53 protein-coding genes and 1 tRNA gene (2 of these 54 running past the window's edge) are annotated in these 57,281 nt (G+C 58.8%); 24 read left to right on the top strand and 30 right to left on the bottom strand.

The annotated features are described in order from the left end of the window. Window positions 1-377: the 3' portion of an efflux RND transporter periplasmic adaptor subunit gene (locus J3R80_RS04900; RefSeq protein ID WP_275392639.1), read on the top strand. The gene continues 769 nt to the left of window position 1, outside the view; 377 of the gene's 1,146 nt are visible here — the last part of the coding sequence; its start codon lies off the left edge, out of view; its stop codon occupies window positions 375-377. Beyond that, on the top strand, window positions 374-3,493 hold the full coding sequence (locus tag J3R80_RS04895) for an efflux RND transporter permease subunit (RefSeq protein WP_275392638.1): 3,120 nt from the start codon (window positions 374-376) through the stop codon (window positions 3,491-3,493). The genes J3R80_RS04900 and J3R80_RS04895 overlap by 4 nt, the downstream gene beginning before the upstream one ends. 9 nt (window positions 3,494-3,502) lie before the next feature. On the opposite strand, the gene J3R80_RS04890 is transcribed toward J3R80_RS04895, so the two are convergent. The 3 genes from J3R80_RS04890 to J3R80_RS04880 are packed head-to-tail and all read right to left on the bottom strand — an operon-like array spanning window position 3,503 to window position 6,060. After that, window positions 3,503-4,276 (bottom strand): 5-oxoprolinase subunit PxpA, encoded by a 774-nt coding sequence (locus J3R80_RS04890; RefSeq protein ID WP_275392637.1) that lies wholly within the window; start codon window positions 4,274-4,276, stop codon window positions 3,503-3,505. A gap of 9 nt (window positions 4,277-4,285) precedes the next feature. After that, window positions 4,286-5,308, bottom strand: a complete 1,023-nt coding sequence (locus J3R80_RS04885; protein ID WP_275392636.1) for an urea amidolyase — start codon at window positions 5,306-5,308, stop codon at window positions 4,286-4,288. Next, on the bottom strand, window positions 5,305-6,060 hold the full coding sequence (locus J3R80_RS04880; protein WP_275392635.1) for an allophanate hydrolase subunit 1: 756 nt from the start codon (window positions 6,058-6,060) through the stop codon (window positions 5,305-5,307). Before J3R80_RS04880 ends, J3R80_RS04885 begins: the two co-directional genes overlap by 4 nt. Window positions 6,061-6,305: 245 nt before the next feature. On the opposite strand from J3R80_RS04880, the gene J3R80_RS04875 reads away from it, so the two are divergent. The 3 genes from J3R80_RS04875 to J3R80_RS04865 are packed head-to-tail and all read left to right on the top strand — an operon-like array spanning window position 6,306 to window position 13,033. Continuing rightward, a complete protein-coding gene (locus tag J3R80_RS04875; protein ID WP_275392634.1) occupies window positions 6,306-8,522 on the top strand; it encodes a C1 family peptidase in 2,217 nt (738 codons plus the stop codon). A 21-nt stretch (window positions 8,523-8,543) separates the two neighbouring features. Then, the gene (locus J3R80_RS04870) at window positions 8,544-11,936 is read left to right on the top strand and encodes a D-Ala-D-Ala carboxypeptidase family metallohydrolase (protein WP_275392633.1); all 3,393 of its coding nucleotides are present in this window, start codon (window positions 8,544-8,546) and stop codon (window positions 11,934-11,936) included. Then, window positions 11,933-13,033 carry a hypothetical protein gene (locus J3R80_RS04865; protein WP_275392632.1) on the top strand — a complete coding sequence of 367 codons (1,101 nt, stop codon included), beginning with the start codon at window positions 11,933-11,935 and terminating at the stop codon, window positions 13,031-13,033. Before J3R80_RS04870 ends, J3R80_RS04865 begins: the two co-directional genes overlap by 4 nt. An 86-nt stretch (window positions 13,034-13,119) precedes the next feature. On the opposite strand, the gene J3R80_RS04860 is transcribed toward J3R80_RS04865, so the two are convergent. From J3R80_RS04860 to J3R80_RS04840, 5 genes are all read right to left on the bottom strand, one after another. Beyond that, a complete protein-coding gene (locus tag J3R80_RS04860; RefSeq protein ID WP_275392631.1) occupies window positions 13,120-13,707 on the bottom strand; it encodes a YdeI/OmpD-associated family protein in 588 nt (195 codons plus the stop codon). A gap of 18 nt (window positions 13,708-13,725) precedes the next feature. After that, window positions 13,726-14,091: a DoxX family protein gene (locus tag J3R80_RS04855; protein WP_275392630.1), complete on the bottom strand. Its 366-nt coding sequence runs from the start codon at window positions 14,089-14,091 to the stop codon at window positions 13,726-13,728. Next, window positions 14,088-14,510 carry an SRPBCC domain-containing protein gene (locus tag J3R80_RS04850; protein ID WP_275392629.1) on the bottom strand — a complete coding sequence of 141 codons (423 nt, stop codon included), beginning with the start codon at window positions 14,508-14,510 and terminating at the stop codon, window positions 14,088-14,090. Before J3R80_RS04850 ends, J3R80_RS04855 begins: the two co-directional genes overlap by 4 nt. Next, complete coding sequence (locus J3R80_RS04845; protein WP_275392628.1) at window positions 14,510-14,833, bottom strand: metalloregulator ArsR/SmtB family transcription factor; 324 nt, start codon at window positions 14,831-14,833, stop codon at window positions 14,510-14,512. The genes J3R80_RS04850 and J3R80_RS04845 overlap by 1 nt, the downstream gene beginning before the upstream one ends. Window positions 14,834-15,113: 280 nt before the next feature. Next, window positions 15,114-15,512: an ACT domain-containing protein gene (locus tag J3R80_RS04840; protein ID WP_275392627.1), complete on the bottom strand. Its 399-nt coding sequence runs from the start codon at window positions 15,510-15,512 to the stop codon at window positions 15,114-15,116. 940 nt (window positions 15,513-16,452) lie between these two features. Here J3R80_RS04840 and J3R80_RS04835 point away from each other — a divergent pair. Together J3R80_RS04835 and J3R80_RS04830 are read left to right on the top strand one after the other, a co-directional pair. Continuing rightward, window positions 16,453-16,902: a DUF393 domain-containing protein gene (locus tag J3R80_RS04835; protein WP_275392626.1), complete on the top strand. Its 450-nt coding sequence runs from the start codon at window positions 16,453-16,455 to the stop codon at window positions 16,900-16,902. Next, a complete protein-coding gene (locus tag J3R80_RS04830) occupies window positions 16,899-18,482 on the top strand; it encodes a DUF4166 domain-containing protein (protein WP_275392625.1) in 1,584 nt (527 codons plus the stop codon). Before J3R80_RS04835 ends, J3R80_RS04830 begins: the two co-directional genes overlap by 4 nt. A 357-nt stretch (window positions 18,483-18,839) precedes the next feature. On the opposite strand, the gene J3R80_RS04825 is transcribed toward J3R80_RS04830, so the two are convergent. Both J3R80_RS04825 and J3R80_RS04820 read right to left on the bottom strand, forming a co-directional pair. Then, window positions 18,840-19,565, bottom strand: coding sequence for an N-acyl homoserine lactonase family protein (locus J3R80_RS04825; protein WP_275392624.1), 726 nt, complete (start codon window positions 19,563-19,565; stop codon window positions 18,840-18,842). A 180-nt stretch (window positions 19,566-19,745) separates the two neighbouring features. Continuing rightward, window positions 19,746-20,441, bottom strand: coding sequence for a TetR/AcrR family transcriptional regulator (locus J3R80_RS04820; protein WP_275392623.1), 696 nt, complete (start codon window positions 20,439-20,441; stop codon window positions 19,746-19,748). A gap of 429 nt (window positions 20,442-20,870) precedes the next feature. On the opposite strand from J3R80_RS04820, the gene J3R80_RS04815 reads away from it, so the two are divergent. Then, window positions 20,871-21,203 carry a hypothetical protein gene (locus tag J3R80_RS04815; protein WP_275392622.1) on the top strand — a complete coding sequence of 111 codons (333 nt, stop codon included), beginning with the start codon at window positions 20,871-20,873 and terminating at the stop codon, window positions 21,201-21,203. A 730-nt stretch (window positions 21,204-21,933) separates the two neighbouring features. Here the strand turns inward: J3R80_RS04815 and J3R80_RS04810 are convergent. Both J3R80_RS04810 and J3R80_RS04805 read right to left on the bottom strand, forming a co-directional pair. After that, window positions 21,934-22,009: transfer RNA gene (locus J3R80_RS04810), tRNA-Ala, on the bottom strand. Between the two features lie 97 nt (window positions 22,010-22,106). Beyond that, window positions 22,107-22,427: a TIGR02300 family protein gene (locus J3R80_RS04805; protein ID WP_275392621.1), complete on the bottom strand. Its 321-nt coding sequence runs from the start codon at window positions 22,425-22,427 to the stop codon at window positions 22,107-22,109. 129 nt (window positions 22,428-22,556) lie between these two features. Here J3R80_RS04805 and J3R80_RS04800 point away from each other — a divergent pair, with 129 nt between their 5' ends. Together J3R80_RS04800 and J3R80_RS04795 are read left to right on the top strand one after the other, a co-directional pair. Beyond that, entirely contained in the window at window positions 22,557-23,288 is a 732-nt protein-coding gene (locus J3R80_RS04800) for a SprT family zinc-dependent metalloprotease (protein ID WP_275392620.1), read from the top strand. Between the two features lie 48 nt (window positions 23,289-23,336). Beyond that, window positions 23,337-23,990: a GntR family transcriptional regulator gene (locus J3R80_RS04795; RefSeq protein ID WP_275392619.1), complete on the top strand. Its 654-nt coding sequence runs from the start codon at window positions 23,337-23,339 to the stop codon at window positions 23,988-23,990. 12 nt (window positions 23,991-24,002) lie between these two features. Here the strand turns inward: J3R80_RS04795 and J3R80_RS04790 are convergent, their stop codons facing one another. Continuing rightward, complete coding sequence (locus J3R80_RS04790; RefSeq protein WP_275392618.1) at window positions 24,003-24,509, bottom strand: Lrp/AsnC family transcriptional regulator; 507 nt, start codon at window positions 24,507-24,509, stop codon at window positions 24,003-24,005. 95 nt (window positions 24,510-24,604) lie between these two features. Here J3R80_RS04790 and J3R80_RS04785 point away from each other — a divergent pair, with 95 nt between their 5' ends. After that, window positions 24,605-25,039: a universal stress protein gene (locus J3R80_RS04785; protein WP_275392617.1), complete on the top strand. Its 435-nt coding sequence runs from the start codon at window positions 24,605-24,607 to the stop codon at window positions 25,037-25,039. Between the two features lie 23 nt (window positions 25,040-25,062). Further along, window positions 25,063-26,607, top strand: a complete 1,545-nt coding sequence (locus J3R80_RS04780; protein ID WP_275392616.1) for an alanine/glycine:cation symporter family protein — start codon at window positions 25,063-25,065, stop codon at window positions 26,605-26,607. 81 nt (window positions 26,608-26,688) lie between these two features. On the opposite strand, the gene lpdA is transcribed toward J3R80_RS04780, so the two are convergent. From lpdA to mdh, 7 genes are all read right to left on the bottom strand, one after another. Continuing rightward, entirely contained in the window at window positions 26,689-28,074 is a 1,386-nt protein-coding gene (lpdA, locus tag J3R80_RS04775) for a dihydrolipoyl dehydrogenase (protein WP_275392615.1), read from the bottom strand. Between the two features lie 88 nt (window positions 28,075-28,162). Continuing rightward, window positions 28,163-28,552, bottom strand: coding sequence for an MAPEG family protein (locus tag J3R80_RS04770; protein ID WP_275392614.1), 390 nt, complete (start codon window positions 28,550-28,552; stop codon window positions 28,163-28,165). A 436-nt stretch (window positions 28,553-28,988) separates the two neighbouring features. Next, window positions 28,989-30,488: a 2-oxoglutarate dehydrogenase complex dihydrolipoyllysine-residue succinyltransferase gene (gene odhB / locus J3R80_RS04765; protein ID WP_275392613.1), complete on the bottom strand. Its 1,500-nt coding sequence runs from the start codon at window positions 30,486-30,488 to the stop codon at window positions 28,989-28,991. 3 nt (window positions 30,489-30,491) lie between these two features. Continuing rightward, on the bottom strand, window positions 30,492-33,470 hold the full coding sequence (locus J3R80_RS04760) for a 2-oxoglutarate dehydrogenase E1 component (protein ID WP_275392612.1): 2,979 nt from the start codon (window positions 33,468-33,470) through the stop codon (window positions 30,492-30,494). 59 nt (window positions 33,471-33,529) lie between these two features. After that, window positions 33,530-34,414 carry a succinate--CoA ligase subunit alpha gene (sucD, locus tag J3R80_RS04755; RefSeq protein WP_275392611.1) on the bottom strand — a complete coding sequence of 295 codons (885 nt, stop codon included), beginning with the start codon at window positions 34,412-34,414 and terminating at the stop codon, window positions 33,530-33,532. A gap of 4 nt (window positions 34,415-34,418) precedes the next feature. Beyond that, window positions 34,419-35,612 carry an ADP-forming succinate--CoA ligase subunit beta gene (gene sucC, locus J3R80_RS04750; protein WP_275392610.1) on the bottom strand — a complete coding sequence of 398 codons (1,194 nt, stop codon included), beginning with the start codon at window positions 35,610-35,612 and terminating at the stop codon, window positions 34,419-34,421. Window positions 35,613-35,869: 257 nt separating this feature from the next. Further along, on the bottom strand, window positions 35,870-36,832 hold the full coding sequence (gene mdh / locus J3R80_RS04745) for a malate dehydrogenase (RefSeq protein ID WP_275392609.1): 963 nt from the start codon (window positions 36,830-36,832) through the stop codon (window positions 35,870-35,872). 158 nt (window positions 36,833-36,990) lie between these two features. Between mdh and J3R80_RS04740 the strand changes: the two genes are divergently transcribed. The 10 genes from J3R80_RS04740 to J3R80_RS04695 all read left to right on the top strand — a co-directional run bounded on the left by J3R80_RS04740 (window position 36,991) and on the right by J3R80_RS04695 (window position 44,857). Then, entirely contained in the window at window positions 36,991-37,749 is a 759-nt protein-coding gene (locus J3R80_RS04740; protein ID WP_275392608.1) for a sulfite exporter TauE/SafE family protein, read from the top strand. Window positions 37,750-37,859: 110 nt separating this feature from the next. Then, window positions 37,860-38,708: a CoA ester lyase gene (locus J3R80_RS04735; protein WP_275392607.1), complete on the top strand. Its 849-nt coding sequence runs from the start codon at window positions 37,860-37,862 to the stop codon at window positions 38,706-38,708. Between the two features lie 14 nt (window positions 38,709-38,722). After that, a complete protein-coding gene (locus J3R80_RS04730) occupies window positions 38,723-39,271 on the top strand; it encodes an NnrU family protein (protein WP_275392606.1) in 549 nt (182 codons plus the stop codon). Window positions 39,272-39,274: 3 nt separating this feature from the next. Further along, the gene (locus J3R80_RS04725; RefSeq protein WP_275392605.1) at window positions 39,275-39,478 is read left to right on the top strand and encodes a DUF1737 domain-containing protein; all 204 of its coding nucleotides are present in this window, start codon (window positions 39,275-39,277) and stop codon (window positions 39,476-39,478) included. Continuing rightward, complete coding sequence (locus J3R80_RS04720) at window positions 39,478-40,512, top strand: MaoC family dehydratase (RefSeq protein ID WP_275392604.1); 1,035 nt, start codon at window positions 39,478-39,480, stop codon at window positions 40,510-40,512. The genes J3R80_RS04725 and J3R80_RS04720 overlap by 1 nt, the downstream gene beginning before the upstream one ends. A 254-nt stretch (window positions 40,513-40,766) precedes the next feature. After that, a complete protein-coding gene (sdhC, locus tag J3R80_RS04715) occupies window positions 40,767-41,150 on the top strand; it encodes a succinate dehydrogenase, cytochrome b556 subunit (protein ID WP_275392603.1) in 384 nt (127 codons plus the stop codon). 11 nt (window positions 41,151-41,161) lie between these two features. Further along, the gene (gene sdhD, locus J3R80_RS04710; RefSeq protein WP_275392602.1) at window positions 41,162-41,533 is read left to right on the top strand and encodes a succinate dehydrogenase, hydrophobic membrane anchor protein; all 372 of its coding nucleotides are present in this window, start codon (window positions 41,162-41,164) and stop codon (window positions 41,531-41,533) included. Between the two features lie 18 nt (window positions 41,534-41,551). After that, the gene (gene sdhA / locus J3R80_RS04705) at window positions 41,552-43,357 is read left to right on the top strand and encodes a succinate dehydrogenase flavoprotein subunit (RefSeq protein ID WP_275392601.1); all 1,806 of its coding nucleotides are present in this window, start codon (window positions 41,552-41,554) and stop codon (window positions 43,355-43,357) included. A gap of 12 nt (window positions 43,358-43,369) precedes the next feature. Continuing rightward, window positions 43,370-44,149 carry a succinate dehydrogenase iron-sulfur subunit gene (locus J3R80_RS04700; RefSeq protein WP_275392600.1) on the top strand — a complete coding sequence of 260 codons (780 nt, stop codon included), beginning with the start codon at window positions 43,370-43,372 and terminating at the stop codon, window positions 44,147-44,149. A gap of 282 nt (window positions 44,150-44,431) precedes the next feature. Further along, the gene (locus J3R80_RS04695; RefSeq protein WP_275392599.1) at window positions 44,432-44,857 is read left to right on the top strand and encodes a DUF3052 family protein; all 426 of its coding nucleotides are present in this window, start codon (window positions 44,432-44,434) and stop codon (window positions 44,855-44,857) included. Between the two features lie 4 nt (window positions 44,858-44,861). Here J3R80_RS04695 and J3R80_RS04690 read toward each other — a convergent pair whose 3' ends face one another. Next, window positions 44,862-47,387 carry an FtsX-like permease family protein gene (locus tag J3R80_RS04690; RefSeq protein ID WP_275392598.1) on the bottom strand — a complete coding sequence of 842 codons (2,526 nt, stop codon included), beginning with the start codon at window positions 47,385-47,387 and terminating at the stop codon, window positions 44,862-44,864. Continuing rightward, on the bottom strand, window positions 47,384-48,052 hold the full coding sequence (locus J3R80_RS04685) for an ATP-binding cassette domain-containing protein (RefSeq protein WP_275392597.1): 669 nt from the start codon (window positions 48,050-48,052) through the stop codon (window positions 47,384-47,386). Before J3R80_RS04685 ends, J3R80_RS04690 begins: the two co-directional genes overlap by 4 nt. A 27-nt stretch (window positions 48,053-48,079) precedes the next feature. Here J3R80_RS04685 and J3R80_RS04680 point away from each other — a divergent pair, with 27 nt between their 5' ends. Further along, a complete protein-coding gene (locus J3R80_RS04680) occupies window positions 48,080-48,733 on the top strand; it encodes an arylesterase (protein WP_275392596.1) in 654 nt (217 codons plus the stop codon). Between the two features lie 225 nt (window positions 48,734-48,958). Continuing rightward, window positions 48,959-49,546, top strand: a complete 588-nt coding sequence (locus J3R80_RS04675; protein ID WP_275392595.1) for a response regulator transcription factor — start codon at window positions 48,959-48,961, stop codon at window positions 49,544-49,546. Between the two features lie 7 nt (window positions 49,547-49,553). Here J3R80_RS04675 and ccoS read toward each other — a convergent pair whose 3' ends face one another. From ccoS to ccoN, 8 genes are all read right to left on the bottom strand, one after another. Then, complete coding sequence (gene ccoS / locus J3R80_RS04670; protein ID WP_275392594.1) at window positions 49,554-49,715, bottom strand: cbb3-type cytochrome oxidase assembly protein CcoS; 162 nt, start codon at window positions 49,713-49,715, stop codon at window positions 49,554-49,556. A gap of 3 nt (window positions 49,716-49,718) precedes the next feature. Then, on the bottom strand, window positions 49,719-51,914 hold the full coding sequence (locus tag J3R80_RS04665) for a heavy metal translocating P-type ATPase (RefSeq protein WP_275392593.1): 2,196 nt from the start codon (window positions 51,912-51,914) through the stop codon (window positions 49,719-49,721). Window positions 51,915-51,944: 30 nt separating this feature from the next. Continuing rightward, window positions 51,945-52,430, bottom strand: coding sequence for a FixH family protein (locus J3R80_RS04660; RefSeq protein WP_275392592.1), 486 nt, complete (start codon window positions 52,428-52,430; stop codon window positions 51,945-51,947). A 3-nt stretch (window positions 52,431-52,433) separates the two neighbouring features. Then, window positions 52,434-53,846 (bottom strand): cytochrome c oxidase accessory protein CcoG, encoded by a 1,413-nt coding sequence (gene ccoG, locus J3R80_RS04655; protein WP_275392591.1) that lies wholly within the window; start codon window positions 53,844-53,846, stop codon window positions 52,434-52,436. Window positions 53,847-54,218: 372 nt separating this feature from the next. Beyond that, window positions 54,219-55,091: a cytochrome-c oxidase, cbb3-type subunit III gene (gene ccoP / locus J3R80_RS04650; RefSeq protein WP_275392590.1), complete on the bottom strand. Its 873-nt coding sequence runs from the start codon at window positions 55,089-55,091 to the stop codon at window positions 54,219-54,221. Window positions 55,092-55,127: 36 nt separating this feature from the next. After that, window positions 55,128-55,304: a cbb3-type cytochrome c oxidase subunit 3 gene (locus J3R80_RS04645; protein ID WP_108857374.1), complete on the bottom strand. Its 177-nt coding sequence runs from the start codon at window positions 55,302-55,304 to the stop codon at window positions 55,128-55,130. A gap of 12 nt (window positions 55,305-55,316) precedes the next feature. After that, window positions 55,317-56,042, bottom strand: a complete 726-nt coding sequence (ccoO, locus tag J3R80_RS04640; protein WP_275392589.1) for a cytochrome-c oxidase, cbb3-type subunit II — start codon at window positions 56,040-56,042, stop codon at window positions 55,317-55,319. Window positions 56,043-56,056: 14 nt separating this feature from the next. Next, window positions 56,057-57,281: the 3' portion of a cytochrome-c oxidase, cbb3-type subunit I gene (gene ccoN / locus J3R80_RS04635; protein ID WP_275392588.1), read on the bottom strand. Its footprint extends 377 nt past the window's final position; 1,225 of the gene's 1,602 nt are visible here — the last part of the coding sequence; its start codon lies beyond the right edge, outside the window — the gene reads right to left on this strand; the stop codon is at window positions 56,057-56,059.

Genomic DNA, 57,281 nt, shown 5'->3' with positions numbered 1-57,281 from the left:
TCATAGGTGCCAATGCCGACAGCCAGACCCGGACGTTCCGGGTTGAGGTCACTGTTGACAATCCTGACAGCGAAATGCCCGCTGGGCTCAGCGCGCGTATTGCCATCCCCACCGGAAAGGCCCGTGGCCACTTCATCTCTCCCGCGATCCTGTCTCTGGGAACGGATGGCGAGTTAGGGATCAAAACGGTTACTGACGGGAACATTGTCGAATTCGCCCCGGTGTCTATCGTGCGCGCGCAAACCGACGGAATATGGGTCACTGGCTTGCCAGAAAGCGCCGATATCATCACCGTGGGTCAAGGCTTCGTCAACGCGGGCGATACGGTCGACCCACGCCCCGCCGATGCCCCTGCCGCGACCGAGGTCGCCCAATGAAATCCCTGATCACAGCTGCGTTCAAACGCAGCAAGGTTGTGCAACTGTTGCTGGTGTTTCTTCTGATCATCGGCGCGTTCGCCTATTATGCGATCCCCAAGGAAAGCAATCCCGAGATCCCGATCCCGATCGTCTATGTCTCAACCGGGTTGGACGGGATTTCGCCCGAGGATGCCGAGGACGTTTTGATCGGCCCGATGGAAACAGAGTTCGCGTCGCTCACCGGTCTGAAATCCATGACGGCGAACGCCAGCGAAGGCCATGCCAGTGTGCAGTTGGAGTTCGAACCGGGCTTCGACGCGGATGAGGCGCTGCAGAAGGTGCGCGAAGCGGCGGACAAGGCCGAAAACGACCTGCCACAAGACGCGCGCCTGACGGTGACGGAAATCAACACGGCCCTGTTTCCGATCCTGACGGTGATCTTGTCCGGCCCGGTGCCCGAACGCACGCTGAACGATCTGGCAGATGATCTGAAGGATGATATCGAGGCTTTGGGCGGCGTGTTGGAAGTCGATATCGGTGGCAAGCGCGAGCAATTGCTTGAAGTCCTGATCGACCCCACGGTGTTCGAAACCTACAACATCACATTTGAAGAGCTGATCGGATCGATCAACCGCAACAACCAGTTGATCGCCGCAGGTGCCATCGAAAGCGAAGCCGGGCGGCTTGTTTTGAAAGTGCCGGGCCTGATCGAAAACATGTCCGATGTGATGGAGCTTCCGGTGCTGGTGCGCGGTCAGACCGTCGTGACTTTCGCCGATGTGGCAACCATTCGCCGGACGTTTAAAGATCCAAGCGGTTTTGCCCGGATCGACGGCCAGCCCGCCCTGGCGCTTGAGATCAAGAAACGCGTCGGCGCCAACATTATCGAAACCGTGGCCGAGGTGCGCGATGTCATCAGCACAGCCCAGGCCGGTTGGCCCGACAGCGTCCATATCAGCTATACGCTTGATGAAAGCGAGCAGGTGAAATCCATGCTCTCGGATTTGGAAGCGAACGTTATCGCTGCCATCATCCTGGTGATGATCGTGGTGGTCTATGCGCTCGGCCTGCGCTCGTCCCTTCTGGTCGGGCTGGCCATTCCGGGGGCATTTCTGACCGGCGTCGCGGGGCTTTATTTCATGGGCTACACGATGAATATCGTGGTCCTGTTTTCGCTGATCCTTGTGGTTGGTATGCTGGTCGACGGGGCAATCGTGACGGTAGAGCTCGCCGACCGGTACCTGCACGAAGGAAAATCCTCGAAAGAAGCATATGCCGAGGCCGCCAAACGGATGGCTTGGCCAATCATCGCGTCGACCGCAACGACGTTGTGCGTATTCTTCCCACTGCTGTTCTGGTCTGGAACGGTGGGCGAGTTCATGAAGTTCCTGCCAATCACCGTGATCATCACACTTGCCGCGTCGCTGTTCATGGCGCTGGTGTTCATCCCGGTTGTCGGCGGGCTGATCGGAAAACAACAACGGCAATCGGCGAAATCGAAGGCCCAACATTACGCTGCCGAACGTGGCGATCCGCGGATGATGACCGGGTTCATGGGCGCATATGTCAACATTCTGAAATGGTCGATCAAGCGGCCCGGCGTAACACTGAGCTTTGCGGTGATCGCATTGGTCGCCTCGTTCGCGGCCTACGGGTCGTTGGGCAACGGCCTGACCTTCTTCCCCGAGGTCGAACCGGACTATGCACAGGTCGAAGTGCGCGCGAAGGACAATTTCTCGGTCTATGAACAGGACGCGTTGGTGCGGCAGGTCGAAGCCAAGCTGTCCGGTTACGACGAGATAGCCAGCATCTATGCGCGCTCGGGCGGCGGACGCGATGGCAGCGATGCCATCGGATCGTTGCAGCTGGAACTGGCGGAATGGGACACGCGCCGACCCGTGACCGATATCGCCGAGGACATCCGCAAAGACGTCGCCACCATTCCCGGGATTGACGTTCAGGTGCAAACCGCCGTGGCTGGCCCCGGCGGCGGCAAGCCGGTCAACCTTGAGGTGGCATCCAACGACCCGGAAGACCAGAAAGCGGCTGTATTGCTGTTGATCGAGACAATGGAGCGTCTGGGTGGCTTCACCGACATTGTGGAAACCAGCGCGTCGCCCGGTGTGGAATGGCAGATCGCGATCGACCGGTCCGAAGCGGCGCGCGCGGGTGCAGATGTCGCCATATTGGGACAAGCGGTTCAACTGCTGACCCAAGGCATAACGGTGGCCAATTACCGCCCCGGCGACACTGACGGCGAGGTGGACATTGTCGTCCGTTTCCCCGCCATCGACCGCACCCTGGCCGAGTTGCAGAACCTGCGTGTGCCGACCAGCGCCGGGTTGGTGCCGATCTCGAATTTCGTGTCGTTTGACCCGGCTCCGCGCAGCGGTGTCATCACGCGGATTGATCAAGAGCGTGTCATCTCGATCTCGGCGGATGTGGCGCCGGGTGTGTTGGTCAACGACCAGATCCTTGCGCTGCAAGGTGAGCTGGACAAGATCGACCTGCCCGATAGCGTGGAGGTCAAATTCGGCGGCGAAGCAGAGGAACAGGCCGAGGCCATGACGTTCCTGATTGGTGCGTTCTTCTCGGCGATCGGGTTAATGTTCCTGATCTTGCTGACCCAATTCAACAGCTTCTGGCAGGCCTTCGTCGTGATGTCTGCAATCGTCTTTTCGATCGCGGGCGTGCTCTTGGGGCTGATGATCACGGGGCGACCCTTTGGCGTCGTCATGGGCGGGATCGGGGTGATTGCCTTGGCCGGGATCGTCGTGAACAACAACATCGTGCTGATCGACACCTATAACGAGCTGAAAGCAGCCGGCGCGTCACCTTATGAGGCGGCATTGCGGACCGGCGCGCAGCGTCTGCGCCCGGTCGTGTTGACCTCGATCACGACGGCACTGGGTCTGATGCCGATGGTAATCGGGTTGAATATCAACTTCTTCACACGCGAGATTGTCTATGGCGCACCTTCGACCCAGTGGTGGACCGAATTGTCCAGCGCCATCGCCGGTGGCTTGGTGTTTGCCACCGTGTTGACCCTGATTGTCACGCCGTCGATGCTTGTTCTGGGTGAGAAACGCGCAACACGAGCGGTCGCCAAGGGGGCAGCGCAACCCGCAGAGTGACCTGCTCCGCTAAACGGGTGCACCTGTAAAAGGCGCAAGCCCGATCCCGCTGTCCTGAAGAGCCTGCCGCACCTTGGTGGCAATTGCCACGGCTGCGGGGGTGTCGCCATGCAGGCAGATCGTGTCGATCCGTGTCGGAATGCGCTTGCCGCTTTCGGTGATGATCGCGCCTTCGCGGACCATCTCGACCATCCGCGCACCCGCCTGATCGGGGTCGTGGATCACGGCGCCCGGCAGGCTGCGATCAACCAGAGTCGCATCGTCGTTATAGGCTCGGTCAGCGAATATCTCACAGGCCGTCGCACACCCAAGGTCATGGGCGGCGTCTTGTTGTGCCGTACCTGCCAGCACCATGATGATCAGATCGGGTGCGATGGACAGCGCGGCCTCATAGCAAGCGCACGCCATGTCGGCATCTTCTGCGGCCATGTTCGCCATCGCCCCATGCAATTTCAGATGCCGCACCTGTCCGCCCGCCGCTGCCGCCATCGCCTGAGCCGCACCCAGTTGATAGCGCACAAGGTTTTGCAGCGTTGGGCGCGGCAGGTTCATACGCCGTCGTCCAAAGCCGTGCAGGTCTGCAAACCCCGGATGCGCGCCGATACCCACCCCCTTGGCAACCGCGTTTTTCATCGTCATTGCCATGACATCCCAGTCACCCGCATGCAATCCGCATGCAATATTGGCCGAGGTCACGATATCCAAAAGCGCGGTATCGTCCCCCATCGCCCAAGGGCCGAACCCCTCGCCCATATCTGCGTTCAGATCAATCACCTGTGCCATACGCAGCCCCTATTCCTCGTCCGATTTATCAGCGCCTGACGTCACCCCGCTGATCAACTGATAGGATAGCAGATCAGGGATGGAATGGGGATCACGGATCAGGGGTTTGATGGTCTTTACAAGCGATTGACGGGTTGTCGCGGCCTTGCGCTCCGCCTGGATCGCGTCTTCCAAACCAACGTAGTGAAACCGCAAGGGCGCTTTTGCCGGGGCTTGCGCGACAATCGGCAAATCGCAGGGCAGCACGGTACCGATACGAGGGTATCCGCCGGTGGTCTGACATTCACAAAGCAGCACGAACGGCGTCCCATCGCCCGTAATCTGGATATCCCCAGGTACGATCACTTCGGACAGGATAGTTCGTGCGCCCTTGGTCCCAAACCCATCCCCCGGCAGCACCAGCCGCGCGCCCATTCGATTCCCCCGTGCATCCCTGTGAAAAGTCGAGGCGATGAACCTGTCGCGTTCGGCCTTCGAAAACTGATGCGTCTGGAGGCTTTCGACAATCCGCACGGTGCCGCCGGTGAAACGGTCCTCGACGTCAAGCGTCATTCCGATGGGTCCGCCGCGGTCAGACAGCGTTGCCAGATGATCGCCCGCCTGCACAGCAGCACCGATTCCCGCCGCCAGATGGACCGAGCGCGCGCCCAAACGCAAGCGACCCGTAAAACCGCCACCCACATGCAGATAGCCATAGCTGCCCACTTCGGGACCGCCGATCGACAGTCGCGCACCTGCAGGCAAGATGTGGCTGGCGTTCCATGCCAGTTTCACCCCTTCCAACGTTGCCCGCATAGGCGCCCCAGTCAGCGCGATGCGCATATCAGCATCCGCCTCGAACTCTCCGCCCATTCCCGCCATCTCTAGCGCAGGTAAATCATCGGATTGGTTAAGAAGTGCTGCCCCTTCGGACAAGGCCAACAGATCAGCAGCGCCCCCCCGCGACAAGCCGGCATCCAGCCATCCGAGGCGGCCCCTGTCTTGCAAGGTCACACCCGGACCCACCTTCAGAACCTTCAGCCCGCCACTCATCCGATCACCGTAATCTGTGCGCCGCCCTTCGGGTCGCGGTGCAATGCATCCAGTCGTTCTGGCGTCGTGGTCACAAACTGCACCTCGTCCCCGGCGCGCAGCAGGAAGGGTTCCCGTGCGTCGGGTTGAAACAACCGCATCGCGGTCTGCCCCACATGTTGCCAGCCGGTGGGTGTAGAAACCGAAAACAGAACCAACTGGCGGATCGCGACCGCAATGGCCCCTTCCGGCACCTTTGCGGTTAGCTGGCTTTGGCGCGGGATGTCCCACGCGTCGGGCAATGTGCCAAGATACGGCTGTCCGGGGGCAAATCCGATGGTCTGAACACGCAAACGTGTCGACGTAAGGGATGCTATCGCCTCATCCACCGACAACCCCGCTTGCGCGGCCGCCTCGGAAAGCTGTGGGGCCAGATCGGTGCCGAAAACAGCTGGGATACGCCAAAGACGGCGCCCCTCGGGCAGCTCTGCCGCATACCAGTCGCGGCTGCCCAGAAGCGTCGTGACCTGATGGAGTAATGTCAGGTGATCCAGATGGATCGGGTCGAAACGTAGATACACTGACACCAGAGACGATGATGTCTCCTCGACCCCGTCCCATCCGGCCAGGTCGATCGCCGCCCGGAATGCAAGGGCCGCGCGATTGGCCGCCTCGCTGAGCGTGTCGGCGAAACGGATCAACATCCCGTCCACCCCGGCGGTGCTTATAACCGGGGCGTCGGGTGCTGCAACAAGTCGATCAGGTGGGGTCACGTCTGCCCTGACAAATGGTTTCAATCACCGCAAAACCTATAGTGATCCGCGCCGTGATGACATCCAAAAAAAGGAAGCACCACCCCTGACCACCCAGTCGCAACCAAACCCCAAGTCGTGCGGAGTTTAGCGCGGAAACAGAGTGTTTTTGTATTCAGAACAATTTTCTGATAGAGTAAAGCCCTAATATTTCTTAGTTTAGTTGATTTTGAATACTTATTGTTTTGCAAGGGACGGTTATTTCGATGGCCAGTTTTGCACGATCCTTGATCAAGGATACCGGCGTACGCGCCGATTGGGTGGACCTGCGCGATCAGGATTACGTTCCCAATCTGACGGTGCTGCGTGACACGGTTTTCCTGAATCCTAACTTGCTGACCCCTGATCCCGATACCGGATTGCAGATGCCGATTTTTGGCGCACGCGATCAGGGCAGCAGCGGCCGGTGCGTCGGGTTTGCATTGGCAAACCTGATCGACATTCAACGTCAACTGCAACATCTGCGCCGCTCGCCCAGCGCGAACGGACATGGGCCACCTGACCTGTCGAAAGTGCAGGAAGACATCGTCAGCGCGGACATGCTGTATCGCATGGCATCGTTCCATGACCGCTATCCCGAGTTGGAAAATGGCGAGGTGACGACCGAAGAAGGCATCCTGACCCTTCGGTCAGCCATCAAAGGGTTCTATCACCACGGGGTGTGCCGCGACTGGCCTTTTGGGGAAGCGGCCTTCGATGAAGGGCGCTGGCAAAGCGAATGCTATCTGACCGACGGGCCGGACACGGGGCGCAAGTTCACCACGGTTGGGCAGGCCAAGAAAGCCCGCGAAATCGGGCTGGGGGCGTATTTTCGTCTGGCCTCGATCCTGAACCACTTTCACGCGGCGCTGAACGATGCCGAAGCGATCCTGACCACGGCGAATGTGCATGACGGGTGGCTTGCCGCAACGCCGGACAATGGCGGCCTGATCACCTGGCCGCCTGCGCTTGGAAAAACCGGCACCCATGCCTTCGTCGTGACCGGCTACGACGAGAACGGGTTCCACGTTCTGAACTCGTGGGGGCCGAAATGGGGCGGTTATCAGGATCAGGTCGGGATTGCGCTGTGGTCCTATGCAGACTGGGCACAGAATGTTGTGGACAGTTGGGTCTTGCGGCTGGGCGTGTTCGCACCGTCAGCCTTCGGTGCCTCGGTTGGGGAAAAAGGAACCAAGGGGGACACCGGGCCGATCCAGTCCGGCTCGACCCCGTGTTTCGAGCTTGTGGGCCACTACATGCATCTGGATGACGGCTATCACGTGGCCACCGGGTCTTATCCATCCTTCAAGAACGGCTGGTGCCGCACCCGAAAATACCTGTCTGAAAGGTTGGACCCGTCGGCCGACCCTGCCAACAAAGGCAACCAGTATCGCGGTGTGCTGGTCTGGATTCCCGGCAGTCTTGAAGGGATCAAACCCGCCTTTGCCGACGCGGTGGGGCGTAAGACACTGATCAAGGATTTGGGTCTGTATCCTTACACGATCTTTTGGTGCAACAGCTTCGTTGAGAAGTCGCTTGAGGTGCTGCAAAGCCTGTTCGACAGCTGCGAGGAACAGGCAGGCGAAAACGCCGCCCATCTGGACGAGCTGATCGAAAACCGCGTGCGTGGCGTGGGCCGTGCCTTCTGGCGCGACATTGAACTGGGTGCCCGACGCGCGCTGCGCGGGACCGAAGAGCTGCCCTATGAAGATTTCGAGAATGAGGATCTGGACAAGATCAAGACCGGCTTTGTGGGTGATCTGTTGTTCGACCTCTTGGAGTTGAAGAAAGCCACCGGTTGCGAACTTCATATCGTCGCAGAAGGAGCCGGCGCGCTGGTGGTGCACGAGATGCTCTCGCTGCTGGAACACAAAACGCGATGGTTTGACCCCGCATCCCTGACGCCGGGGGGGACGGATCGGTTCGACACGCTGCATTTGATCCATCCAGCGATTGGAATGCCGCGTGCCAAAAAACGCCTGATCCCTTTGATCAACGTGATGAACGGAACAGACGAGGGCAAGAGGAAGCGCAAATCCTCGTCGCGCAAGCCCGTGGTGCAGGAATATCTGGAACACGAAACCCCGCCCCGCGCACGCATCTATGTGCCGACGCCCGAGCTGGAGGAACGGGTGAATTTCGGCGCCTATGGCAAATCCATCCTGCACCTCGTTTCACGCGCATTCGAGGACAGGTATCCCCTGCCGCAGGATGCCGATGACATCTCGGCCCCATATCTGCTGCGCCCTCGCCCGTTTCTGGGCATGTCTGGCGTTGCGGATGGTCGCACGTCACCCGTGCGAAATGCGGTGTTTCGGTTGAACCGGATTGCTGCCCAAAAACACGATCTAGACCGAATTCCCCAATCGGTTCTGAACGACGACCCCACCATCACCAACAGCATTTTCGAATGCATAAGAGGATTTCAGGAAAAGGGACACTGAACGCCATCAAGGAGAAGACCATTGACCAAGATCACTGTTGAACAACTGATGTCGAAAATGGCGGATCTGGACGCCGATGAAACCGAGTTCTCAGAGTATTTCATACTCGACGAGGAACAATCCGGTCCGTTCTCTCCGAAGTTCAAACTGAACCCGGCGACGGTTCAGATCCCGCGAGGGGCCAATGCCGCCCAACGCACCGCGGCCTTGATGAACTCGGCCAACTGGTTTGCGCGCATGAGCCGAAGAAACGTGTTTCAGCAAAAGCTGGCGCGGGGATATGACGGCCCGATCATCGTGTCCGAAGGCGACAGTTGGTTTCAGTACCCGATCCGCCTGCGCGACACGATCGACCATCTGATGCACAGCTATGCGATCTATTCGCTGGGCGCGGCAGGCGATCTGCTGAAGCGGATGGCCGACAAGCAGGAATATATCGGAGCGTTGGAAGAAACCGGGGCCGAGATCCTGCTTCTGTCCGGTGGCGGCAACGATCTTGTGGCCGGTGGCGCGCTTGCCTCGCATCTCGAAGCCTTCGATCCTGACCTTGCCCCCGCCGATTATTTGCTACCGTCTTTCCAAGCGTTGCTTGACGACGCGCTGGGGCATTACGGTCGGATGTTCCGGCAAGTGCAGCAACGATTCCCGCATGTTTGCATCCTGTGCCATGGTTACGATTATCCGGTGCCCAACAAGGACAAATGGCTGGGCAAGCCGATGGAAAGCCGCGGTATTCGCGACCGGGCACTGCAAATGGCCATCGCCGCCGAGATGATGGACCAGTTCAACCGCCGTCTGCGCCGCCTTGCCCGATCCATGCCGAATGTGACCTATATCGACTGCCGCGGCGTTGTGGGCAATGACCGCTGGTTCGATGGCCTGCATCCGACCGGTGATGGTTATGGTGATGTCGCCCAGAAGTTCCGGCGTGAGATCAATCGTATCGCAAATGCACGCAGCGGCCCGCCGGTGGTGATCAGCGGTCCGTTCGGCTCGGCAACTGAGTTGTCGCGCGCGATGCAGGCGCCCCCGGTTATCGCAGGAGGACCGGCACAGGGCATGTCACTGCATGTCGGCGTGAATACCGTGGACCCGGCCCATTACGACGGCTGGGATGGTCAACTGGCCGCATGCGAAGCTGATGCGCTGGCGATGCAAAACATCGCTGAATCCGAAGGTTTCAAACCGCAACTTCTGTTAACCCGCGACGCAACACGGGAAAACGTGGTGTCCGAGGTCAAGCGCGCCGCCAAAGATCTAAAGCCCGGTGATATGTTCCTGTTCACCGTGTCCGGTCATGGCGGGCGTGTGCCTGATTTCAATCAGGACGAAGACCACGACGACGAAAGCCAGCGGATGGATGAAACCCTGTGCCTTTACGATTTCCAGATCGCGGATGACGAGCTTTACATGCTCTGGACCTTGTTCCGTGATGGTGTGCGGGTTCTGATTATGCCCGACACCTGTCATTCGGGCTCGATGGCACGGTTCGGACCCACCGCCCCGACCGAGCTGTTTGGCCGCGCCCTGCCACAGGATCCGCGCATCCGCGCCATGCCGCTATATGTCGAAGACCGCGTCTGGCGGGCAAACGAAGCCGCCTATCGCGAAGCATCGAAGTCCTACAGCGCGATGAAGGAAAGCGTGATGACCGCGCCGCTGAGCAGCCCGATACAGGCGTCGGTTCTGAACCTTGGGGCCTGTAAGGACACGCAGTTTGCCATGGACGGGCCGGAAAACGGCGCCTTCACCGGTGCGCTATTGAAGGTCTGGGATAACGGGCGCTTCAATGGCGACTACCGGGCCTTCCGCGCCGCCATCGACGACGAGATCGGCAGCGACAGCCAGACCCCGCAACTGTTTGAACCGCTATTGAAACAACCAAACTTCGTGTTGGACCGCCCATTCACGTTGCAACCGGTCGGGATGGCGGGCAGCACGGCCTGCGGTTCAGCGAAATCACGTGCCGCACCGCCGCCACCCACGCTTGAAGACGCAGATGAAGGCGAAGAAAACGATCTTCTGCCGGACGCCGAGGTAGATGCAATCCTGTCGGCCAAAACGCGCGGGGCTGGGTTTCGTAGCGCCACAGCGGCGCTTGAATGGTCTGACTATTCGGATTTCGACGGGTTCATCCGTTCACTCGGCCTGAAGAACTTCTGCACGGACGAGTTCTTGATCCTTGGCGGGGGTCACAACACGCCCGGTGGCAAATGTCAGGGCAAAAACACTTATCCACCCCGAAGCCTGTGGACAAACATCGCCAAGACCGCGCAGGCGCTGGACCATTTCCGCGACCGGATCGGCAAACCGATCGCGATCACCAACGCCTATCGCGGCCCGGCCTATAACGCCTGTATCGGCGGGGCGAAAGCAAGCCAGCACATGAAATTCTGCGCGCTGGACTTCAAAGTGTCCGGAATGCCCGCCCCCGAGGCCGCGAAAGCCCTGCGCTGGTTGCGCGACAAAGAAGGGTTCTTCACCGGTGGGATCGGCCGCTACAACAGCTTCACTCATATCGACACGCGCGGCAACAACGCCACATGGCCGCCTGCGTTCCGGGACATGAAGCTGTCGGGCGCCACGCCCCTGAAGAAGCGCGAACCGCGTGATTTGGCGGAACGGATCGCGATCCTGATCGCGACCATGCTGGCAAAACCCAGGTCGGCACCGGGGGCCAAATCCCGCAGCTCTGCCTTTGCAGACCCGGTCAGCCGCTCGGGGGATGATTTCGATCCGACCTCGGAAAACGCCGCGCATCAGCAATCACTGCAAGCGGCGGTTAATGCGTCGAGCGTGATCTCTTTCGTCGAAAATCTGACGCCAAGCCAGAAAGAGGATGTGCTTTTGTCGACGCTCTTTGCCCAGCGTGCCGCTGACGCCAAGGCAGACCCCGTAAAGGAACGCGAGCTATGGCATGCCACCTATATGGACATGCTCAGCCTGATGGGCTGGACCCGCGAGGCGGCCCCGTTCGAGGCCAGCCAGAAGATGAAAGGCAATGGCAGCTTCGACAAGGTCATTCTGGCCACGCTGGCGCAGGTCGCGACCGGCAACCAGTTCAAGATCGTCGAAAGCGCGATGGAAGCCCTGCGCGGGTTGGCGTCGGATGATGGCAAGATCAAACTTTTTGATTTCGAGACCTCGACCTCGACCGGCGGCAATTTCCAGATCGGCAGCGCCGAGGCTTCGGGGGACGTTATCTCGATGGCGCTGGGGGCATTCAACTTCAACTTCAAGGACAAAAAACAGAACATCCTGTTCGTGTCCTGGGGCAAGAACGAGTTGGAGTATTGGCTGTCCGCGCAGAAGGTTGTGCTGAGCCCAACCATCTATGCGGATGTGCGCGAAATCATTCGTGACAAGCTGTCGGACACACGCAAGACCCTGATCGCGGATATTGACATCGGATGACACAGGACACCACGCCTCCACCGCCCGAGGGTGACGCAGGGCCGTTGCCGCGACCGGTCACGACGGGAAAACTACAGATCGCGCCGCGCTATCTGCTGATCCTGCTTCTGCCGGTCGCGGTGCTGACCGCGTCGGAATATCTGTTGGGCACGTTTGGTGATACCTCACTTTTGGTGCAGGGGGTTGAACTTGCCCCGATGGCACCGCTGATCGAGCTGGATGGCCGATACAAGTTTCTTGCCGCTCTGTTCTTGTTCGTGGCCGTGACGATCACGCTGATCTCGATGTTTTCATTCGAGCTTTACGCACGCCACACCAAGAAATCCATCTGCTGGACGCTGGTCGGCATTGTCGGGGTTATCTTGGTATCCCTTAGCTTTTCAACCTTCGAGCCGGAATGGATGCCCGCCAGTTTTGAATCTCAGGCCCTGCTGGGCGAAAACCTCTTTCAAACGGCACTTGGTATCGGCAACCTGCCCGGTTGCGCCCCCGGCGGCGCGTTGGAAGCTGCCTGCGATGGAAGGGGCGCATATTTCGCCATGAAATACCTTCTGGATCACGTAAACATCCTGACCTCGTTGGCGGCGGCCGCAATCATCGCGGGGATGGTCCTGTCGCTGGCCGAACCTGTGGGCATTGATCGCAGCAGCAAAACCGCGCTGATTACCGAAGCGATGACATTACAGAACGCACAGGAAAGCACGCAACGTTACCTCTATTGTGCTGGGGTGTTGCTGACGACAGGGATGGTGCTGGTACTGTCCTGGATGAAATGGCCCGGCGCTATGATCGCGGACTCTGACCTGCGAAGTGCTCATGACCATGTGGTCAGTTCGCTGTCCATGTTTCGCGGCGTGACCTATACGGTGTTGATACTGTCGTTCTATATGCCCGTCAGCCTGATCCTGAAGGTGCGGATAGAGCAATTCAAACAGGCCAGCGAGTCGGTGGGCGAGACCAAGCTTGGCAGCACACTTGAGGGGTTCGATATCAAGCGTATCGCCAGTATGGAGGCGTTCAAATCCATGCTGGCAATCGCCTCGCCCATTCTGGCCAGTGCAATCGGTTCATTTGTCGATCTGTCCCTGTTTCAATGACATGGTATCGACCTGCAACAGGGTGGAACAAACCCGCCTTTATCAATTGTCAGCTTTTGGGCGGCGGCATGGAAGTCGCAGATTCTTCAACTACTTTCGTTCCAGCCTTTCCCGGCGATGATTTTCGATCGGGCCTTGTCTATGCGGCGCAAGCGTGTTTCGGATTGCTTGGCGCTGGAGAAATGCAGCACCCAGCCGCGCTGCCGCCCCGGCGTCAAGTCATCGAAGGCTTCCGCAAGTTCGGGATCATCATCAAGGGCTTCCTGTAACTCGTCGGGATAATCGAGATTGTCCTTTTCGGTGAATGCGACCTGCAACCCGTCCTGTTCCGCCTTTATCGCCCGACCGATGAAGCGCCGGATCATGTCTTCACCGCGTTCGATCTCGTCCAGACTCTCGAAGTGAAGCCGCCGCATGGCTTGGGAGTGCTTACCGGGTTGAATGAGGACGCCGTTTTGATCTTCCAGCAGCGCCCCCTTGAAGAACCCGAGCGCACAGGACTCCTTCATCCCGTAGATGATCGCAACGTTGTTGTCCTGATAGGTATAGCAGAGCTTGCCCCATTTCACGCGCTCTTCAAGCCCGCAATCGCGTAGGATGTCGCGAAGTTTGCGCCGTTCGTCCTGCCAGCTTGTCTGTTTCAGAAGATCTGCGACCTCGGGGTCATTCGCCATGCCCGTTTCCCTTCCGTTTCAATGCGGCGCAACAAACGACCGTCCAAGCGCGATCACCGCGGCGACGGTGGCGACAGCAAGCCAATAATACGTCGGCCCATTATCCTCGGCCCCCGCGCGCAGGTGAACGCCGGAAAACACCAGCATTTCCACCGCGATTCCGATGGCCGCAACCGGCACGAGCCACCCAAGCGACGGCGAAATAACGGGAATGACCAGACCAGCGGCACAGAGCAGTTCGAGCGGGATCAGGGTCATCCAGACAGCACCCGGGATCGCGGCAAGCGTCGGGACGGTCTGTTCCGAGTTGAAGAGCTTCCAACCCGCGCCGATGGCCGTGTGCAGCGCCAGAAACGCCTGAAGTATCCAGAGGACGATGTTCATTGCGCGCCCTCCTCGCCGAGATCGGCAATGACCTTCTCAAGCCTGTCAAGGAACTGTTCCCAACCAGCCCTGGCCCCGCGATAGGCCTGCTCCTGATCGGGGCCAAAGCCCGTTTGCTCCATCTTCAGATGCGTGCCGGCCGCGGTTTTCGTCAAGGTCCACGTCACGACGCTTTCCAACCCATGCGCCGCCCACGAATATGAAAGCGTCTTGTGGGGCTCGACCGCCAGAACCTCGCAGGACACCCTGCCCCAGGCGGCTTCCAAATCAAAACGGTGGCCCACTTCCGGTTTGAAATCGCTTTTCATCAGCCATTCCTCGACCAGGTGCTTTTGCGTCAACGCGCGCCAGACCTTTTCCGGCGCGTGGCGCAGCTCGCGCTCTTTCACGACCGTGCGCATATCCTTGTCGGTGCCCATCACTGGTCCATCCTCGTCAAAATGTCTTCGAGACCGTCGAGCTTCGTGTCCCAGAACCGGCTCATGGTCCGCGTCCAGTCGACCAGCGGTGCCAGAGCCTTTGTATTTGCGGCATAGCGCGTCTCGCGACCTTTCTGCCGCCCGCTAACAAGGCCCGCTTTCTTGAGAATGGCCAGATGTTTCGAGACCGCCGGTTGGGAAATCCCGGCCTGTTCGGTCAGCGCAAGAACATTCTGCTCGCCACCAAGACACAGGCGCTCAAAGATTGCCCTGCGAGTTGGGTCGGCGAGTGACCGGAAAACTGTGTCGTGCGAAGCAACCATAACGCATAGCCATTTGGATATGATTTACTCATAGCCAACTGGTTATGATATTGTCAACCATGACTTCATGCAGCGACTAAGAACGCGGGCACAATCATTCTCAGCATTTCAGGATCTGGCAGCTTTGCCCTCTCTTGCGTCTTTCGCCATACGTTGGCCGAAGATTCGCGTCACCGAAAGGGTCAGCAACCCAGCCGGGAAAGCGCGACCTATCTGTCACCAAGGGGCAAAGTGCTGGTCGCTGGGAGCGATCTATGCGGACAAAGTGACGTGTCAACAATCAGGATTTGGCTGTGAACCCGTCAAGCACGGCGATTGCGTCCAATTCTCGACCATCCGGCACAAAAAGATGATCATGGAAATACCCCGAAACAGGATTTACCCCCATGTCATGCGCCGCCAACGCGGTTGTAATGCGCGCAAGAAAGCCAACGGCTTCGAGCGACGAGTGAATATTCAGGGTGATCATTCGGCAGGGGAATTCAAACTCTAAACCATGCGCTTCTGCTTCTTCTTTCAGCAGAATGAGCGTCATTCCTTCAGCTTCATGGAAGAGCATTCTCGGCCGAAGTCCAGACGGCAGAACGCCATCAGGAACGGTTGCAAACACATACAGCCCATCCAACAGCTCCGCCGACATACTGCTCAGGAGTTTTTCCAGATTTCTCTCACCCGCCATCTTTTTTCCTGTTTTAGTGAGTTTCGAAGCTGATAAGAAACATGCCGACTATTAGGCATATCACCCCGACCATACCCAAAACGCCAATGTCTTGTTTGAATATCGTATACCCGGCAACAACGGATCCGACAGAACCGATGCCCGTCCAGAGTGGGTATGCGACTGACAAGGGTAAGGAGCGCATGGACCAATACAAAGCCCCAAGGCTTGCTATCATCAGAACTGCTGTTGCAATGAACAGACCCAACTGAAAGCCCTCAGAAAGGGATTTCAGTCCCGCGGCCCATGCCGTTTCCAATAAACCTGCGATGAGAAGAGCAATCCACGCCATTTCGACCTCTATAACTTCGGGTCGTCCCGGCAAGCCCATGAAGTGTCAGGTCGTCCTGATCAGGCGTTCCATCTTAAGTACCGACTTTTCTGCAAGAGTACAATCGTCGGGCAGCATTTGCTTATCGCATTAGAGTGAGTGGTGGCTCTGTCCGCAAAGGAGACATCACCGCTACCAAATGGAATTCAAGGCCACAACACAAGGTGCTGACAATCACCAACCAAGCCCTACTTTATATTGGCGCTGATCTAAAATCAGCGCGGTTCACTCACCGAGAGGAAGCACGGCAGATCTCAAGCCAGAGGTTTCAGAGCCGTGTAATACCCCTCCAGAAACCGGACAACTACAGTGGCGACACTCCAACGTTTTAAGGCACTGACTTTGTCTATATGCAGAGCCCAAACCCCGGCCCCGCAACCCCAATCAAAACTAATTTGAAGAGGATAAGCCAACGGCCTCCATTTGCGTCACTGTTTCCTGCGTTCGTCATTTTGTCGATGCTGCACTGCAGCTTTCGCAAAGTGGGCGTTCGAACAGGCGTAACTTTCTGTGCGAGCGGTGTAAATCGCCATTGCGCCTGGGCATTCTTCAAACGATGATTTGCCAGTCATGACCAAGCTCTTTTCCTTTCGCGACGACCCTGCCGTTCCCGATTTCGATGACTGCGCTCCGGTTGCGGTGATGGATGGCGAATGCGCCGTCTGTAGTTGGGGCGCTCGGATGATTCATCGGCTCGACCGATCGGATACGGTTCGCATTTGTCCGATCCAGACACCATTGGGAGCGGCGCTTTTGCGGCACTATGGGCTAAGCTCGGACGACCCTTCGACCTGGCTATTCATCGACGAGGGCTTGGCGTATGCCGATTTTGAGGCGGTTGTTCACGCTGGGCGACGTTTTGGCGGCTGGGGGCGCCTGGCTGGGGCCCTGAAAATCCTACCCAGACCACTGCGCAACTGGCTCTATCAGCGCCTCGCGCGAAACCGGTACGCGCTGTTCGGCCGTGCTGATATGTGCGCTGTGCCAGACCCAGGTTTCCAGCGGCGTTTGCTGCGATGAAGGTTCTGATTCTCGGAGGCTACGGGGTATTCGGCTCCCGGCTGGCGCGGCTGCTGATGCGGGATGGGCACCTCGTCTGCGTCGCCGGGCGCAATCGTGCCGCCGCGCAAAATCTGGCGAACGAACTGGGTTGCCAAGCGCTTAGGATTGACCGCACCGGAGAATTGACCGCGCTGGCTGACTTCGATGTCGTGGTCGATGCCGCTGGACCTTTCCACAGCTACGGGGCCGACCCCTACAGCGTGCCACGCGCGGCAATCAGAGCCGGTGTACATTACCTCGACTTGTCCGACAATGCCGCCTTCTGCGCCGGGATCACGGTGCTGGATGACGCAGCCCGCGCCGCTGGACTCTGCGTCATATCAGGGCTTTCTTCGGTTCCCGCAATCTCCAGCGCCGCCGTGCGCGCGTTGGCGGGCGACGCGACTCCCCGGGTGATCGATACCGCGATCCTGCCCGGCAATCGCAGCCCGCGTGGCTTGTCGGTAATGAGGTCGATCCTCGCGCAAGCCGGGCAGCCAATGCAGGTTTGGCGTGGCAGAGAGTGGCGCCGCGTTTGGGGCTGGTCAGGCCCCCGCACCTATCACCTACCCGGAAAACTGAGCCGTCAGGGCTGGCAAATCGAGGTGCCCGACCTGCAACTGTTCCCAGCGCATTTCGGCGCCGAAACGGTGCTGTTTCGCGCCGGGCTTGAGTTGGGCGTGATGCGCTACGGACTCGCCGTATTCGCCGCCCTGCGCCGGGTGTTGCCATTCCCGGTTTCTCCACCATTGGTTCGGGCATTCAAGTTGGCGTCCGATCTACTGGCACCCTTCGGCAGCGGGCGCGGCGGAATGTCGGTGATGGTGATCACCGGCCAAGAGAAGCGCTATTGGCGTCTTTTGGCTGAAGATGGTGACGGTCCCTTCATTCCAGCCATCGCAGCGCGCGCGCTGTTGCGCCGCGCCGCACTGCCAGGGGGTGCCCGTCCGGCGCTGGAAGTCATCACGCTTAAGGAAGCCGAAGTCGCGATGTCGGACCTGCGCGTGCGCACTGAACGCGCCAGCGAGCCGCTTGCTCCGATCTTCGCCCAGGCACTTGGACCCGATTTCGACGCGCTCCCAGCACCGATCCGAGCGACGCATATGACCGCCGATTGCAGCCGTTGGAAGGGACGCGCTAAAGTTCTTCGTGGCAATGGGTTATGGGGTCGCGTTCTTGGCGGAGTCTTCAGCTTTCCGCAGGCCGCCAAAGACATCCCGGTAGAGGTCATCAAAACCGTCACTCCTACGGGGGAGACTTGGCTACGCCGCTTCGGCCAGCGCAATTTCCGATCACGTCTGGCCGCGACACCGGCAGGAATGACTGAGAGCTTCGGCCCCTTCACGTTTCTTCTGGGGCTAGAGGTACGCGACAGCGCGCTGCACTATCCCGTCGTAACTGGTAGGCTCGGTCCCCTGCCGCTACCGCGCTGGTTGTTGCCGATCTCCGAAGCCCGAGAATATGTCGACCGCAACGATTTCCGATTTGACGTGAAGCTGCTCGCCCCACTCACCAATGAGCTGTTGGTCCACTATCAAGGGGTGCTTCGTGAAGCATGAGGTGAGACCTTTCGACTGGACTCCGTTGGCCCGCATATCTGAAGCATCAAATATAGAGGTCACCCATAAGAGGCATTCGGCACCCAATTGGCTTTCTGCGCGCGCATAGCCGCCATTCGCTGCAACGGCGCCTATGGCCGCTTGCGGATGGGCGGCACCCAGAAAGGTGAAGTGGTTGGCCGGGGCAATCTCGATATAGGTTGCATCGGGAAGCCGGTTTCGGGTCGAAGTGGAATTCGCTGCGGATACGCCAAGGTCCGCTGTGGCAGAATGGAGGCAAGTGCTAAGTTCTTACAGTGCCAGCTCTGAACCCTCTTCACAGTATTTTGTTCGCCCAAAGTACTGGTTGGACATCATTTACTCAAACTGGAGAGCGATCCGACCGGCTAGCCGCTTTGATGCTTCTGGATCGTGACTAGGTAAATAAACTGTGGGATGTTTGTAAGCGTAGGCGAGAATCTTTCGGTGAGTCTCGAGTTCTGCATCGATGTCGGTTCCGACGCCGTCGGCGATCATCCCGATTAAATTGTTCTCAGTATAGGACGTGTCGCCAGCGAACATAATGGTCGCGTCACCTTCTTTTACCAATACGGACAGGTGCCCAGGCGCGTGGCCCGGCGTTGGAATGAGCGTCACATCACCTGCACACGTTAGTTTCGTATGGCCCGGGAAGGGTCCCAGGGGCCCATCGCCAAAGTTTACACGTGTCGGAGCAAAGCCACGCGGCCAGCGTTGGTTGAGGTAGCCGTTCAAACGGCCCTTTAGCCCGGAGGCAAAATCCCATTCATCCTGGGATACGAGAAATTCCGCGCACGGGAAATGATGCAGACCGCCGTCATGATCCTGATGCAAATGGGTCAGAATGACCCAACGCACATCTTTCGGGTCCAAACCTAGCGCGCGCATTTTGGGACCGATCTCTTCTTCTTCTGATATGTCGAAATGTGCGGCCCGCTGAACCAATGGCATAAACGGTGGGAAATAGCGTGACTTGTTGGCGTCATGCGGAATGCCCGTATCAATGACAATCTTGCCTTCAGGATGCTCGATAACCCAGACGTAGATTGGCAGCCAGTCGGTCATGGTTTTGTCAAACAGGGCGTTCAATAGGCGTCTGAAACCCTTTCCCTCTCCCGCGATCCAACGTTTGGTTACGCGGACCCGCCCGGCTTCGATTGCGTGTATTTTCATCTCCGCTCCTCCAGTTTGTCTGGTTGATCAGCTGCTTTAGTTAGCAATCGCTAACTTTACGTAGAAAATTTTTTATCCTAAAGCCTTGCCCAGAATCCTCTCAACTTCGTTCAAATGCGACAAAGCCGTGCCGGGAAGGTTGCCGAAGAACTTCTGACGCGTGACTTGCTCAAGAATGCCGGTGACAACCGCCATCTGCATGGTGATCTCGGCGTCGGACTCCACGGTCCCCTCCGATCGGCCAAGTTCGATGATTTCCCGCAAGAGCGAAAGGATTGTTTGGTCCTTCATCTCTTTCGGCATGTTTGGCCAAAGGGCCATAAGGTTGTCGGTCGCAAAAATTGTTGCATCGGGGTGTTCGTCATAGACCCGTAACCTATTTTTCAAAAGCGCGCGAAGTTTTGCGCGAAAACCGCTTTCTTTCCCTACGTCATTTCGCAGACTGAGAACATGATTTCGGTAGAGCCTTTCAAACAGGACCAAAGCAAGTTCATCCTTTGTCTTGAAATGCTTATAGAGCGCCGGGTTGCTCAATCCGGTGGCTTTCGCGATATCCCTGATGGAGGTCGCGGACATCCCTTTATGGGCAAACAGACGCAATGCTTCGCGAAGCATCAGCGCCTTTCCCGGCGCATCGCTGTCAAGAATAAAGGGCGGATTAAAACTCATAGCCCTAAAGTTAGCGAATGCTAACTTATGCGTCAAGCCGAATGCACTTGCCCCTCGCTTCGGACCACCTATTGCAGTCTGGCCAGTCAATGCAGTCATTCGCGCAACCCGCAGCATCAGGAAATTTGGCCTCACTGCGGATCTCGGAAGCGCCGCATCGCGGCTTCCCGGAGCTGCCATTTGCCGCACGAACTATACGTGTCATGTGCGCCCTTCGCCTCCCCGTGAAGGGGAGGCCGGACATCGAACCAACGACAGCGGCCGTTTCCAAGTGCTTTTATCCGAAACCGATTCGGCCGTTGTCGAACCTTACAATGAGCAAAACGCTCTCCGACACTTCGACAAACGCCTGCCGAACGAAGTCGAGAGCTGGTGTGCTCACCCCTGCCAGACCAAGGGCGATGCCGCCGACGCGGAATACCGTTGCCCGTTCGCCCAACATGACCACACCCGCAACGACGGTAATAACCGGTGAGAGAGAGTGGATCAGGGTGGCTTTTGCGACCGGCAAGGGCGAGGGTTGATCACATGCCCTCCGCCCGCACCTTCGTGAACCGTGTCGCTCGCCTTAAACATGCGCGTCGCCCCGCAAGTCCCGCATTGCGTTGGCCTGCAGCTGCTTCAACGGCAATCGAGGAACAGGTGCAAGAGGCAATGGGCAGTGGCGTGCTGGACCGCGACTGTCCTCTGGCCCAGAACGATGGGCGCACGGGGAACTATGCTGACGAAACCCGCATGGCTGGTTGCGCATACCGCGCCGCTCAAGCTGCCCCGACAGCGGCGGCACAGCCGCAGACCGCACTGGGCCAAAGGGGGGAAGGGCGACATCGCTGTGGCGCCAGCACAGCCAGTGGCCCGTAATGATCTCGGCTGGTCGGGCTTTTGCGAGCCAGTGCTCAAGGCATGGCCGTTTGACGGAGGCAAGCGTCGGAAATCCGCCCTCGATCTGGATTACAACCTGCCCCGTGTGATGAGGCAGGTAGGGTAGTGCGTGGGCATGAGCCGCGCCAAGCAGTTTTGAAGCGATGACGAAATCGGGGTCCGCATGTGCCCTGAGTGCAAGAAACCGCCTGACAAGCGGCGATAATAACCCACAACCTTCGCGATTGGAGCGGCGCACGGAGAGCGATCTCGCCAGCCGCTCGAGGCATAGCGGTTCAGTCCCACGCTAAACGCAACAACCGCAGTCAGGGAGGGGTAAACTACCTTCTTCACGCGCGAAATGCTCTGGAACATCGGCTTGAGCACGGGGAGATTGTGGAGTTCCGCCCGGAGCCAATGCAAGTGAATATTGGGCAACGTACTCTCCTGCTCGACTGCTTTTTTCTCAAGTGTATTGCAGTGGTCGACAGGGGTGTAACTTATGATCCGCCCACTCGACATCTTGGGACAGAGATAGAAAACAAGACCATCCAAGAATTCGCTCGCGTAGTCATCGACTACCTGAAGACGGTGTTTGAAGAGGCCCAAAACATCGGCAGGCGGTAGGGTGACTTCGGCTAGCACCTTACGATCGTCTTACGGGTGAGTTCTCGAAATATCTCGGAAAATACCAAGCGCACTGTAGCCAATTGTTTTTAAATGGAAAAAATGGTGGAGCCTAGCGGGGTCGAACCGCTGACCTCTTGCATGCCATGCAAGCGCTCTACCAACTGAGCTAAGGCCCCATCCGATGGCGTTTCCGCCGTCAATGCGCGGTATTTATGCAAAGGCGCTTTTGGGTTCAAGCCTAAAAAGGCGCCTTTGCAAAAAATTCAGCGCCGCTTAGTCGTCGTCGTCAGCGGCGACATCGGCGATCTCGTCCAGCGACACATCATCTTCGTCGTCATCGTCCAGAACATCATCGCCCAGATCGACATCAACGTCGTCATCATCTTCAAGAACCGCATCCGCGTCATCGACCAGATCGTCCTTCATCGCGGCTTTGTCTTCTTTGTCGGCAACCATGGTGCGCGACGCTTTACCGGTATCGAGGTTCACAACCTCACCCGTATAAGGGCTGACCACCGGATCGGCATTCAGGTCGTAAAAACGTTTACCAGTCGTCGGGCAGACGCGTTTAACGCCCCATTCTTCCTTGGGCATGTAAAACCCTTTCCGTTCTGTCTAAGTCGTGCGAGATTTGCCGCCAACTGCCACATGTGTGCAGAGGTGTCAAAGGCTTTTCCCTTTATGAGCGGATACCGTGGCAAATGTAAGGAAAAAAGGAACCAAATGTTCTGGTCAAAACAGGCAAACAGGCTGACGGAAACGGAACTGGTTGATCTGGCGGGCACACCGGAAGTGTCTGTTTTGCTGCGCCCTTCTGCGCGGGCACGGCGGCTATCCCTACGAGTCTCGAAGCTGGATGGGAAGGTGACCTTGACCGTCCCGCATGGCGCATCACGCCGCGAGGCCATTCGCTTTGTTTCAGAACGCGCCGATTGGATTCGCAAACATCTGGCAGACACGATGCCAGAACAACGCCCGATCCTCGGCGCCACGCTCCCGTTTCTTGGACAGCCACATCAGATAACCGAGGCCCCGATACGGGTTGCGCGAATCCGTGACGGCCGGTTTCTTGTGCCACCCGGTGATCCAGACAAAACCGCCGTCCGGCTTGAAGCACTATTGAAACGCGAGGCGCGGGACCGGTTGGCGCGTGCGAGTGATCATTACGCGGAAAAGATTGGCCGCCAATTCGGTCGCTTGACGCTGCGCGACACGCGTTCGCGCTGGGGCTCGTGCAGCTCACAAGGTAACCTGATGTATTCATGGCGGTTGGTCATGGCGCCCGAGGCGGTGCTGGACTATGTCGCCGCGCACGAGGTGGCGCATCTGGTGCATATGGATCACTCATCCGCATTCTGGGCGCAGGTTGAAACCATTTGCCCGTCCTATCATGCGCCTCGGCAGTGGCTGCGCGACCATGGCACAAGTCTGCATCGCTATCGCTTTCGCGATTGACCGAACGGGCGTGTTGACGCCACGCTAATTTGTGATCACAATTACACTATGCAGGCTCAAACCCGTTCACAAACCGATACGTCCAGCGCCCATGAACGCGTTTATCGCAGCCTGCGCGCACGGATCATGCACGGAGAGCTGGACCCCGGCCAAAGCCTGACCATCCGTGGCATCGGCAAGGAATACGATGTCTCGATGACCCCGGCCCGCGAGGCTGTGCGCAGGTTGGCCGCAGAAGGCGCGCTGACCCTGTCCAGTTCGGGCCGCGTGTCGGCGCCCGACCTGACGGCGGAACGGATCGAGGAACTGGCCGCGCTGCGATCCCTTCTGGAACCGGAACTGGCCGCCCGCGCCCTGCCCCGCGCCCATATGGCGCTGATCGACCGGCTGCGCGCCATCAACGTGCGGGTGTCGGAATGTGTCACCAAGCAGGACGCGGTCGGGTATCTGCGCACCAATCTGGAATTTCATCGCACGCTCTATCTGCGCGCGCAGGCCCCCGCGATTCTTGCGGTGGCCGAAACGGTGTGGCTGCAACTTGGCCCGACCATGCGCGCGCTTTATGCCCGTCGTCAACGCACCGACCTGCAGCGCCACCACCGGATGATCTTGTCGGCATTGGCGGCCGGGGATGAACCCGCGCTGCGGCTGGCGGTGCGCACGGATGTGACGCAGGGGCTGAAAATGCTGGTGGCCGACTGACAGCGACAACCATCACCCCAGATGGAACCCCCGAAATTCTTTCACCGTGGACAAGCTGAGCAGCGTTTTCATCTGCGCGAAGGATGGGATTGAGGACAGGCGGTCCCGGTAAAGTTTCTCGTAATCCTCGGTGTTTCGTGCCGCCACACGCAGCAAGTAATCGAACTCGCCCGAGATCAGGTGGCATTCCAAAACCTCGGGCATTTCTAGGATGGCAGCCTCGAACGCCTGAATATCTTCGCGCCGCTGGCTGACCAGCTTGGCCTCGATGAACACCTGAATTTCCAACCCGATCGCCTTGCGGCTCAGGCGGGCGGCATAGTTGGTGATGGCCCCCTCCGCTTCCAACAGCTTGACCCGCCGGTGGCAGGCCGAGATCGACAACCCGACCTTTTCAGACAGTCGCGCCATCGAAATCGCGCCGTCCTTCTGAAGAATGGAAAGAATTCTAGTGTCTAGCTTATCCAACGTAAATTTTCCGAATATTTTTGCCTGAACAGTAGTTTTTACGTAAATCATCCCACTTTGCAAGAAATAAGGGAACCTTTTCAGATCGACCACTGCTAGGCTAGAGTTGCTTAACAGGCGAAAAATTCACCCAAGGGAGGAAGAAAATGTCCAACAAGATCGTCGTCGGATACGATGGCAGCGACAGTTCGAAAGCGACGCTGGATTTCGCGGTCGAACTGGCAAAATCACAGGGCGCGGCCATCGTCGTCGCGCATGTGCTGGAATGGTCGCCATACTCGTTCCTGACACCCAACGAGCTGGAAGAGCGCCATAAACGGCGCGGGGAAGAGCTGGAGCGCGCGGAAAAAGCCGTGCTGGCACCTTTGGTCAAAGGTCTGTCCGACAGCGGGGTCGAAGTCACAACGGCGCTAAAATACGGCGGCATCGCAGACACATTGTGCGACATCGTTAAAGCCGAGGGCGCCTCTCAAGTGATCGTCGGGCGCACCGGCAATTCGGGCCTGTCCTCGCGCATCTTCGGCTCGGTCGCGGGCACACTGGCGCAAATCTCGCCGGTGCCCGTCACCATCGTTCCTTAAAAACAATGCGAACAGGGATAGTTATGAACAACAAACTCAAGGCAGCGGCTTGGGCCGCACCGGCCATGCTGGCAGCGACAGCGCCCGCAATGGCCCAATCCATGGACCAGAAAATCAACGATATGTTTGCCAGCTCAACCGGCTGGTTCGTCAATTTCATCTTCAGCCCCTTCCCCGGCACATCCTTTCCATGGATCGTGGCGTGGCTGGTGATCGCGGCAACGATCTTCACGATCTATTTCGGCCTGATCCAATTTCGGGCATTTCCACATTCAATCTCGCTGGTAAAGGGTGACTACTCCGACCCCAACGACGCGGGCGAGGTCAGCCACTTCCAGGCGTTGGCCACCGCCCTGTCGGGCACGGTCGGGCTTGGCAACATTGCAGGTGTCGCGGTTGCCGTGGGTATCGGCGGGCCGGGTGCCACATTCTGGATGATCCTCGCGGGTCTGATGGGGATGGCGTCCAAGTTCACCGAATGTACCTTGGGGGTGAAATACCGGAACGAGTATGACGACGGCACCGTGTCTGGTGGCCCGATGTATTACATGACCAAAGGCTTCGCCGAACGCGGTCTGCCCGCTGGCAAATTCATGGCGGTTCTGTTCTCGGTTTTCTGTATTCTGGGCGCACTGGGCGGCGGGAACATGTTCCAGGCCAACCAGGCGCACGCACAGATCACCAACGTGGTTGGTGACTTCCCCGGCTGGATCACAGGTATCATCTTTGCTGGTATCGTCTTTGCCGTGATCGTAGGTGGTCTGAAATCCATCGCCAGCGTGACCGAGAAGGTGGTGCCGTTCATGGGTGTGCTCTATGTGCTGACTGCCCTGATCATCATTCTGATGAACGCAGATATGATCGGCTGGGCTTTTGGCCAGATCTTCGCGGGTGCCTTCACGGGTCTTGGCGTTGCCGGTGGTATGGTTGGCGCACTGATCCAGGGGTTCAAACGGGCAGCGTTTTCAAACGAAGCCGGTGTTGGCTCGGCAGCCATTGCCCACTCGGCCGTGCGCACGAAAGAACCGATCACAGAAGGCTTCGTATCACTGCTTGAACCCTTCATCGACACGGTCGTCATCTGCACCATGACTGCGCTTGTGATCATCATCACGGGTCAACTGGTCAGCGATCCTGCAACGGGTATGTATCTGCTGGACGAAGGTGGGGCGACCATCCAAACCGTAGATGGCAACAAGGGCGTGGCGCTGACCTCGGCCGCCTTCTCGTCCGCGTTTGGCTGGTTCAAATACGTGCTGGCGATCGCGGTGATCCTGTTTGCGTTCTCGACGATGATCAGCTGGTCCTACTATGGCCTGAAGGCCTGGACCTTCCTGTTCGGCGAAGGCCACACGAAAGAGATCGTCTTCAAGGTGATCTTCTGCATCTTCGTCGTGATCGGCGCTTCGGCCAACCTTGGCCCGGTGATCGACTTCTCGGACGCGGCGATCTTCGCCATGGCGGTCGTGAATATCGTGGCCCTGTACTTCCTGATGCCAATCGTGAAGCGTGAGTTGAACAGCTATCTGTCGCGCTTGAAGTCAGGTGAGATTCACAAATTCCACTGATCTGACAGAAAACAGACAGCGCCAAAACACGAAAGCCACCGGAGCAATCCGGTGGCTTTTTTCATAGGGGTTCCGGTGGGATTACGCGTGAATCGCCCCATCCCCGCAGGCCAGCGCCGCTTCGCGCACCGCTTCCGAGAAGGTCGGGTGGGCGTGGCAGGTGCGGGCGAGGTCTTCGGCAGAGCCGCCGAATTCCATCAGCACACACGCCTCATGGATCAGCTCACCTGCGGCGGGGCCCATGATGTGAACGCCCAGCACGCGGTCGGTTTCTTTGTCCGCCAGAATTTTCACGAAACCTTCGCCTTGGAACACGGCTTTCGCACGGCCATTGCCCATGAAGCTGAACTTGCCAACCTTGTAGGCGCGGCCTTCATCCTTCAACTGTTCCTCGGTCTTGCCGACGGACGCCACCTCGGGCGCGGTATAGACGACGCCCGGAATGACATCGTAATTCACATGCCCCGCCTGACCCGCAATCGCTTCGGCCACGGCCATGCCTTCGTCTTCGGCTTTGTGGGCCAGCATCGGGCCTTCGATCACGTCGCCAATGGCCCAGACCCCATCGACCGAGGTCTTCCAATGATCCGTGGCGATCTGCCCGCGTTCGGTCATTTTCACGCCCAGCGCGTCCAGCCCCAAACCCTCGACATAAGGACGGCGCCCGGTGGCCACCAGAACGACGTCTGCATCCAGCATCTCTTCCGCGTCGTTCTTGCGTAATTTGTAGTGCACCTTCGCCTTCGTTTTGGTGGCGTCCACCTTTTGAACCGCAGCGCCCATGACAAACTTAAGCCCTTGTTTTTTCAGCGCACGCTGGAAGGTTTTGGCCAGATCGCTGTCCATTCCCGGCGTGATCGCATCAAGGAATTCGACCACCGTCACCTCGGTGCCCAGGCGCGCATAGACCGAGCCCATTTCAAGCCCGATCACACCGGCACCGATCACGACCATCTTCTTCGGCACCTTCGGCAGTTCCAGCGCCCCGGTCGAGGTCACGACGACCTTCTCGTCGACCTCGACGCCCGGCAGGCTGGACGGCTCGGAGCCGGAAGCGATGACGATATGCTTTGCCTTGTGCACCTCGTCGCCCACCTTGACCTGACCAGCGGCAGGGATCGACCCCCAACCCTTCAGCCAATCGACCTTGTTCTTCTTGAACAGGAACTCGATGCCCTTGGTGTTCTGGCCGATCACGTCATCCTTATAGGCCAGCATCTGCTTCCAATCGACCGAGGGGCTTTTGCCCTTCAGGCCCATCTTGGCGAAGTTATGCTCGGCCTCGTGCAGGCTGTGCGAGGCATGAAGCAATGCCTTCGAGGGGATGCAGCCGACGTTCAGGCAGGTGCCGCCCAAGGTCTCGCGCCCTTCGACACAGGCGGTTTTCAGACCCAGTTGGGCACAACGGATCGCGCAGACATAGCCGCCCGGACCACCGCCGATGATGATTACGTCATAGTCTGCCATGTGTCTTGTCCTTTCATTTGGGGTCCGGGCGTGGCCTCTGTCAGCCCCCGCCCGGCGCGCCCCGGAGCATGTTTTTACCTAGTGATATTCATATGAGCGCCGAGATCAACATCACCGCCGTCGCGATCAGCCCCACGGCCCAGATCAGCGACCGCCACGGCGTCCAGCCGAAAAGGTAAGCGGGAAGATAGACGATCCGCGCAGCAAGATAGAGATAGGCGCAGGTTTGGGTGGTTGCGGTGGATTGCCCCGATACGGTGACCACCACCACGGCGGCGGTGAACAGGATCAGCCCTTCGAAATGGTTGTTCAACGCCCGCTGCGCGCGCCCCGCCTTGCCCGTCAACTCGCGCGGCGTATCGCGCGGAGAGGCCGCGTATTTCGACCCGACCTGCATCTGCGCCAGAACGGAGTAGATGCAGAACTGGACCACTTGCAGCAGGCCTGCGAGGGCGAGGATGGTGAGTTCGGGGGTCATGTGTGCTTAGCCCCAGCTTGCTCATGTCTTCCGCAACTTTCAACGTAAACGTCGGTGAAACTGCTGTAGCCTAATTCGCACTCGATCATTTCATGTTTCTCCTTGGCCCTACCTGCTTTCGTCTAATTCATCGACGTCTATGAACCAGGTGATCAGCCACATACCAAAGTTACCGAAAAAACCGATCTGCCAAACCTTCCAGCCTGACACAGTCACTTGGATATTTCCAAACATAGGAACGAATATTCCCACGAAGAACATCACAAAGAATACCGCCCAAACCATTGTAAACAAATGGGACAGAGGACTCTCAGCATATGACGCTAACAGCTTCTCTCGCTCGATTTTGCGAAAAAGTAGATCCCAAATGGTTTTGATTATCACCGCGATCACTATACACGTAACAATTAGAACCATCTGAGATACTTCTCTTCCTTCACAAATCCATCAACAACCGACGTGGATCTTCCAGCGCCTCTTTCACGCGCACAAGGAAGGTCACGGCGCCTTTGCCGTCGACAATACGGTGGTCATAGCTGAGCGCCAGATACATCATCGGGCGGATCACGACCTCTCCGTTGATCGCCATCGGGCGGTCCTGGATCTTGTGCATGCCAAGGATGCCCGATTGCGGCGGGTTCAGGATCGGCGAGGACATGAGCGAGCCATAGACACCCCCGTTCGAGATGGTGAAGGTGCCGCCCTGCATTTCCTCCATCGACAGTTTGCCGTCGCGGGCGCGTTTGCCTTTCTCGGCAATTGCCTTTTCGATCGCGGCAAAGGACATGGCGTCCGCATCGTTGATCACCGGCACGACAAGACCCGTAGGCGTACCGGCGGCGACGCCCATGTTCACATAGTTCTTGTAAACGATGTCGGTGCCGTCGATTTCCGCATTCACTTCCGGCACTTCTTTCAGAGCGTGACAGCAGGCCTTGGTGAAAAACGACATGAAGCCCAGGCGCACGCCGTGCTTCTTTTCAAACTCGGCTTTGTATTCGTTGCGCAGGGCCATCACCTCGGTCATGTCCACCTCGTTATAGGTGGTCAGCATGGCGGCGGTGTTCTGGCTGTCTTTCAGACGGCGCGCGATGGTCTGGCGCAGGCGCGTCATCTTCACGCGTTCCTCGCGCGCGGCATCCCCGGCAGGACGTGCGGGAGCAGGTGCGGCAGCGGGGGCAGGCGCAGCTTTCGGCGCGGCAACGGCGGCGGCCACGTCATGTTTCATCACGCGACCGTCGCGACCCGTGCCCTGCACGTCGCCCGGTTTCAGACCGGCCTCCGCCATGGCTTTCTTGGCGGACGGCGCGTCTTCGACATCCTTGCCGGTGGTCGCGGTGGTGCCCTGCGCTTCGGCAGGCTTGGCAGCGGGCGCAACGGCCCCGTCTGCGCTACCGCTGATTACCGCCAGCTTGGCCGAGGCATCGACCGTGGTGCCTTCGGCGGCCAATATCTCGGTCAGCACACCGGCGGCAGGCGCGGGCACTTCGACCGAGACCTTGTCGGTTTCAAGCTCGCACAGCATTTCGTCCTGTGAAACGGCGTCGCCGACTTGCTTGAACCAGCTCGACACCGTGGCTTCGGTCACGCTTTCGCCAAGGCTGGGCACCATGACATCGACGCTTTGCGCCTCATCGCCCGAAGCGGCAGGTGCGGCGTCGGCCTTCGCCTCGTTCGCGGGGGCCGGAGCAGCCCCTTCGCCTTCGCCAATCGTTGCCAGAAGCGCATCAACACCCACTGTTTCGCCTTCGGCGGCGACGATTTCGCCCATCACGCCAGCGGCGGGTGACGGAACCTCTACCGTGACCTTGTCGGTTTCAAGCTCGCAGAGCATTTCGTCCACGGCCACGGCATCGCCGGGTTTCTTGAACCATGTGGCGACGGTCGCTTCGGTGACGCTTTCCCCCAGAGTGGGAACCCTTACTTCGATGCTCATGGCTTAATTTCCTTCCATGTTCAGCGCCGCGTCCACGAGCGCCTCTTGTTGTGCTTTGTGCTGTGATGCCAGACCTGTGGCGGGCGACGCCGATGCCGGGCGACCGGCATAGACGGGCCGCGTATGCTTGGCCCCGATCCGGGTCAGCACCCATTCAATATTCGGTTCAACAAAGAACCAGGCACCCTGGTTCTTGGGCTCTTCCTGACACCAGACAATCTCGGCCTGTTTGAAGCGTTCCAGTTCTTTCACCAGCGACATTGCGGGGAAGGGATAGAACTGTTCAAGCCGCAACAGATAGATGTCGGTGATGCCGCGACGGTCGCGCTCTTCCAACAGGTCGTAATAGACCTTGCCCGAACACATCACCACGCGCTTGATCTTCTTGTCCGTGACCAATTTGGCCTCGGACCGGCCCGTGCCGTTGTCGCGGTCGCCATCATCCCACAAGACGCGGTGGAAGCTGGAGCCCTCGGTGAAGTCCGTCGCATCCGATACCGCCAGCTTGTGACGCAGAAGCGATTTCGGCGTCATCAGGATCAAAGGTTTGCGATAGCCGCGATGCAGCTGGCGCCGCAGAATGTGGAAATAGTTGGCGGGCGTGGTGCAGTTGGCCACGATCCAGTTGTCGCCACCACACATCTGCAGGAAACGCTCCAGCCGGGCCGAGCTGTGCTCCGGTCCCTGCCCTTCGAACCCGTGCGGCAGAAGGACTGTCAGGCCCGACATGCGCAGCCATTTTGACTCGCCGGACGAGATGAACTGGTCGAACATGATCTGGGCGCCGTTGGCGAAGTCGCCGAACTGGGCCTCCCACATCACCAGCGCGTTGGGTTCGGCCAGCGAATAGCCATACTCGAACCCCAACACCGCGTATTCCGACAGCATCGAGTCGATGACCTCATAGCGCGACTGCCCCTCGCGGATGTGGTTCAGCGGGTAATAGCGTTCTTCGTTGTCCTGATTGATCAGGCCGGAATGGCGCTGGCTGAACGTGCCGCGCGTGGCATCCTGACCCGACAGGCGCACCGGGAACCCTTCGGTCAGAAGTGACCCGAAAGCCAACGCCTCGCCGGTCGCCCAGTCAAACCCGGTGCCGCTTTCGAACATCTCTTTCTTGGCCTCAAGCAAGCGACCCACGGTTCTGTGCAGGGGGAAACCCTCGGGCACCGTGGTCAGGGCCTTACCGACCTCGGCCAGTGTGTCCGACGAAATCTCGGTCTTGCCGCGCTGGTATTCATCGCTTTCCCGCTCAAGATGCGACCAGCGCCCATCCAGCCAATCGGCCTTGTTGGGTTTATAGTCTTTCCCGGCCTCGAACTCTTCGTTCATCTTGGCCTGGAAGGCGGCTTTCATATCCTCAATCTCTCCCGCCGGGATCAATCCGTCATTCACCAGCCGATCCGTATAGATCTGAAGGGTGGTCTGATGCTTCTTGATCCGCTTGTACATCAACGGGTTGGTGAACATCGGTTCATCGCCTTCGTTGTGACCGAAGCGGCGATAACAGAAGATATCCAGCACGACGTCCTTGTGGAACTTCTGGCGGAATTCAGTCGCAACGCGCGCGGCATGCACAACGGCTTCTGGGTCATCACCATTCACGTGGAAAATCGGGGCTTCCACCATCAATGCGATATCCGTCGGATAAGGCGACGAGCGGCTGAAATGCGGCGCGGTGGTAAACCCGATCTGGTTGTTCACAACGATATGCATCGTGCCGCCGGTCTTGTGACCCACCAGACCAGACAGGCCAAAGCCTTCGGCGACGACCCCCTGACCGGCAAAGGCCGCATCACCATGCAGCAAGATCGGCAACACCTGATCGCGGTCATGGTCGTTCATCTGTTCTTGCTTGGCGCGCACCTTTCCCAGCACGACCGGGTTCACGGCCTCAAGGTGGGATGGGTTCGCAGTCAAGCTCAGGTGCACGATATTGCCGTCAAATTCACGATCCGAGCTGGCGCCGAGGTGATATTTCACATCGCCCGAGCCATCGACCTCTTCCGGTTTAAAGCTGCCGCCCTGAAATTCGTTAAAAATCGCGCAATAGGGTTTTTGCAACACGTTCGCCAGCACAGACAGGCGCCCCCGGTGCGGCATCCCGATCACGATCTCTTTCAGGCCAAGCTGACCGCCGCGCTTGATGATCTGCTCCATCGCGGGGATCAGCGCCTCGCCCCCATCAAGGCCGAACCGCTTGGTGCCCATGTATTTCACATGCAGGAACTTCTCGAAGCCCTCAGCCTCGACCAGCTTGTTCAGGATGGCGCGACGGCCTTCGCGGGTGAACTTGATTTCACGGTCGAAGCCTTCGATCCGCTCTTTCAGCCATGCCGACTGGCCGGGGTCTGAAATGTGCATGTATTGCAACGCGAACGTGCCGCAATAGGTGCGTTTCACGATCTCCAGAATCTGCCGCATCGAGGCGACTTCCAGCCCCAGCACGTTATCGATGAAGATCGGGCGATCCATGTCCGCGTCGGTGAACCCGTAAGAGGACGGATCAAGCTCGGGATGGTCCGAGGCTTCGCGCATTCCCAGCGGATCCAGATCGGCGGCCAGATGGCCCCGGATCCGATAGGCACGAATGATCATCAGGGCGCGGATCGAATCCAGCACCGCGCGCTTGACCTGATCATCGGACAGTTGAACACCCTTTTCAGCCGCCTTGGCTTCGATCTTCTTGCCCGCCGCCTTGGCCTCGGCCACCGGCTCTTCCGGCCACTGGCCGTCCAGTCCATGAACCCGGTCACCGGTTGGCATCGGCGGCCAGTCGGCACGCGCCCAGGACGGGCCTGCCGCCTCGGCGGTGACGTCGCCGCCGTCATCCCCAAGTTCGGCAAAAAACGCCTGCCACGCGGCATCCACCGCGTTCGGGTCGCGCGCATATTGGGCGTAAAGCTGTTCAAGATACTCAGCGTTGTGACCTTGCATGAAGCTTGAAGCATGGAAAAGGTCGTTGGGGCTTTGATCCGTCATGGGTTCACCTGAAAATTGGTAAACGCGCGCCCCGATTAAGGGCGCGCGAAGTGCTTTCTTTATTTGCCGATGGCTTCCAGAACGGCCTCGCCCAGCGTGGCGGGGCTGTCTGCGACCACGATGCCAGCCGAACGCATGGCTTCGATCTTGTCTTCGGCGCCGCCTTTGCCACCGGCAACAATCGCGCCAGCGTGACCCATGCGGCGGCCCGGAGGTGCCGTGCGGCCAGCGATGAAGCCAGCGACCGGCTTCCAGCGGCCTTTCTTCTTCTGTTCGGCCAGGAACTCAGCAGCTTCTTCTTCTGCCGAGCCACCGATTTCACCGATCATGATGATCGACTGGGTTTCGTCATCGTCCAGGAACATGTCCAGCACATCAATGTGCTCGGTGCCCTTGATTGGGTCGCCGCCGATGCCCACCGCGGTCGACTGGCCCAGACCGATGTCCGAGGTCTGTTTCACAGCCTCATAGGTCAGGGTGCCGGAGCGCGACACAACACCAACCGAACCACGTTTGTGGATGTGGCCGGGCATGATGCCGATCTTACAGGCGTCCGGCGTGATGACACCGGGGCAGTTCGGGCCGATCAGGCGCGATTTTGAGCCCTCCAAGGCACGCTGAACGCGCATCATATCCAGCACCGGAATGCCTTCGGTGATGCAAACGATCAGTTCCATCTCCGCATCAATCGCCTCAAGGATCGAGTCCGCTGCGAAGGGCGGCGGCACGTAGATCACGGAAGCATTGGCTTCGGTGACGTGCTTGGCTTCGTGAACCGAGTTGAAGACCGGAAGATCCAGATGCGTCTGCCCACCTTTGCCCGGCGTGACACCGCCGACCATCTTGGTGCCATACGCAATGGCCTGTTCCGAGTGAAAGGTGCCCTGCGAGCCAGTGAAGCCCTGACAGATGACCTTGGTGTTTTCGTCAATAAGAACTGCCATTGTCTTAACCCTTCACCGCTTTCACGATTTTCTCAGCACCGTCCGACAGGTTGTCGGCTGCGATCACATCAACGTCTGAATTGTTGATGATGTCTTTACCGGCTTCCACGTTGGTGCCTTCCAGACGTACGACCAGCGGAACCTTCAGGCCCACTTCTTTCACGGCTGCAACCACGCCCTCGGCGATGACGTCACAGCGCATGATGCCGCCGAAGATGTTCACAAGGATGCCCTTTACGTTCGGGTCCGAGGTGATGATCTTGAAGGCTTCGGTCACTTTCTCTTTGGTCGCACCGCCGCCCACGTCAAGGAAGTTGGCAGGCTCAGCACCGTAGAGCTTGATGATGTCCATGGTGGCCATTGCCAGACCAGCACCGTTCACCATGCAGCCGATTTCACCGTCCAGAGCGATGTAGTTCAGGTCGTATTTCGACGCTTCCAGCTCTTTCGGGTCTTCTTCGGTGGTGTCGCGCAGCTCGGCGATGTCCGGGTGGCGATAAATGGCGTTGCCGTCGAAGCCAACCTTGGCGTCCAGCACTTTCAGATCGCCGCTGTCAGACACGATCAGCGGGTTGATCTCCAGCATCTCCATGTCTTTCTCAACGAAAGCCTTGTAGAGCTGACCCATCAGTTTCACGCATTGCTTGACCTGCGCGCCTTCCAGGCCCAGCGCGAAGGCGATGCGGCGGCCGTGGAAGCCTTGATACCCCGTCGCGGGATCGACCGAGAAGCTCAGGATTTTTTCCGGCGTCGCGGCGGCGACTTCCTCGATGTCCATGCCGCCTTCGGTCGAGCAGACGAACGAAATGCGCGAGGTTTGGCGGTCAACCAGCAGAGCAAGGTAAAGCTCGCGCTCAATGCCGGACCCGGCCTCGATATAGATGCGGTTGACCTGTTTGCCTGCCGGGCCGGTCTGGTGGGTCACAAGGGTGCGGCCCAGCATCTTCTTGGCTTCCTCGGCGGCTTCTTCCACCGACTTGGTCAGGCGCACACCGCCTTTTTCGCCAGCGTCAGCTTCCTTGAAGGAACCTTTACCGCGGCCACCTGCGTGAATTTGTGCTTTGACCACCCAAAGCGGTCCGTCGAGTTCACCTGCGGCGGTCTTGGCTTCTTCTGCTCTCAAAACAGCGCGCCCGTCGGAAACAGGGGCACCGTAGGATTTCAGAAGGGCCTTCGCCTGGTATTCATGAATGTTCATGAAATCATCCTATCCAGTTGGTCCATTTGGTCGCGGACACCATGCACAACTGCGCGGATGGTCGAAAACACTTTCTGCTGATTAGGTGGATTTTTGCGCTAAACCCGGCAATTTGTGATCACACCCGAAAAAACTGTGATCACAAATTGCTTCACCCGCGCAGAAATGGAAAAACCCCGTGATTCTAAAGGTTCTTCCGTGAAAAGAAAAAGGGGCGCCCCTGATTGGAGCGCCCCGATTCTGTTCTTCTGATAAGATCAGGCCAGCGAGCTGTCGATCCCTTTACAGGCTTCGACCAGACCTTTCACGGCGTCGACGGATTTGTCGAACATCGCTTGCTCGTCTTTGCTGAGCTTGATGTCGATGACCTTCTCGATACCGTTCGCACCGATAACGGTCGGCACACCAACATAGAAGCCGTCCAGACCATAGGCGCCATCCACATAAGCCGCACAAGGCAGAACGCGTTTCTGGTCGTTCAGGTAAGCCTGAGCCATTTCGATTGCCGAAGCCGCAGGTGCATAATAGGCGGAACCGGTTTTCAGAAGACCAACGATCTCGGCGCCACCGTCACGGGTGCGCTGAACGATGGCGTCCAGTTTTTCCTGGCTGGTCCAACCCATGTCCACCAGATCCGGCAGCGGGATGCCGCCAACGGTCGAATAGCGGGTCAGCGGAACCATTGTGTCGCCATGGCCGCCCAAAACGAAGGCGGTGACGTCGCGCATGGACACGTCGAATTCGACCGACAGGAAGTGACGGAAGCGTGCCGAGTCCAGAACGCCAGCCATGCCGACCACTTTGTTGTGCGGCAGGCCCGAGAACTCGCGCAGCGCCCAAACCATGGCGTCCAGCGGGTTGGTGATGCAGATCACGAATGCGTTCGGGGCGTGCTCTTTGATGCCTTCGCCGACCGATTTCATGACTTTCAGGTTGATGCCCAGCAGGTCATCACGGCTCATGCCCGGCTTGCGCGGAACACCGGCGGTGACGATGCAGACATCTGCGCCAGCAATGTCTTCGTAAGACGTGGTGCCCGACAGTGCTGCGTCGAACCCTTCAACGGGGCCGCTTTCCGCGATGTCGAGTGCTTTACCCTGTGGGATGCCGTCCGCAATATCAAAGAGGACAACGTCGCCCATTTCTTTCAGTGCAGCAAGGTGAGCAAGGGTGCCACCGATCATGCCGCTACCGATAAGCGCAATCTTGGGTCTGGCCATGAGTGTGATCTCCGATCAGTTGTTTTCGGGCGCATGCGTAGTCCGATTAAAGCATTCGCGCAAGGGTGCCGCGCCGCGGCATAACGCGGCGCTTGCCCCCGAACTGCATTCGCGATAGCGCTAAATCACTCGTTTTGCAGCGGTTTGAGGGACGCGCCATGCCCGAGGTTCTTGACCTCACATTCTTTGCCTTTGCGATCCCTGCAGTGATCTTTGCGGGTATTTCGAAGGGCGGCTTCGGCTCGGGCGCGGCCTTTGCAGCAACGCCGCTGCTCGCGCTGATTCTGGAACCCGGCGCAGCCATCGGGCTGATGTTGCCGCTGTTGATGCTGATGGATGTAACGGCGCTACAACCTTATTGGCGAAAGTGGGATACACCGTCAGCCAAGGCCTTGGTGCTAGGAGCCGTTCCGGGCGTGACAATCGGGGCGCTTCTGTATTCGATCGCCGATCCAGATTTGTTCCGCCTGTTGATCGGTCTGATCGCCGTTGGTTTCGTTGGCTTCCAGTTGGCGCGTGCGAAGGGGCTGATCCGCCCCGCAGCCCACCCCATGTCCGCAGGGCTTGGCGGGTTCTGGGGGCTGGTCGCTGGATTTACCAGTTTCATCAGCCACGCCGGCGGCCCGCCGGCAGCGGTGTTTCTGTTGTCCCGCCGGCTGGACAAGACCACGTTTCAAGCCACAACAGTGATCAGTTTCTGGGCGATAAATCTGTTGAAATTCATCCCGTATTTCGCACTGGGAATCTTTTCGTGGCAAACGGCAAAGGCCAATCTGTTCTTGATCCCGTTTGCAGTGATCGGGGTTTGGATTGGTGTGCATATGCACCACCGCCTGTCCGAGCGGAGCTTCTTTGCCTTCACCTATTTCTTCCTGATTGTCACAGGCACGAAGCTGATCTGGGAAGGCCTGACCTGATCAGCTACGGCGCCTGAAACAAGAAATTTCTGCGTTGCGGCAAATCCACACTTGCGGAATGGTGCGCAAATATGGTCCCTTGCGCAACAATATTGCGGAGTATCAGAATCATGCCCACTCGTCCCTTTCGTTCCGTCCTGTACATTCCCGGCTCGAATGAGCGTGCTTTGGAAAAGGCGCGCAACCTGCCTGCCGATGCGATCATCTTTGATCTGGAAGATGCGGTGGCCCCCGACGCAAAGATAGGTGCACGCACGGTTTTGAAGGCCGAACTGGACAAAGGTGGCTATGGCAACCGGGCCAAGATCGTCCGTATCAACGGGTTTGATACGGCTTGGGGCAAGGATGATGTGGCCGCTTTCGTAGGCGCCGATATAGACGCGATCCTGATGCCAAAGGTGGATTCGGCGGCACAGTTGGATGAGTTGGCAGAATTGATCCCTGACGTGGACCTGTGGGCAATGATGGAGACGCCACTGGGCATGCTGAACGCTGCCGAAATTGCGGCCCATCCCCGCCTGAAAGGCTTCGTGATGGGGACCAATGACCTTGCCAAGGAACTGAACACCCGCTTCCGCGCTGATCGCTTGCCGATGATGGGCGGGTTGCATCTGTGCCTGTTGGCTGCCAAGGCGCATGGGGTGGTGATCATCGACGGTGTCTATAATGCCTTCAAGGACGAAGAAGGTCTGAAGGTCGAATGCGATCAGGGCCGCGACATGGGCATGGATGGCAAGACCCTGATCCACCCGGCACAGTTGGACATCGCCAACACGGCCTTTGCACCGTCCGATGCCGAAATTGACCTTGCCCGGCGCCAGATCGCCGCGTTTGAAGACGCCGAAGCCTCGGGCCAGGGCGTGGCAGTTGTGGATGGTAAAATCGTCGAAAACCTGCATGTTGTGACGGCAAAAGGAATTCTGGCCAAGGCAGACGCCATTGCCAATATGGCCGGCTAGCGCGGAGAACACACATGACCATCCTGATCATCGGCATCGCCCTTTGGTATGCGGGGCATTTCTGGAAGCGCGCTCTGCCCGCGCGTCACGCAGCGATGGGCGAAAAGGCGAAGGGTGTTTCCGCCCTTATCCTGCTTATCGGTGTGGTCCTGATGGTGGTCGGCTACCGAGCGACCGAAAGCTTCGATCTTGTGGCCTATCCCGCGTTTCTGAAACACATCAACAATCTGGCCATCGTCTTCGCGATCTACTTCATGAGCCCGGGCCCATCGAAAGGCGCGCTGTTTTACCGGATGCGCCACCCGATGCTGACCGGGTTCATCATCTGGTCCGTGGCGCATATCATGGTGAACCCTGATCTTGCCTCGATGATCTTGTTCGGCGCGCTAACGATCTGGGCGGTGGCCGAGATTGCCGTGATCAACCGGGCCGAGCCAGAATGGACCCCGCACCCCAAGGGCGCCATCGCGAAGGACGGAATGTTCCTTGTGGCATCAGTTGTCCTGACGCTGGTCATTGGATTTGTTCACGGGCTGATCGGCCCATCACCGTTCGGAATGTAAGCCATGAAGCTCTATCGCCTGCTGACAGAAGATGACACATCGGCGTTCTGCCACAAAGTGACCGCCGCCCTGAACAAGGGATGGGAGCTTCACGGTGATCCTGCCTATGCCCACGACGCCGCGACCGGCAAAATGCGCTGTGCTCAGGCCGTGGTGAAGGTCGTTCCCGGCGATTACACACCCGACACGAAATTGGGAGAGCACTGATGGCAAAAACCAACCCCGGCCGTTTCTTTGAGGATTACAAACTCGGCGAGGTGATTGACCACGCTGTTCCGCGCACCGTGGCAGAAGGGGAGCGGGCGCTTTATCACGCGCTCTATCCAGCCCGTCATGCGCTATACTCCTCGGACGAATTTGCAGGCCATTGCGGGTTGGAGGGCTCGCCCCTGGATGACCTGATCGCGTTTCATATCGTCTTTGGCAAGACCGTTCCCGACATATCCCTGAACGCTGTGGCGAACCTTGGCTATGCGGAAGGGCGCTGGTTGAAACCGGTTTATCCGGGCGACACGCTGCGGTCATCTTCAGAAGTGATCGGGCTTAAGCAGAACTCGAACGGGAAATCAGGCGTGGTCTGGGTGCGCACACGTGGGGTGAACCAAGTGGGCGAGCCGGTTCTGGAATACGTGCGCTGGGTGATGGTGCGCAAAGGCAATCTGGACGCCCCTGCCCCGGACACCGTGATCCCCGAGTTGAAAGGCACGTTGGACACAAGTGACCTGACGATCCCTGAAGGTCTGTCATTCGCGGATTACGACTTCACCCTTGCGGGCGAACCGCACCGCTGGGGCGACTACGAGGTCGGCGAAAAGATCGACCATGTCGATGGCGTGACCGTCGAAGAAGCCGAACACATGCTGGCGACCCGCTTGTGGCAGAACACGGCCAAAGTGCATTTTGACGCCACCTTCCGCCCGGACGGCAAGCGGCTGATTTATGGTGGGCATGTGATCTCGATGGCGCGGGCCTTGTCGTTCAACGGGCTGGCAAATGCGCAGATGATCGTCGGCTTGAACGGCGGGGCACATGCCAACCCTTGCTTCGCGGGCGACACCATCCGCGCATGGTCTGAAGTTCTGGACAAGGCAGACACCGATGCGCCGGGCGTGGGTGCCGTGCGATTGCGCTTGGTTGCGGTCAAACATGGCGCGCCCGAATTCGCGCTAAAAGGCGAAGACGGCAAGTATCATCCCGAGGTCATGCTGGATCTGGATTACTGGGCATTGATGCCAAAATAGATGTCTGGCGACGATAATCGGCAAAGCAGGGCCGATGCCGCCGCGCGGCATTTGCGCCGGATTGCCCTATATTTTCAGTCGGATATAAAGACGCTTCGCATGTGATCACAAGAATATTTTTTGTGATCACATGGTGAAGATTTCCTTCATGTTAGCGCAAATTCGGCCAGTTTTGCTGCCCATAACGCGTGACTCTGCACTGCAAATGACGTTATTCCTGTCACAACAGTCGCAACAGACAGAAGGAGGCCGCCATGGCCGACGTGAATAGGGGCAATCGCCCACTATCCCCGCATCTGCAGATTTACCGCCCGCAGCTGACCTCCATCACCTCGATCTTCGCCCGGATAACCGGTGTCGCCCTTCTGGGGGCCGCGATCCTGGTTGTGTGGTGGTTCATCGCAGCCGCAATGGGACCGGGTTACTATGATCTGGTGAACGGTCTGATGACCTCGTTCATCGGGGATGTGATCATGTTTCTGGCGCTGTGGGCCTTGTGCTATCACGCGCTATCAGGTCTGCGACACCTGATCTGGGATATTGGCATTGGTCTTGATGTTCCAACTGCCGAAAAGATGGGCATTGGCGTCATCATCGGGTCTGTCATTCTGGCGATCATCGTCGCCATCATCGTGTAAGGGGGACAGGCATGCATTATCTAACCGACCGCAAACGCGCCGTAGGCAAAGGGGCTGCCGGCTCTGGCACCGAACACTTCTGGGGACAGGCCATTTCGGCTGTGGGCCTTCTGATCCTGATGCCGCTGTTCGCGCTGACCTTCGGTTGCGCGCTTGGGCTGCCCTACGAGGAAGCCATCGCCTATTACCAGCGCCCCTTCCCCGCCATCATTGCAGCGATGACGCTTGTCACCGCGATGGTTCACTTTCGCCATGGCATCCAAGTGGTGATCGAGGACTACTCTCGCGGCGTAGTCAAGAAAGTCCTTGTGATCACCTGCACCGCATTGGCTTACACAATTCTTGCGGTTGGCCTGTATGGCCTTGCCCGCATCGCCTTTTAAGACCGGAGAGCAACCCAAATGGCAGCTTACGAATACGAAACGCACGAATATGACGTGGTCGTGGTCGGTGCCGGTGGCGCTGGTCTGCGTGCGACACTTGGCATGGCCGAACAGGGCCTGCGCACTGCTTGCGTGACCAAGGTGTTCCCGACCCGATCACACACGGTCGCAGCGCAGGGCGGCATTGCCGCGTCCCTGTCCAACATGGGCCCGGACAACTGGCAGTGGCACATGTATGACACCGTCAAAGGCTCGGACTGGCTGGGCGACACGGACGCGATGGAATATTTGGCCCGCGAAGCCCCCAAGGCGGTGTACGAGCTGGAACATTACGGCGTGCCCTTCTCGCGCACCGAGGAAGGCAAGATTTACCAACGCCCCTTCGGCGGTCACACGACCGAATTTGGTGACGGACCGCCCGTACAACGCACCTGTGCTGCAGCCGACCGGACCGGTCACGCGATCCTGCACACGCTGTATGGGCAATCGCTGAAGAACAACGCGGAGTTCTATGTCGAGTATTTCGCGATCGACCTGATCATGTCGGAAGACGGCGAATGTCAGGGGGTTGTCTGCTGGAAACTGGACGATGGCACGATGCACGTGTTCAACGCCAAGATGGTCGTTCTGGCCACCGGCGGTTACGGACGCGCCTTCTTCTCGGCCACGTCGGCCCACACCTGCACCGGTGATGGCGGCGGCATGGTGGCCCGTGCGGGTCTGGCCCTGCAAGACATGGAATTCGTGCAGTTCCACCCGACCGGCATCTATGGCTCGGGCTGTCTGATCACCGAAGGGGCGCGTGGCGAAGGTGGCTATCTGGTCAACTCGGAAGGCGAGCGTTTCATGGAGCGTTATGCGCCCCAGTATAAAGACCTTGCCCCCCGCGATTACGTGTCGCGTTCGATGACCATGGAAATCCGCGAAGGTCGTGGTGTCGGCCCCGAGAAAGATCATATCTTCCTGCATCTCGACCACCTGCCTGCCGAGGCACTGGCCGAACGCCTTCCCGGTATCTCGGAAAGCGCCAAGATCTTTGCCGGTGTTGATGTGACCAAGGAACCGATCCCGGTTCTGCCGACGGTGCATTACAACATGGGCGGCATCCCGACCAACTATTGGGGTGAAGTTCTGAATCCGACCAAAGACGATCCGACCGCTGTCGTTCCCGGCCTGATGGCCGTGGGTGAAGCGGGCTGTGCGTCCGTGCATGGGGCCAACCGTCTTGGCTCGAACTCGCTGATCGACCTTGTGGTCTTTGGCCGCGCTGCCGCGATCCGCGCCGGCAAGGTGGTGGATGCCGACGCCGCCAATCCCAAGCTGAACCAATCCTCGGTCGACAAGGCGTTTGATCGCTTCGACGGGTTGCGCAACGCCAATGGTGCCGTGCCAACCGCAGAACTGCGCCTTGAAATGCAGAAGACCATGCAAGCCGATGCTGCCGTCTTCCGCACCGCCAAGACGATGAAGGAAGGCGTCGAGAAGATGACCAAGGTTGCCGCCAAGATGGACGACCTTGCCGTCACAGATCGCTCATTGGTCTGGAACTCGGACCTGATGGAGACGCTGGAACTGGCCAACCTGATGCCGAACGCTCTGGCCACCATCCACGGTGCAGAAGCCCGCGAGGAAAGCCGCGGCGCCCACGCACACGAGGATTTCCCGAAACGCGACGACAAGAAGTGGCGCGTCCACACCGTCAGCCGCGTGGATGGCACCAAGGTCGACCTGAGCTATCGCCCGGTTATCACCGACCCGCTGACCACCGAGAAAGAAGGCGGTATCGCCTTGAAGAAAATCGCGCCCAAAGCGCGGACGTTCTAAGGAGGACACGATATGGTTCAATTCAGACTTCCGAAGAACTCGACCATCCGCACGGGCAAAACATGGCCCAAACCGGAAGGCGCAACCAACGTGCGCAAGTTCCAGATTTATCGCTGGACACCGGATGACGGGGAAAACCCGCGTGTCGACACCTATTTCGTCGATATGGATACCTGCGGCCCGATGGTTCTGGACGCGCTGATCAAGATCAAGAACGAGATTGATCCGACCCTGACCTTCCGCCGATCCTGCCGTGAAGGCATTTGTGGGTCTTGTGCGATGAATATCGACGGGATCAACACGTTGGCCTGTATTTATGGCATGGATGAGATCAAGGGCGACGTGAAGATCTATCCGCTGCCGCACATGCCGGTGGTGCGCGACCTGATCCCGGACCTGACGCATTTCTATGCGCAGCACGCCTCGATCATGCCGTGGCTGGAAACCAAGACCAACCGCCCTGCGAAAGAGTGGAAGCAGTCCATCGAAGACCGCAAGAAGCTGGACGGTCTTTATGAATGCGTCATGTGCGCCAGCTGCTCGACCTCGTGCCCCAGCTATTGGTGGAACGGCGATCGCTATCTTGGACCGGCCGCGCTTCTGCATGCGTATCGCTGGATCATTGATTCACGCGACGAAGCCACCGGTGAGCGTCTGGACGAGCTGGAAGATCCGTTCAAGCTGTATCGCTGCCACACCATCATGAACTGCGCCAAGACCTGTCCGAAAGGTCTGAACCCGGCCAAGGCCATTGCGTCGATCAAGAAGATGATGGTCGAACGCAGGCTCTGATCAGCGAAATAGCTCACGCGATCATGTTGGCCGCCCTTGCCGGGGCGGCCATTTCTTTTGGCACCTGCCGACGGGATTTGGCACGTCCAGCCCTGCCCCTTGCGCAACGAAGCTAACCATTGGTTCATCGCAATGCTGATGGATTTCATCCCCCAAGCCATGGAGTGGGCGCAATCCTAACCGACCGATCGCAGCCTTCAGCATTGTAGGGCGCCACTGTTCGCCGCGGCGTAGAGCAAGATTGTATTTTGCATTCGGCTTGGGCGGACATATCCTGCCCCAATGACAGGGTATTCCGGTACACCCTTGCCGAAGAAGCTCGGCCTGAAAGACGGCCAACGGGTGGCATGGCTGAACCGCCCTGCCACCCAAGACCATCTTGTCACAAGCCGCGCTTTCGTCGTGGTGAACGACGTCACAGCCGGGGGGCTGACCGGTCCCTATGACCTGATCCACATGTTCACCGACAGCCGAACCGACTTCGAGGCCGCGTTGCCAAATCTTCTGGCAGCACTGGACAAGGACGGGATGATCTGGATTTCATGGCCCAAGAAAGCGTCAAAACGGCCCACGGACATGACCGAAGATGTGATCCGCGATGCCGCCCTAAAAACAACGCTGGTTGACGTGAAGGTCTGTGCCGTGGACGAGACCTGGTCGGGCTTGAAACTTGTGATCCGCAAGGAACATCGCGCGGCACACGGCTGACCCATCATTCCCGCGAACGCAGCACCCGCGCCGGGCGGGACGACAGCGGACGCCACGCATAGAACAGCCCCGCCAGAACTGTCGCAACCACACCGCCCGACACGATGGCAAGCGCGTTGGGGGCATCAAAAGCAAACCGTTCTTCCATGATATAATGGGTCACTGCCCAGCCGGCCAACCCGCCCGCCAGCACCGCGACAGCCCCCGCCGCCGCGCCAAGCACGGCCGATCGGATGGCAAAATTCATCAGGATCGCAGCCCGGGTTGCCCCGAGCGTTTTCAGCATTGCTGCTTCGTAGGTCCGCGCGCGCTCGCCCGCCGCCGCCGCCCCCATCAACACCACGAACCCCGTCAGCAAAGTTGCCAATGCGCCATAGGTGATCGCGGCGGCCACCTGCCCCATAATCCCTGTCACCTGTGTGATCGCATCCCGCACCGAAATCAGCGTGATATTCGGATAGGACCGACCAAGATCGCGCAGGATTGCCGCCTCGCCCGCTGCCTCGGAATAGATCGTCGCGATGTGGCTGTGCGGCGCCCCCGCCAACGCCGAGGGGTTCAGGGTCATAACAAACCCCATCCCTGCCTGGCTGAAATCCACCTCGCGCAGGCTGGTGATTTCTCCGGTGATGTCACGCCCCAGAATATTGACGGTCAGGCTGTCGCCGATGCCGATCCCCATCTCTTCCGCCTCTTCCGCGGCAAAGCTGATCTGGGGCGGACCCTGATAGTCTTCGGGCCACCATTCGCCTTCGACGACGGTGGTGCGTGTGGGCGTGGCCGAATAGGTCAGGCCGCGATCCCCCCGCACAACCCAATGACCGCCCGCGACTTCGCGGGCCGGGCGGTCGTTGATTTTAGTGATCATCCCGCGCAGCATGGGCGCTGTATCGATCCGGCTGACCAGCGGATCGTCTTCCAGACGCGCTTTCACACCGTCAATTTGGTCGGGCTGGATGTCCACGACAAAGAAGCTGGGGGCAACCCCCGGCAGATCCCGCGCAATCGCACCACGCAGATTGTTATCAATCTGACCCACCGCAGCCAGCACCGCCAGACCAAGGCCAAGCGACAGTACCACAGCACCCGCTTCGCCCCCCGGCCCGCCAACGGCGCCCAGGGCCATCCTGAGCGTGGGCCAGCCGCGTATCGCCTTGCGGTGCCCCACCCATCGGGCGATCCAGCGCACCGCCAATCCGGTCAGAACCAGCGCAGCAAAGGCACCGGCCAAACCGATAAAACTCCACATCGCCAGGCGGGGCATACCCGAAAGGGCGGCAGCAGACCAGATCAACAGCGCGAGAATGGCCAGACACAATCCGACGAACAACGGACGCGGCAGACGAGCGCGGCCCAATGCTGCGTCCCGAAACAAGGCCGCCGCCTTCACATCCTCAGTGCGCGCCAAAGGCCACAGAGTGAACAGAAGCGCGGCCAGAATGCCATACAAAGCAGCCTCGGCCAGCGGGCGGGCATAGATCGTGATCTCTGCCGTGATTGGCAACACAGACGCGATAAACGGCGCCAGCACCAGAGGCACGACAGCCCCCAGAAAAAGGCCCAGCAGCAGACCGATAATCGTCAGAGCGCCGATTTGCAGGAAATATGTAAGAAAAATGGTTGATCTTGTGGCACCTAACGCTCGCAAAATCGCAATTGTACTGGTCTTACCATCCAGATACGCGCGCACTGCCGCCGAGATGCCGACGCCACCGACCGTCAGCCCTGCCAGCCCGACCAGAACAAGGAACGCGCCCAACCGATCAACCAGTCGTCGCATGCCTGGAGCGCCGTTGCGGGCATCCTGCCAGCGCGCGCCGTTGGGCTCCAACGTCGGCATCGTGGCCGCATAGAGCGTGTTCAGGCTTTCGCCCTCGGCCAGACGCATTTTGTAATGACTGTTGAACAACGTGCCCTCGGTCAACAGACCGGACCCCACCAAAGCGTCCCGACGCACAATGGTGCGTGGTCCAAGACCGAAGCCGCCGCTTGCGTTGTCAGGTTCTTTCACCAGTTCGGCCATCAAGACGAATGCGACATCACCCAGTTGAAACATATCTCCACGAGACAGACCCAGCCGGTCGATCAGCAGATCATCCATAACCGCACCGGGCAATCCCTCCTGCCCGTCCAGCGCAGTGGAAAGAGCGATCGGCGGATCCAGTTCAACTGTCCCGACAAGTGGATAAGCATCGTCCACCGCCTTTACCTGCGTCAATCCCCGGTCGTCGCCGACAACCGCCATGGACCGGAAATCGGCCAGCACGCTTATCGCGTCGCTCTTTAAGGTCAGCAGCGTCAGCTCTGCGTCATCGGCAAAACGATAGGTGAACGATACGGATGCATCGCCACCCAACAGGACCGCGCCTTGTGAAGCCAGCCCCGCCCGTAGCCCCTCGCGCACGCTGCCGACACCGGCAATCGCTGCGACGCCCAGCACCAGACAGGCCAGAAAGATACGAAATCCACGCGTACCTCCGCGCATCTCGCGCCGGGCCAGACGCAACGCCATATTCAGCGTTTGCATCATACAAGCACCCCGTCCTGAATCTGGAGGATGCGATCACACCGCTCGGCAAGCTCTGGCGCGTGGGTCACAAGAACCAGCGTGGCGCCATGGCGGTCTCGCAGCCCGAACAACAGATCCATGATCGTCGCCCCGGTCTTTCCGTCCAGATTGCCGGTCGGTTCATCTGCCAACAGGATTTCCGGGCGCGGGGCAGCCGCACGGGCCAGCGCCACGCGCTGCTGTTCACCACCCGACATCTGACTTGGATAGTGATCCAGCCGGTGGGACAATCCAACAGCGTGCAGTTCTTCCGCCGCCCGCTCGAACGCGTCCCGCGCACCGGCCAGTTCCAAAGGGGTCGCCACGTTTTCCAACGCAGTCATGGTCGGGATCAGATGGAAAGATTGGAACACCACCCCCATATGATCCCTGCGGAACCGGGCAAGATCGTCTTCGCCCATCGTGCTCAGGTTCTGACCCAGAACGGTCACGCCGCCGCTGCTGGCCTGCTCAAGCCCGCCCAGCACCATAAGGAGAGATGACTTGCCCGACCCCGAAGGCCCCGTCAGACCCAGTGTCTCGCCCGCTGTCACAGACATGTCTATACCCTTGAGGATCTCGGTCCGACCGGCATTATGGCCAAGCGCTAGGCGGGTGTCGGTCAAATTGATGATCGGCTCGGACATGGGAAATCCTGCAAGGGGTAAAACAATATGATGTCACGTGGATATGGGGTTTTGAACTGGTTTCTCAAGTGCTTGGCGGCAATTGCATTGCTGTCGGGTGCAGCGCGTGCAGACGGGGTCACACTGCTTGCACTGGGGGACAGCCTGACTGCTGGCTACGGGTTGCCGCAGCAAGAAGGGTTCGTGCCCCAGCTTGAGGCATGGCTGAACGACCACGGAACGGTCGCAACCGTTATTAACGCGGGCGTGTCCGGCGATACGACGGCAGGGGGCGCGGCGCGACTGGGATGGGTTCTGAGCGACGACATCGACGTGGTTCTGGTGGCGTTGGGGGCCAATGACATGCTGCGCGGTATTGATCCGCAAGCGACCTACTCAAATCTCGATGCCATTCTGTCCGAGCTATCGGCGCGTGAACTGCCCAGCTTGCTGATCGGCATGCCGGGCCCTGCCAATTTCGGCGCGACCTACAAAGCACAGTTCGAACAAGTGTTCGAGCGTCTGGCACAGGACCACGATGTTTCGCTGTATCCCAGTTTCCTGGCCGGGTTGACGGAGGCCGCGGGATCCGCAAACGGTGCGCTTCAATATCTGCAATCCGACGGGTTGCACCCAACGGCAGAGGGCGTGTCCCTGATCGTTGATGCCTTGGGGCCGGCGGTTTTGGACGTGCTGCCTTAACCACCCGGCAGCTTAGCCAGCGCCCTGCCGTAACCATGGTCCTTTGCACAATGCGCGAGGTTGGCCACGCACCCTCACTTTCAGACAGGTTTTGGCCCAAAAACCTATCCCTAGTGACACCTGTTCGTTAACCGCTCGCTGTGCGAATGTTGCGCCCCTAAAAACCGGTCATGGCCATGACGGCCACAATTTCCGAGGCGGAGCGCCGCTGTGAAAATCCTTTTGATGACAGAAGACCTTGCCATCCAACGCAGGTTCACATCTGTTTTCCAGCTGGGTGGTGACGCCCCGCTACAAATCTGCACGACGTTACACGAAGCAGAGCTGCTGATGCCTGACAAATCTGATCGGCCGCTGCTGGCCGTGGATTTTGGCACGCCGGGCCTTGGAGGGTTGAAAGCGATCACGCGCCTGATCAAAGCGCGGCCGAACGCGCGCGTGGTGCTTTTGATGCAGGCCCCGACACTGACCGTTGCGCGACAGGCGTTGCGCCTTGGCGTGACCGGTTGCATACCTGCCCACCTGTCGAACGCCGATCTGAAGGCGGCTCTGACCTTGGCGCAGGGGCGCAGCGATCTTATCGTGCTGCCACAAGGAAGCCTGTCGAAATCCGGAAACGAAGGCCTGTTGTCGCGGCGCGAAGAGCAGATCTTGGCGCTTCTGTGCGACGGTCAGCAAAACAAGGAAATCGCGCACACGTTCGGCATTCAGGAAGTGACCGTGAAAATGCACATGCGATCGGTGATCCGAAAACTTGGCGCTCGCAATCGCACGCACGCCGCCATGATTGCGCGCGATCGTGGGATGGTATGACCCGTCTTTAACCTTCGGGGGGCGCATCGTCCCAACGATCGCTGAGAATACGTTGGCTGTCGCCGTCTGGATCCTCATACTGCTCGCTTTTCAGGGTCCAGAAAAACGCAGCCAACCCAAGACCGCCCAACAAAAGCGAGACCGGGATCAGATAGACCAGCACGTTCATCGATCAACCTTTCTTCAGCCGCAATGCGTTCAAAGACACTGTCACGGACGAGGTTGACATGGCAAGCGCAGCCGCCAGCGGTGTGGCCAGCCCGATCAGGGCAATCGGGATCGCAATAGCGTTGTAACCCGCCGCGATAGCAAAGTTCTCTTTGATGCGGCGTGTCGCTGCTTTTGACATGTCAATCGCATCGGACAGTGGCTCCATCGACTTGCCCAACAGAACAATATCAGACACCACGCGCGCGGCTTCCAGTGCCGATGCAGGCGAAATCGAGACATGGGCGGCGGCAAGAGCAGCGGTGTCATTCAACCCATCGCCAACCATCAGAACTTTCTTGCCGGACTTCCCCAGACGCGCGACATATTCCGCCTTCTCTTCGGGCAAGGTATCGGCTTCCCATTCGGTGATGCCAACACGGCCTGCAATATCGGCCACTGCGGCAGGCACATCGCCGGAAATCAGCGTGATGCCCATACCTTTGGTTTTCAAGGCTGTGATGGCTTCGGCGACGCCCGGCCGCAATGCATCGGTAAAGGTAAACGCGACCGGCTTGGCTCCTGACACCGACAAATAGGTTGCGGTCTGCCCGACCGCATTCGCGCCCAGCCATTCCGCACGCCCCAAACGAACGATCTTGCCCTGCCAGTTCCCTTCGACGCCGCGGCCCGGAACTTCGTGAACTCCGGTCACGTCGGCGGGTTGCACGCCCGCCATGCGCGTCGCCTGCACAAGCGATTGCGCCAAGGGGTGGCTTGAGCCTTCCGCCAAAGCCAGCGCGATTTCAAGGTCGCGGGACTTGTAATGCGTCAGGTCGTCCATTGCTGGCTTGCCCTCGGTCAGGGTGCCGGTCTTGTCAAAGACAACGTGGTCGACCTCGGCCAGCCGCTCCATGGCGGTGGCGGATTTCAGCAACATACCTTGTTTGAACAGCCGCCCGGACGCTGCTGTGGTCACAGCGGGCACTGCAAGGCCCAAGGCGCACGGGCAGGTGATGATCAAAGTTGCGACAGCGATATTCATCGCCATGCGCCAGTCACCAGAATACCAGAACCAGAACAGAAACGCGGCGAAAGCCAACAAGTGCACCACGGGCGCATAGACTGCCGCCGCCTTGTCGGCAAGTGATGTATATCGATTGCGGGCCGTTTCCGCGATGGCGACAAGATCGGCCATGCGATGCAGGGAGCTGTCGCGTCCCGCCGCCGTTACGCGCACGGTCAGTGGACCGGTCAGGTTCACCTCACCGGCTGACACAACGGTATCGGGCGCCGCTGCAACCGGCAGGCTTTCCCCGGTCAAAAGCGAGCGGTCAAGCTCACTTTCCCCGGTAACGACGATCCCGTCCACTGGCACGCGGGCGCCGGGCACCACGCGCACGATGTCACCGGACGACAGGTCGGACACGGCCACCTGCTCGTCGGCCTGTCCGGCAACCACACGGGCGGCACGCGGCACTTCAAGGGCAGCAAGTTCTTCAGCGGCCGATCGTGCGACCGCACGGGTGCGGTAATCCAGATACCGTCCGGCCAACAGGAAGAAGGTCAGCGACAGGGCAGCATCGAAATAGGCGTGTTCGCCTGAATGCATGGTTTCATAAAGCGACATGCCCAGCGCCAGCAGGATCGCCAGCGAAATTGGCACGTCCATGTTCAGGCGACCAACCCGCAATGCGGACCAAGCAGAGCGAAAGAACACCTGACTTGAAAACCCGATGGTCGGAATTGCGATGGCCGCGCTGATCCAATGGAACAGGTCACGGGTGGCATCGGTCGCACCCGACCAGACCGCAACGCTTAGCAGCATGACGTTCATCATGGCAAAGCCCGCAACGCCCAGCCGCATCAGCAGGTCTTTGCCCTGCTTGTCAGTCGCGGTCGAGGTCAATTGCCCCGGATCAAGCTCGTAGGCTTCAAACCCGATCCCGGTCAGATAATCCGCCAATGTCTGTGCCTCAACGTTCGGATCAACATCCACGGTGGCGCGTTTCAGGGTCAGGTTCACCCGCGCCGCCCGAACCCCCGGCTGCGCCGCAAGCCCGCGTTCAACACCGGCAATACAGGCGGCACAATAGATTTGAGGCAGAGACAGCATAATGCGCTGCGCCTCCATCCCATTGCCCTGATACCCTTTCCCGGCCTGCGCTTCAGCAAGCGGGGCTGCGTCACAAGCTGGGCAGGCAGAGATCGGTGTGGCCATGGATACGTTCCTTATCGACGGTCGGTCGGGCTATTTGGACGAGATGAAAATCGGGATGCGTCTTTGAAAATTGGTGCCGTCTTCGGCAACCACATTCAAACGCAAGTTCCAGTTGCCCTCGCCCAGTGGGCCAACCTGCGCCAGATAGACACCGTTGGAACCCTGAGCGAATGACGGTTCCTGATCCTCGTTCACGTGGGTCGCACGGCCAAACAGACCGTAGATGGACTTGACCGTGACAGGCGCGCCGGCCTTGTCCTTGATATTCAGGACCAACATTTCGCCATCCACCTCGGCGGTCACATCCCAACCCAATGCCTCTTGCGCGGCCTTTTGGGCGTCAAACTGCTGGCTTGCGACATAGGAATTCTTGGTCTCAAGCCCGGGAAACGTGCCAATGGCGGAATAAGCCATGAAGACGTTCACCCCAATGATCACCGCAAAGGCCGAGACCACGATGGCCAGAACGTGCTTTCCGGTCAGTTCGAACTCTTTTTTGTTTTGTGAATTGGCCATTGGCTAGCGCCCCCTGCCGTTGAACACCGTGTCCAAATGCACACGATCACCCGTAATGCCATCAACGATCCAAAGGCGCAGTTCAGTGCGCGCAGTGCGCGCGGCTTCGGATCCCGGAGGCGCCACCACATAAACCCGCTGCTTCGCCTCGGTATCAGGCGGTGCGACCAGCACGAGTTTATCGCTGCCCTCCAGCTCGATCACCATACCACTGTCATCGGTAAGCGAGAAGTAATAGGGCCATTCCTCGCCATGACGGTTGCGCACACCCACGTCATAGGTGTTGCGAATCGCCCCGTCAGACAGGGTGACATAGGTCGGATTGCGAACCGGACGCACTGTCACATCCACTTTCGGGCGAACAAACAGCGCCACGGTCAAGGCGACCCCGACCAAGGCCCAAAGCGATGTGTAAAGAATCGTGCGCGGGCGCAGCAGGTGCTTGATCACCGGGATTTTCTCGTTCCCTGCGCGCTCGTATGCCTCGTCCTTCAAGGCGAGATAGTCGATCAGGCCACGTGGTTTTCCAACCTTCTCCATCATCTCGTCGCAGGCGTCGATGCACAGGGCGCAGGTGATACATTCCAGTTGCTGACCGTCGCGAATGTCGATCCCCATCGGGCAGACGTTCACGCAGGCATTGCAGTCGATGCAATCGCCAAGCTCCTCGCGGTTCTTGCCTTTGCCGCGCGGCTCACCCCGCCATTCACGATAGGCGATGGTGATCGTGTCCTCATCCATCATCGCGGCCTGAATACGTGGCCACGGACAGGCATAGATGCAAATCTGCTCGCGCGCGATACCGCCGAAGAAGAAGGTCGTCAGGGTCAGAACCAATACGGTCGAATAGGCCAGCGGATGCGCGTTGCCTGTGACAAGATCGGCCAACAGCGTGGGTGCATCGGCAAAATAGAACACCCACGCACCGCCGGTGGCGACCGCGATCAGGATCCAGAGTGTGAACTTGATCAGACGTTTGCGGATCTTCTCGGCGTTCCAGTTCTGTCGGTGCAGCCGTAGACGGGCGTTCCGGTCGCCCTCGACCCAGCGTTCGACAAGGATGAACAGATCGGTCCAGACCGTTTGCGGGCACGCATAGCCGCACCAGACACGCCCGGCGGCCGAGGTGAATAAAAACAGGCCCAGCCCCGCCATGATCAATAGGCCCGCAATGAAATAGAATTCATGCGGCCAGATTTCGATCCAGAAGAAATAGAATCGGCGGTTGGCCATATCGACCAGAATGGCCTGATCGGGCAGATTTGGCCCGCGATCCCATCGGATCCAGGGCGCAAGATAGTAGATGCCGAGCGTAATGCCCATGATCCACCATTTCAGGCTGCGAAACGTGCCTTTCACCCGCTTGGGAAAAATTGGCTCGCGCGCGGCGTAAAGCTGTTCGGGGGCGTCAGACATGGAAAGATTCCACTCCTGCTTATTAGGTTGATCTTGGAACTAAGAATTATTCTACATTGCAGCCTTGATGTGGATCAAAGAATTTGGCCGCGCCGCTCATGGGATAAGTGATTAGTCATTGATTATTATCAAGTTTCCATAATGTCACAGCGCCATCCCGTCGCAGTCTGTCAATTGGCCGCACCCTGACAGCCAACTGAAAAGCCCATTGGCATTGAAACAACCCGGTGCGTGCTAAAAAAACCCGACCGCGCTGGGCGGCCGGGCTTTCAGATAAGGTGGCACCAACCCCGGAGAAACGCGCGAACAGGATCAGGGGTCGGTGCCGTTGACCGGGGAGTGAGGCCCCGGAACTTATGGTTGGCCGGTGGCTTACTCGCCACCGCCCAATTGGTGGACATAGGCCGAGACAGCGTTGATCTGGCTCTGGCTCAGCTTGCCGCTCCACGCTGGCATTACGCCAAATGGGCCGGTCGTCACGATCTCGGTGATGGCTTCTTTGCTGTCGCCATACAGCCAGATGGCATCCGTCAGGTTCGGTGCACCCTGACTGCGATCGCCGGTACCGTCTTCCATGTGGCACGAGGTGCAGTTGTCGACGAAGACCGTTTCCCCCGCGGCCGCCAATGCCATATCCGCATCGGGCTTGGTGACCGGCGACAGCGACATCACATAGTTCACGACCTGTGTAATTTCCTCGTCGCTCAGATAGTCGTCTCCGAAGGCGGGCATCTCGGAGTAGCGTGTGTCAGCGTCGTCTTCCGACCGGATACCATGCTGAAGTGTCAGCTGGATATCTTCGATCGTGCCGCCCCACAGCCAGTCATTGTCCAGAAGGTTGGGATAGCCGACATTCCCAGCCGCTCCCGAGCCGTGACATTGCGAGCAGAAGGTCGCAAAGGTCGCACGACCCGACTGGATGGCATAGTTGTGCAGATCGGTGCCTTGCTCCAACGTGGTTATGTCTGCTGACGCCAACTGGGCTTCCAGTTCGCCGTTCAGCGCGGTGAAACGGTCGATCTCGGCAGCCACTTCGGCACGGGTGGAATAGCCCATATAGCCAGCGGTTGCGCCTTTGATCAGCGGCCAGGCCGGATAGGCGATGGTGTACCAAACGCCCCAGATGATGGTCAGATAGAACACCCAGACCCACCAGCGTGGCAGGGGATTGTTGAACTCCTGAATGCCGTCCCATTCGTGGCCCGTCGTTTCGGGTTCTTTCTTCTCAATTGGTTTCTTACTCATTGCCGCAACTCCCTTTGAGCTGAGCGCCCGGGAACATCAGTCCCGGTCACCGGCAGGTTTGTCTTCGTGGCGGAAGGGGATGTTCGCGATGTCCTTGTGGACCTTGTTCGATCCCGGACGGAACGCAAACAAAGCGGCCCCGACGAAAAAGGCGAACATCGCGATCAGGAACCAGCTGTCTGCGAAAGCTCGCATAATGCCATAGGTGTCCATCATCCCTACTCCTTACCGGCTTGCGTCAGGTGTGAAGGTCGAGAAGTCGACCAACGTGCCCAACATCTGCATATAGGCGATCAAGGCGTCCATCTCGGACACACCGGGCGCACCATCGAAGTTGCGCACTTGCGCCTTCGGATAGCGTGCCAGAAGGCCATCATAGTCGCTGTCAGGATCAGCCTGAGCCAACCAGTCGGCTTCGGCGTTCTCCATCTGCTCGTCGGTGTAAGGCACACCCACGATCTGATTGGCCTTCATCAGGTCTTCGATATATTTCGGCTCGATCAGGCGATCCGCCAGGAAAGCGTATTTCGGCATCACCGATTCCGGCACGACCGACTGCGGATCTTTCAGGTGATCCACATGCCATTCGTCCGAATACCGGCCACCGACACGGGCAAGGTCAGGCCCTGTCCGTTTCGAACCCCACTGGAACGGGTGGTCGTACTGGCTTTCAGCCGCAAGGCTGTAGTGGCCGTAACGTTCAACCTCGTCGCGCATCGGGCGGATCATCTGCGAGTGGCAGACATAGCAGCCCTCGCGGATATAGATGTTCCGGCCCTCAAGCTCGAGCGGCGAGTAGGGGCGCACGCCTTCCACATCCTCGATGGTGTTTTCGAGGTAGAAGAGCGGTGCGATCTCTACGATACCACCCACGGTGACAACCAGAAGGCTACCGACCAGAAGAAGCGTTGCGTTCTTTTCAAGAACAACGTGTTTGTCGAGAATTCCCATTGGTCCTTCCCTCCTTATTCTGCCGGAGCCGTTTGGGCGTCATGGGCAGATTCTGCTGCCGGCGAACGCTTGACGGTCATCCAAAGGTTGTAGCACATGATCAGGGCACCCGTGAGGAACAGAACCCCACCCATGCCGCGCACCACATACATCGGGAACTTGGCGGCAACGGTGTCGGCGAACGAGTTCACCAGGAAGCCTTGCGCGTCAACTTCACGCCACATCAGGCCTTCCATGATACCGGTTACCCACATCGACGCGGCGTAAAGCACGATGCCGATGGTGGCGAGCCAGAAGTGCCAGCTGACCAGTTTCAGGCTATAAAGACCGGCACGGTTCCACAGTTTGGGAACCAGGAAGTACAGCATCCCGAAGGTGATCATGCCGTTCCAGCCCAGCGCACCCGAGTGCACGTGACCAATGGTCCAGTCCGTATAGTGCGACAGCGAGTTCACAGCGCGGATCGACATCATCGGACCTTCGAAGGTCGACATGCCGTAGAAGCCGATGGACACAACCATCATCCGGATAACCGGGTCGGTGCGCAGCTTGTCCCATGCGCCAGACAGGGTCATCAGGCCGTTGATCATGCCGCCCCAGCTGGGCATCCACAGAACAACCGAGAACACCATGCCAAGGGTCGACGCCCAATCCGGCAGAGCGGTGTAGTGCAGGTGGTGCGGGCCGGCCCAGATATACAGGAAGATCAGTGCCCAGAAGTGGATGATCGACAGCTTGTACGAGAAGACCGGACGTTCAGCCTGCTTCGGCACGAAATAGTACATCATGCCAAGGAAGCCCGCGGTCAGGAAGAAGCCCACGGCGTTGTGGCCATACCACCACTGCGTCATAGCGTCTTGAACACCGGCAAACAGCTGAACCGACTTGGATCCGAAGATCGACACCGGCATGGCCAGGTTGTTGACCACATGCAACATGGCGATGGTGATGATGAAGGACAGATAGAACCAGTTGGCCACATAGATATGCGGCTCTTTCCGTTTCATGAGCGTGCCCATGAAGACCAGAAGATAGGCCACCCAAACGATGGTTAGCCAGAGGTCGGTGTACCATTCGGGTTCCGCATATTCTTTCGACTGGGTTGCGCCCAGCAGATATCCGGTGGCCGCCAGCAGGATTACGATCTGGTATCCCCAGAACACAAACCACGCCAGATTGCCGCCCCAAAGGCGTGCGCCTGACGTGCGCTGAACCACATAGAAGGACGATGTGATCAGG

It is taken from the genome of Aliiroseovarius sp. Z3, from assembly GCF_029105185.1.
Lineage (GTDB): Bacteria > Pseudomonadota > Alphaproteobacteria > Rhodobacterales > Rhodobacteraceae > Aliiroseovarius.
The sequence above is the reverse complement of the archived record's forward strand: the minus strand, read 5'-3'. Positions and strand labels throughout refer to the sequence as shown.

Bases quoted from the DNA above. Each gene is read 5' to 3' on its own strand.
- J3R80_RS04895 (WP_275392638.1), top strand. From the start codon at position 374: ATGAAATCCCTGATCACAGCTGCGTTCAAACGCAGCAAGGTTGTGCAA.
- J3R80_RS04890 (WP_275392637.1), bottom strand. From the start codon at position 4,276: ATGGCACAGGTGATTGATCTGAACGCAGATATGGGCGAGGGGTTCGGC.
- J3R80_RS04885 (WP_275392636.1), bottom strand. From the start codon at position 5,308: ATGAGTGGCGGGCTGAAGGTTCTGAAGGTGGGTCCGGGTGTGACCTTG.
- J3R80_RS04875 (WP_275392634.1), top strand. From the start codon at position 6,306: ATGGCCAGTTTTGCACGATCCTTGATCAAGGATACCGGCGTACGCGCC.
- J3R80_RS04865 (WP_275392632.1), top strand. From the start codon at position 11,933: ATGACACAGGACACCACGCCTCCACCGCCCGAGGGTGACGCAGGGCCG.
- J3R80_RS04860 (WP_275392631.1), bottom strand. From the start codon at position 13,707: ATGGCGAATGACCCCGAGGTCGCAGATCTTCTGAAACAGACAAGCTGG.
- J3R80_RS04855 (WP_275392630.1), bottom strand. From the start codon at position 14,091: ATGAACATCGTCCTCTGGATACTTCAGGCGTTTCTGGCGCTGCACACG.
- J3R80_RS04850 (WP_275392629.1), bottom strand. From the start codon at position 14,510: ATGGGCACCGACAAGGATATGCGCACGGTCGTGAAAGAGCGCGAGCTG.
- J3R80_RS04845 (WP_275392628.1), bottom strand. From the start codon at position 14,833: ATGGTTGCTTCGCACGACACAGTTTTCCGGTCACTCGCCGACCCAACT.
- J3R80_RS04840 (WP_275392627.1), bottom strand. From the start codon at position 15,512: ATGGCGGGTGAGAGAAATCTGGAAAAACTCCTGAGCAGTATGTCGGCG.
- J3R80_RS04835 (WP_275392626.1), top strand. From the start codon at position 16,453: ATGACCAAGCTCTTTTCCTTTCGCGACGACCCTGCCGTTCCCGATTTC.
- J3R80_RS04830 (WP_275392625.1), top strand. From the start codon at position 16,899: ATGAAGGTTCTGATTCTCGGAGGCTACGGGGTATTCGGCTCCCGGCTG.
- J3R80_RS04825 (WP_275392624.1), bottom strand. From the start codon at position 19,565: ATGACCGACTGGCTGCCAATCTACGTCTGGGTTATCGAGCATCCTGAA.
- J3R80_RS04820 (WP_275392623.1), bottom strand. From the start codon at position 20,441: ATGACTGCATTGACTGGCCAGACTGCAATAGGTGGTCCGAAGCGAGGG.
- J3R80_RS04815 (WP_275392622.1), top strand. From the start codon at position 20,871: ATGCCCTCCGCCCGCACCTTCGTGAACCGTGTCGCTCGCCTTAAACAT.
- J3R80_RS04805 (WP_275392621.1), bottom strand. From the start codon at position 22,427: ATGCCCAAGGAAGAATGGGGCGTTAAACGCGTCTGCCCGACGACTGGT.
- J3R80_RS04800 (WP_275392620.1), top strand. From the start codon at position 22,557: ATGTTCTGGTCAAAACAGGCAAACAGGCTGACGGAAACGGAACTGGTT.
- J3R80_RS04795 (WP_275392619.1), top strand. From the start codon at position 23,337: ATGCAGGCTCAAACCCGTTCACAAACCGATACGTCCAGCGCCCATGAA.
- J3R80_RS04790 (WP_275392618.1), bottom strand. From the start codon at position 24,509: ATGATTTACGTAAAAACTACTGTTCAGGCAAAAATATTCGGAAAATTT.
- J3R80_RS04785 (WP_275392617.1), top strand. From the start codon at position 24,605: ATGTCCAACAAGATCGTCGTCGGATACGATGGCAGCGACAGTTCGAAA.
- J3R80_RS04780 (WP_275392616.1), top strand. From the start codon at position 25,063: ATGAACAACAAACTCAAGGCAGCGGCTTGGGCCGCACCGGCCATGCTG.
- lpdA (WP_275392615.1), bottom strand. From the start codon at position 28,074: ATGGCAGACTATGACGTAATCATCATCGGCGGTGGTCCGGGCGGCTAT.
- J3R80_RS04770 (WP_275392614.1), bottom strand. From the start codon at position 28,552: ATGACCCCCGAACTCACCATCCTCGCCCTCGCAGGCCTGCTGCAAGTG.
- odhB (WP_275392613.1), bottom strand. From the start codon at position 30,488: ATGAGCATCGAAGTAAGGGTTCCCACTCTGGGGGAAAGCGTCACCGAA.
- J3R80_RS04760 (WP_275392612.1), bottom strand. From the start codon at position 33,470: ATGACGGATCAAAGCCCCAACGACCTTTTCCATGCTTCAAGCTTCATG.
- sucD (WP_275392611.1), bottom strand. From the start codon at position 34,414: ATGGCAGTTCTTATTGACGAAAACACCAAGGTCATCTGTCAGGGCTTC.
- sucC (WP_275392610.1), bottom strand. From the start codon at position 35,612: ATGAACATTCATGAATACCAGGCGAAGGCCCTTCTGAAATCCTACGGT.
- mdh (WP_275392609.1), bottom strand. From the start codon at position 36,832: ATGGCCAGACCCAAGATTGCGCTTATCGGTAGCGGCATGATCGGTGGC.
- J3R80_RS04740 (WP_275392608.1), top strand. From the start codon at position 36,991: ATGCCCGAGGTTCTTGACCTCACATTCTTTGCCTTTGCGATCCCTGCA.
- J3R80_RS04735 (WP_275392607.1), top strand. From the start codon at position 37,860: ATGCCCACTCGTCCCTTTCGTTCCGTCCTGTACATTCCCGGCTCGAAT.
- J3R80_RS04730 (WP_275392606.1), top strand. From the start codon at position 38,723: ATGACCATCCTGATCATCGGCATCGCCCTTTGGTATGCGGGGCATTTC.
- J3R80_RS04725 (WP_275392605.1), top strand. From the start codon at position 39,275: ATGAAGCTCTATCGCCTGCTGACAGAAGATGACACATCGGCGTTCTGC.
- J3R80_RS04720 (WP_275392604.1), top strand. From the start codon at position 39,478: ATGGCAAAAACCAACCCCGGCCGTTTCTTTGAGGATTACAAACTCGGC.
- sdhC (WP_275392603.1), top strand. From the start codon at position 40,767: ATGGCCGACGTGAATAGGGGCAATCGCCCACTATCCCCGCATCTGCAG.
- sdhD (WP_275392602.1), top strand. From the start codon at position 41,162: ATGCATTATCTAACCGACCGCAAACGCGCCGTAGGCAAAGGGGCTGCC.
- sdhA (WP_275392601.1), top strand. From the start codon at position 41,552: ATGGCAGCTTACGAATACGAAACGCACGAATATGACGTGGTCGTGGTC.
- J3R80_RS04700 (WP_275392600.1), top strand. From the start codon at position 43,370: ATGGTTCAATTCAGACTTCCGAAGAACTCGACCATCCGCACGGGCAAA.
- J3R80_RS04695 (WP_275392599.1), top strand. From the start codon at position 44,432: ATGACAGGGTATTCCGGTACACCCTTGCCGAAGAAGCTCGGCCTGAAA.
- J3R80_RS04690 (WP_275392598.1), bottom strand. From the start codon at position 47,387: ATGATGCAAACGCTGAATATGGCGTTGCGTCTGGCCCGGCGCGAGATG.
- J3R80_RS04685 (WP_275392597.1), bottom strand. From the start codon at position 48,052: ATGTCCGAGCCGATCATCAATTTGACCGACACCCGCCTAGCGCTTGGC.
- J3R80_RS04680 (WP_275392596.1), top strand. From the start codon at position 48,080: ATGATGTCACGTGGATATGGGGTTTTGAACTGGTTTCTCAAGTGCTTG.
- J3R80_RS04675 (WP_275392595.1), top strand. From the start codon at position 48,959: ATGACAGAAGACCTTGCCATCCAACGCAGGTTCACATCTGTTTTCCAG.
- ccoS (WP_275392594.1), bottom strand. From the start codon at position 49,715: ATGAACGTGCTGGTCTATCTGATCCCGGTCTCGCTTTTGTTGGGCGGT.
- J3R80_RS04665 (WP_275392593.1), bottom strand. From the start codon at position 51,914: ATGGCCACACCGATCTCTGCCTGCCCAGCTTGTGACGCAGCCCCGCTT.
- J3R80_RS04660 (WP_275392592.1), bottom strand. From the start codon at position 52,430: ATGGCCAATTCACAAAACAAAAAAGAGTTCGAACTGACCGGAAAGCAC.
- ccoG (WP_275392591.1), bottom strand. From the start codon at position 53,846: ATGTCTGACGCCCCCGAACAGCTTTACGCCGCGCGCGAGCCAATTTTT.
- ccoP (WP_275392590.1), bottom strand. From the start codon at position 55,091: ATGAGTAAGAAACCAATTGAGAAGAAAGAACCCGAAACGACGGGCCAC.
- J3R80_RS04645 (WP_108857374.1), bottom strand. From the start codon at position 55,304: ATGGACACCTATGGCATTATGCGAGCTTTCGCAGACAGCTGGTTCCTG.
- ccoO (WP_275392589.1), bottom strand. From the start codon at position 56,042: ATGGGAATTCTCGACAAACACGTTGTTCTTGAAAAGAACGCAACGCTT.